Source organism: Rhizobium sp. TH135, assembly GCF_002855515.1.
In the GTDB taxonomy this organism is placed as follows: Bacteria; Pseudomonadota; Alphaproteobacteria; order Rhizobiales; family Rhizobiaceae; genus Allorhizobium.
This window is the reverse complement of the sequence record NZ_PKRP01000007.1, coordinates 172124-229794: the sequence shown is the minus strand read 5'-3', so window position 1 is coordinate 229794 and position 57671 is coordinate 172124. Positions and strand designations below refer to the sequence as shown.

Genomic DNA, 57671 nt, shown 5'->3' with positions numbered 1-57671 from the left:
CGGGCAGGTCGTTGTCCGGTTTGCTGCGCGAAAGTTCGCAACTGCCCTTGTCGATGAACGGGACCTCGCGGAAGCATCGCAAACAGCCTACCTTCTACAGGGACGTGGCATAACGCTTCTGGCGTCTTTCACGCGTGAACTACTTCGTAATCCGCGCGGGATAGGGCGAGCGCTGGTTGCGTCCATGAAGCTCTTCAGGGATGGAAAGGCGGGCGTCGTTCAGCACGCTGCCTATCTGATGCAGGCAGCCGACCTCCGGCAGAAAGCGCGCCGCGCCGATATCGACCATTTCCATGCGCATTATGGGACCAACGCGACCACGGTGGTGATGCTGTCGCATCTGATGGGTGGGCCTCGGTACAGCTTTACCGCCCACGGACCAGACGAATTTGTCAACGAGACCGTGCCGAATTTTGGACTGAAGATCCAGCATGCGGCTTTCGTCATCGCTATCTCCGACTATTGCCGTAACCTATTGGTCGAGCGATGCTTGTCTGCACGCGATCACGAAAAGATAGTGATCGCCCGATGCGGTCTCAATCTTGATGAATTCCAGCCTTGCGCACCGGTGGCGTCAAACAATCACACCTTCGTCTGTGTTGGTCGGCTTTGTCCGCAGAAGGGCCAGGTCCACATCCCTGCAGCCGTAGCCGTGCTTCGTGAGGAGTTTCCTGATCTGCGGGTCCTGCTTGTCGGAGACGGTGAAAGTCGCTCAGAGATCGAGGCGGAAGCTGAACGCCTTGGTCTGGGAGGGGACCGGATTGTCTTAAAAGGTTGGGCGGCCAACGCGCAGGTAAAGCGTCTGATTTGCGAAAGCCGCGCGCTGCTGCTGCCCAGTTACCATGAGGGCTTGCCGATTGTCCTGATGGAGGCCTTGGCCTTGGCTCGTCCGGTCGTCACGACCAGGATCACCGCCATCCCCGAGTTAGTCGATCCGAGTTGCGGCTGGCTGGTGGCGCCGGGAAATCACGATGAACTCGTGGTGGCCTTGCGGTCAGCCCTTCTCGCCACGCCCGAACAGCTGAGCACGATGGGGTTGGCCGGCCAGCAGCGCGTCGCGCAACTGCATAACATCCACGATCTCGCAGAGGCGCTATGCCGAAATATCGAGGCAGCCGCTCACTGATCCTTTGATGCCCCTGCGTCGCGCGGAAACGCATTCTCTCCCCCAGCCCGTCTCGCCCGGACGGCCTGGCCCACGAAAGTAAACTGATGTCGTCCATCTCAGAGAAGCGGATTTTCAACGGCGCCCTTTGGACCGTGGGAACCTATGCGTTGACTGTGGCGCTTCGCTTCGGCTCCAATGTCGTGCTGACCCGGCTCGTCACACCAGATGTCTTCGGGGTGGTCATGATCGTCACCACCCTGAAGATCGGGATGGAACTTCTGACCGATGTCGGGATCGGCCAATCTGTTGTGCGCAACGAAAACGCCGACGATGCGCGGTTTCGCTATACGGCCTGGACGCTCCAGGTTCTGCGCAGTTTCCTTCTCTGCACACTGCTGTTGCTCGCTTCCTATCCGCTTGGCGCGTATTACGATGTGCCTCCCGGCGTCATACAGTTGGCTGCGCTGACCATCGTAGCGCTTGGCTCCGCCTCGACGGCTCTCTACTATATGCAACGGCATATGCAGTTGAAGACACTGAACATCTTCGATCTGGTTTGCGATATTGCCTCAACTGTTTTTGTGCTTGTTTTCGCCTATTTCAGCCCGACGGTCTGGTCGATCATGATCGCCAGTGTCGTTGCGGCCTTCTTCCGTGCTGCGACAAGCTATCTGCTCCCGGACGCCCGCAACTGGTTTGCCTGGGAGGCGGTTTATGTTCGTGAAGTCCTCTCCTTTGGGAAATGGATATTCCTGTCTTCGATGCTTGTCTTTCTTGCCAACAGCTTCGACAAGCTCTTCCTGGCGCAATCTCTGCCGCTTGCGGTTTTCGGTATCTATGCGATCGCAAGGACAATTTCGGAGCTACCCGCGACCCTGGTTGCAAGGGTCAGTTTTCAACTGGTGTTCCCATTGATTTCAGCCAACTCTGCTGAAGTTCGCGCAACACTGCGACAGCAACTCGGGCCAATGCGCCTCAAGCTTCTGCTGGTTGTGTCCGTCGGCTTAGCGCTGACTGTCGCCCTGTCTGATGTCGCCGTCGCAATCATCTATGATGCACGCTATGGCGAAGCGGGCTGGATGCTTGCCTTGCTCCTCGTCGCGTCCTGGTTCGCAATTTTGTGCACCGTGAACGAGTATACGATGATGGGGGTCGGCAAGCCCGCCTATGGCGTGGCAGGGAACATCGTCAAGCTTCTGGCCCTCGTGTGCCTCACTCCTGTCGGAGTTCACTACCTTGGTCTTCCCGGGGCCATACTCGCCATTATTGCCGGAGAAATCCTGCGCTACCTTCCGGTGCTTCGCGGACAATTTGCGGAGGGTCTGTCCTTTGTTCGGCAAGACCTTCTGCTCCACCTGGTCTTTTTCTCAGCGCTCGCAGTGTTTCTCCTCCTGCGTTTTGAAATCGGCTATGGCACGCCCTTCGATGCGATCTCGTTGCCGGCATGGAGCACACTATGACGGATATGCCCGACCAGGGCCTGAACGATGTCGGTGTCGTCTTGATCGGGCGCAACGAGGGCGCTCGTCTCCTTGGTTGCCTTGCATCCCTGGGAGACCTCGCTTCAAGAGGAGTCTATGTGGATTCCGGTTCCACCGATGGCAGCGTCGAAGCAGCGAAGCGGATGGGTCTAACAGTGGTCATACTGCCTTCCGACCAGCCATTCACGGCCGCACGCGCACGCAACGCCGGTTTTGAGGAATTAGCGAAATTGGTGCCAAACCTTGCTTTCGTGCAATTCGTCGACGGCGACTGTCAACTTGCCAGTGGTTGGGTGGAAACAGCGCGTGCCGTCATGGTCGCCAACCCCGGAATGGCCGTGGTCTGCGGGCGCCGGCGTGAGATGTTTCCGGAGACCTCAATATACAATCAGCTTTGCGACGAAGAATGGAACACACCGGTCGGCGAGGCGGAGGCCTGTGGGGGCGATTGCCTTGTTCGATGCAGTGCCTTTCGCGAAGTCGGTGGCTACGACTCGGAATTGATTGCAGGTGAAGAACCTGAAATGTGTTTGAGGATGCGCGAGCGTGGCTGGAAGATCTGGCGGATTAACGCGGAAATGACCCTGCACGATGTCGATATCAGACACTTCCACCAGTGGTTCAAGCGCTCGGTCCGGGCAGGACATGCCTATGCAGAAATCTTTATGCTTCACAGAAGGTCCCAGAAACGGATCTGGGGCGTCAATTTGCAACGCTCGTTGGTGTGGGGTGCCTTTATACCGGCGCTGGCATTGATCGGCGGGGTGATCCATTCCGGAGTGTTTCTGCTTCTGGTGCTTTACCCCGTCCAGATATTCCGCTTGGCTTGGCGAACTGGGATGACAGAACGCACAAGTTACAAACGCGCAAGCCTTATGGTTCTAGGTAAATTTGCTGAAGCAAAGGGGGTCGCCCATTATGCTGCGGGGCTGCTTTCCAAGCAGCGGAAAGCAATAATCGAGTACAAGTAGGCAGTTGAACTCACTCGCCGCTCCGGCTGCGATCTGTTCGTATCCAGGATGACGTTCTCGTGCGTGCAAGATTGAGGGGAGCAGACGCTAGTCTCGTCAGGATCAACCATACGGCACGCATGGCGGCGCGCGGCGGGAGTATCTCCTGGCCGAATTTTACCCACGCAACGAACGTCATCGCCATTGCCACGGTCAGATTGAAAAAGGCAACAAGGACCGCCGGTAAGGCCGCTTCTGCAAGGAGGCTGGCGATCAGACTGATGGCGAAGAGCAGGCCGAGCAAGAGAATAAAAACGGTCAATGGCGGAATGGCAGTCGCCACAGCCGCCAGCGCTGCAGCTAGCTTCCCCTGATAAAGTGCTGTCGGAAGAGCGCGCAAGGCCGTCGAGATCAAAGTGATGTGGCCTTTGATCCAGCGTCCACGCTGTGTGGCCAGCCCGGTCATCGTTTCCGGGAACGCGCTCAGAACGACGGCGCGTTCACAAAACAGAGGTGGGTGGCCTGCGAGAGCGAGATTCAGGCCCATCTTCATATCTTCGGCAAGATGTCCGTCGGCAAGGTCGAGCGTGCTGATTGTCGCCCACGGAAAAGCCATTCCGCTGCCTGTCAGGTGACAGGGCAGGCCAAGCCTATGCAGGCCCCGCTGCCTCACCTTGTTCTTCAAGCTGAATGCGAATTCGCTGACCTTTGTACTTAAAGGCGCGTCGGCTGGAGATGTCATCAGATAGAGTGATTGTGTCGGCCGGCCGCTATTGGATGCGGCTGCCGTAAGCCAGCTCAAGGCTTGCCGCTCGGGGAAGCAGTCAGCATCAACGATAATGACTACGGCTGGGGGTGACAGCGCAATATGCCGGATGCCGGCGTCGAGAGCAAAACCCTTTCCCCTCCGTGATGGATCATGCCGCTCTATGACTTCAGCCCCCGCGGCGCGTGCGATGATCGCGGTTTTGTCAGAGCAGTTGTCGGCAACAACCAGAAGCCTGTCGCCCGGAGCCATTGCCGCACGGATTGCCATAAGCGTGGCGCCAATTCCTGTCTCCTCGTCGTGAGCGGGTACCAAGATTGCAACCGGTCCCGCAGCATTCGGCTTTATCGATCCGTTTTCTTTCTGTGGCAAAAGTGACGCGAGAATCTGGGCAGCATACATCAGCACCAGAACCAAAGCGCCAATGTTCAAAACGAGGAGTGGCCACGCTATCACATGTTCACTCAAAGCCAATTGAAGCTCCTCGCAAGGCCTTTTCGCGTTGGCTTTGCCAGCTGCGAAGGCTCTGAAATAAAAATACTACCCAATTTAGTCCATGCCGAAAATCTTGTTCAACCTATGTTGCGTTTCGGGCAAGGTCAATTCACACTTGTCTCCATGCTTAAGTAGACGCCTGTTAACGTTCCCCTGCTTTGATTAGACAACTTGGATTTCATTCTTTTAGTCCGGTTCTAAGCAGGTTTATGATTTTTCTGATTTTCGAGAAGCGCTTGAAAAATGCAAGAAATGACTGATGTGTCGCCGAGTGACGTTGCAATTGTTGGTATGGCGCTTCGCGTGCCAGGTGCGGCGACAACGGATCAATTCTGGCAGAACCTGAAGGCCGGCGTGGAATCTATCCGGACGGTTCCGGACGAGGAGGCTCTCGCAGCCGGTGAATCGGCGGTGCGGCTTCAGCATCCCAACTATGTCGGGCGCACAGCCGATGTTGCGGACATGGAATTGTTCGACGCTGAGTTCTTCGGGTTGAGCCCGAAGGAAGCGGCGATCATGGACCCCCAGCATCGCAAGTTTCTCGAATGTGCCTGGGAAGCCATGGAGGCGGCCGGCCGCACACCCAATACATTGGCAGGTCCCATTGGCGTCTTCGCAGGCTGCGGCATGGGGAGCTACTTCTATTTCAACATCTGCAGCAACCCGCAACTGGTCGACGAAACCGGTATGTTCCTTCTGCGGCATACCGGGAATGACAAGGACTTTCTTGCGACAAGGGCGTCCTTCTCGTTCGATCTGCGGGGACCGAGCGTCAACGTGCAGACCGCCTGTTCCACGTCGCTGGTTGCTGTGCATTATGCCTGCCAGAGCCTCCTCAGCGGGGAATGCGACATGGCGCTTGCAGGCGGCTCAACGATCGAACTGCCGCATCGCAGGGGATACGTCTTCCAGGACGGAGAAATCCTTTCGCCAGACGGGCATTGTCGGCCATTCGATCATCGCGCCGCCGGCACAATTTTCGGTAGTGGAGCGGGTGTCGTGGTCTTGCGCCGGCTGGCGGACGCAATCGCTGATGGAGACATCATTCACGGGGTGATCAAGGCATCCGCGGTGAATAATGACGGAGCGAGCAAGGCTGGTTATCTGGCGCCGAGTGTGACGGGACAGGCGGAAGCGATCATCGAAGCACAAGGATTGGGTGGAATCGACGCTGATACGATCCAGTTCGTGGAGTGTCATGGCACGGGAACGGCTCTCGGCGATCCGATTGAAATCGAAGCGCTGACACAGGCGTTCCGTCAAAGCACCAGCAAGACCGGATTTTGCCATGTGGGCTCCGTCAAATCGAACATAGGCCATCTTGATACCGCAGCCGGCGTCGTGGGCCTCATCAAGGCGACACTTGCTGTACAGCATGGGGAAATCCCGCCGACCCTGGGCTTTGAAAAGCCCAACCCTGCTATCGATTTCACCAGCAGTCCGTTCCTGGTCAACAGTCAGCTTGAACCCTGGCCGAAGGTGATGGGGCCGCGACGCGCAGCTGTGAATTCACTTGGCGTCGGCGGCACCAATGCCCATGTGATCATTGAAGAAGCGCCGCGCACCTCTTTCAACGCTGCTGCAGCCAGTGACGCGGGAAGCATTCTGGTGTTCAGTGCGAAGAGCCGGAAGGCCCTGGAGGAGCAGGTAGCGCGGCTGGGGCAGGCGCTTGAGGCAAACCCGGATCTGACCACTCTGGACGCCGCTCATACGCTGCTGAACGGCCGGAAGCACTTCGAACATCGCCGGGTCGTGGCTGTGCGTGGGCGCGACGATGCGCTTGCGGTCCTGCCTGGCAATGATGAAAAGCGGATCTTCTCCCACACGGTGATTGATGGAACGGCCGAAGCCGTCTTCATGTTTCCAGGCGGCGGCGCCCAGCATGTCGGAATGGTCCAAAGCCTCTATCGTGAGGATGCTCGTTTCAGGGCCTGGATTGACGAAGGCCTGTCCTATCTTCCGTCCAAGGCCGCCACTGACATACGAGCTGCATGGTTTGCTGAGGACAGTCAGTCAGAGGCCGCGCAGGCATTTCTCCTTCCATCGCTGCAGTTGCCCGCGATCCTCATTGCCGAGATTGCAACCGCGCGCCTTTGGATGCATTGGGGACTTCGCCCATCCGCATTGATTGGCCATTCCATGGGCGAAAACGCTGCGGCATGTATCGCTGGGGTCATGTCCTACCGCGATGTGGTCAACCTCGTTCGCTTGCGTGGTGAGCTTTTTGATAGTGTTGAACCCGGTGGCATGCTCAGCGTGCCCCTTTCCGCAACTCATCTGCAGTCGCTGCTTCCACCTGAGCTCGACCTTGCTTCGGTGAACGCGCCGGAACTATGCGTTGTATCGGGTCGTGACGCTGACCTCGACCGCTTTGCAAGCGAATTGGCGCAACGGGGTATCGACACCAGCCGAATCCAGATCAATATCGCTGCGCATTCTCGCATGCTTGATGCTGTGCTTCCGCGCTTCGAGGCCTTTTTGCGTGAGATCCGGTTGAGTGCACCGACGATCCCAATCCTGTCCAATCTGACGGGCGAACCATTGTCCGACAACGATGCGCGCGATCCCCGCTACTGGGTCCAGCATTTGCGCTCGACGGTCCTGTTTGCCAAAGGCATGGCCAAACTGGCTGATGGTCCCGCCAGGGTCTATATCGAGGTTGGCCCTGGGCGTGCGCTGTCGTCGCTTGCCAAGGCGCAGCCCGGCATAGAAGCCAATCGGGTTATCAACACCCTCCCGCATCCCGAGCACGAGACCGACGACCGCATTCATTTTATTTCGGCGGTTGGACGGGCCTGGGCGCTTGGCTTGCCAATCGAGCCGGTTGATCCAGACGCCAGCGCAAAAGGGCGTTTGGTCACGTTGCCGACTTACGCCTTCCAGAGGCAGCGCTACTTCATAGAACCGAACAAGACCGTTGCAGTACACGAGGACACAGCGGCGCTTCTGCGACAGGCTGACATGAAGGATTGGGGATACAGGCCTTGCTGGCGGCAAGTCGCTTCAGATGCTCCGCTCGATTCCGAACTCGAACCATCGTCCTGGCTGGTCTTTCTGGATGAAACCGGGATCGGCGAGGGCCTAGTGGCGCGGTTGCGCCAGAAGGGTCACGAAGTCACCACCGTTTCGGTCGGCGATGGATTTGAACAAATCTCACCGCAATCCTATCAGCTGTGCCCGGAGGACGGGAAGGCGGGCTATGATGCCCTGGTGTCGAGCCTTGTGGAAGGAACAGGCTTCCCGTCTCAGGTCGTGCATCTCTGGCTGGTGACCGCTGACGAGACCCATCGGCGCGGGTCGAGCTTCTTTGAAAAAATGCAGGAACATGGCTTCTACAGCCTGTTCCATCTTGCCCAGGCAATGGGGGATGCTGCGGTTGCCGATGTCCACATGACCGTCGTGACGAATGGCATGCAGCGGCTCGGCGATGAGCCACCGCCTTATCCCGGCAAGGCGACGGTCCTCGGGCCGGCCCTGGTCATTCCGAAGGAACTGGATGGGGTCACGGTCCGCGTCATTGACACCGAGCTTCCGCTCGCCAAGCAGGATCTTGACCGGAGATGGTGGAAGCGTGATGCCCCGGCGGCGTCCTCACGAGTCGATATTGGCGATACTGCCGATTTCGAGTTTCTGTGGGAAGAAATGTCTGCGTCCCCGGTGAGCGAGGTTGTCGCTTATCGGCGGGGTCGTCGATACAAAGCAGGTCACATGCCGCTGCCTTTGCCGGAGGCGAGTTCCAAGCCGCAATTCCGATCGGGTGGCGTCTATCTCCTGACAGGGGGGCTGGGCGACCTATCTCTCGTCATCGCCCGGGAACTCATTGAGCGCTACCAGGCGCGCGTGATCCTTGTCGGTCGCACCAAGCTTCCAGAGCGCAGTGAATGGCAGCTTTACCGCCGTCTGCATCGGGGCGACGACCGAATTGCCCGTGCCATCAAAGTGCTGCAGGAATTTGAAGCGCAGGGCGCAGAGGTTTTTTATGCCGCGGCCGATGTCTGTAACGCAGAACAGATGGCAACAGCCATCGCGCAGGGCAAGCAGAGATTCGGCACAATTCATGGCGTTCTGCATACGGCAGGGGCCGTCCAGGACAATCTCATCCAGCTGAAGTCGCGCGACGAAATCGAGAAGGTGCTTGCGCCCAAGGTGTATGGTACAGACGTGCTGCACCGGCTCCTGAAGGACGAGCCGCTTGACCTTCTGGTCCTCTTTTCCTCGAGCAGCACCGATATTGCGCCTGCGGGTCAGGTCGACTACGTGGCGGCCAACGCCTATCTGAATGCTTATGCCGAAAGTGCAGCGGCAGAGGGCCGGCGAACGGTTGCCGTGCATTGGGGTATTTGGAACGAGGTCGGAATTGGAGCACGTGCAGTGAGTGCTCCCGCTCGGCCGCACGGCGGATGGACCGATGACGTCTCCCACGGTGCCCTGTTTAAGCGATGGGTCGAAGACCGAGACGGCACTTTGTGGCTTGAATTCGATGCCAGCCCCAAAAGCCATTGGCTCTGGAACGAACATCGCCTGGTTTCCGGCCAACCCATCCTGCCGGGGACGGGATATATCGAGCTGATGCTGCAGGCCGCGGTAGAATACGGCTTCGGCCCGAATGTTGACTTCGCAGATCTGGTCTTCCTTGGGATGCTCGATATCGCAGATGGCACGGTCAAACGCGTCCGTTGCCGGATCGAGGCGCATGACAACGGTCTGCGCGCTTTCGTGACTGCCGGCCCTGATGACGGCGAGCAAGACGCATTCCGCATCTGTGCGGAAGCCATGATTGTTCCGCAAGCTGCAGCGCCAGCGGCCACAGAGGCATTCATGCCTGACCATGCGGACAGCCGTTGGATCTCGACATCCGAAGCTCCCGACGGCCGGGCACTGGTATCCGCGCAAGAGGGTCGGGTGAAGTTCGGCCCGCGCTGGGCTGTTCTCAGAAAGCTCTCATTGGGCAAGACGGAGGCCCTTGCCACGCTCGGATTGCCGGAACAGTTTTGCATGGACATGAGTGAAGGCTGGCACCTTCATCCGGCCTTGCTCGATATCGCGACCGGATATGCAATGGATCTTGTTCCGGATTATGGTCGCTCGGGCGTCCTTTGGGCTCCGATTTCATACGGACGTATACGCGTATCGGGTAATCTCCCAGCTGTCATCCGCAGCCATGTGCGCCTTCAAGACGCGGGCCAGATGGAAGCAGGATATGCGGTCTTTGATGTGACAATCGCCGATCCTGATGGACGCATCTTGCTGCAGATAGATCGTTTCATGGTGAAGCGGCTGGCCGCCGATACCGGATTTGCGGCAGGGGCGCAGATCGCGGATGCAACGAGACGGCCTACCGTCAACGGGGGCGCGTATCCGGTTGCCGCAGATTTTGCCTTTCAGGTTAGCCAGGGCATCCGGCCTTCCGAAGGGTTCGACCTTCTGGAACGTGCGCTCGCGACTGGCAAGACGCAGCCCATCCTTTCTTCCATGCCGCTTGCCCAATTGATCCAGAAGGCTGCGCGGCGCACTCAGGCCACGCAAAAAGCAGGCGTCCAGCTCTTCGACAGACCCGATCTGGACACCGACTATGTCGCGCCACGAAGCGAGACAGAACGGAGACTTGCCGCGTGCTGGAGTGAACTGCTCGGGGTCGAGCGGGTCGGGATCCACGACAACTTCTTCGATATTGGCGGACATTCGCTGATCGCGGTGCGGCTGTTTCGAATGATCGACAAGATCTTTGGCGTCGATCTGCCGATTTCTGTCCTGTTTCGTGCAGCAACCATTGCCGCCTGCGCTGACTTGATCGATCAGAAGGTGCCGGCGGATACGCCGACATCGTTGGATGCCGGTGCTGGCGCCATTCTTGACGCGCCGACGCATCTGGTCGCGATGAGCGATGGGCCGGACAATTCGCGCCGCCCAGTGTTTCTTTGCGCAGGGATGTTTGGCAACGTGTTGAACCTTCGGGCTCTCGCCTTGCAACTGGGGCAAGACCGACCGGTTTACTGCTTGCAGGCGCGCGGCCTTTATGCGGGCCAGGAGCCCCATGAAACCTTTGAGGCTGCGGCACGGGATTGCCTTGCCGAAATTCGACGCGTGCAGCCGCACGGTCCCTACAGTCTTGGTGGGTTTTCTGGCGGTGGTTTGATTGCCTATGAGATGGCCCTTCAATTGAGGGAGGCTGGCGAGACAGTCACGCAGCTCTTCATGCTGGACACGCCGCTTCCGGAAAAGACCCATCTGACACTGCTCGACCGCGTCTTGATGAAGCTGCAGGATGTACGGCGCGATCGCGGACGGTTTGTCGCCAACTGGATCGACAGCCGGCGTCGCTGGGCCGAATACCAGCAAACGCAAAAGGAAGCTTTGGGAGAAAAGCCTAAGCCAGTCGATCTGCACAATGAACGGGTTCACCAAGCGTTTCTGCGAGCGCTGGAGCGCTATCGTGTTGCGCCCTATGATGGAGAGGTGGTGTTGCTGCGGCCCAAGCTTAAGGTCTTGTATCACATCACCGGCGGTCGGAAATTGCAGGAAGGGCGCAACATCGCTTCACACGACAATGGTTGGTCGGCGCACTGCCCCAATCTGACGGTGATCGAGGTGCCGGGCGATCATGACACCATGGTCTTGAACCCGAATGTGCGGGTCATGTCCGAGAAGATGCGCCAGTATCTCCGATTGGCGGATGGCGAACCCGCATGCCGTACCATGCGTCTCGGATCGTCGCGAGCAGACTCAAGGTATACAGTGCGAAGTGCGGGCTGATTCACTCGAACATGGGAAGTACTTCAGAGCCCATCACTGCTTGGGTGAGTAGTGCGCCGACCAGCTTTCGGCAACGCTGTCCCAGGTGAAAGCGGCCTGTGCTCGCGCATTTGCCGCAGCACCGATACGGGTGGCCAGAACTGGATCTGCAGCCAACAGGTTCATCGCCTTCGCAAGCTCTGCGACCACAGCGTCCTCACCGTCAGGTTCAATGAATAGCGCGCTGTTATCGTCGGCCAGCAATACGGGCCCGCCCCAACGAAGTGTCAGCACCGGTAGACCCAGCGCCATTGCTTCCTGGATGACGATCCCGTTTGCTTCCGCCAAGGTGGGAAACACGAAGCCGCGATATCGGCGCAATTCAGATAATTGTTCATGTGCTAGCCAGCCTGGGAAAGACACGCGTTCTGCCACCCCGAGGCTTGTTGCTAGCTCTTCGAGAGATGCGCGCATATAGCCATCCCCGAAGATGGTGACACAAATATCATCGTCCGCCGCTGCCACTGCTTTGATCGTCAGGTCATAAGCCTTGTACGCGTCGAAACGCCCTAGCGCGACGAAATGTGGGTTGCGCCCATCGTGCCGGGCGGGGTCTAGCCCAATCAGCGCAGTGGACACGCCTGCATCCAATACGTCAACCATCCTCGCTTCTGCTACGCCAGCCAGCCTCAGAGCTGCCCGCGTTCGTTCGCCCCCCGAAACTAGTACTGTTTCGGCCCGACGTTTATCCCCGAACAGTGCCCCGAAGAATCGCTGCGTTAGACCATAAAGCGATTCTTGTACGCGCTGCTTGCGTCCTGCGCGGTATCGAAATGCCGGCGGGTAAACAAGGTTACCGTTTAACGGCCCCATTACCACACGATAACCCTTGGGCGGAAAGCGTAGAGTAACCGGCGAAATCGGACAAATGTAATGTAAAAGGGTTGTGGCGCGGTCGAGGTCTTTTGTTAGTCGTGCAGCCGTGCGGTGAAAGTACACGCTCACCAGAGGACGTAAAATGCGGCTATGCCACAGAAACGCCTGAAGCGGCGTCTCCTCGACCCAGAGAACGCGTTCGGCGGGCAACCGAAGTTCCAACTCCTGCCGGTTCCGTCCATGGGTAACAAGTACCGCATCAATGCCCTGGTCTAACAACCAGCGAAAGTACTGATAGGCCTTGATCGCTTCGCCCCCCATTTTGGTTCCGGCATTAGGTGCGATCAGCACTACTTTTGGTTGATTTTGCGTCAGCATTCGCAGGGTGCCTCTGGTCGTGTCATCGCTCTTAAGATTCGAACCCCCGAGTTTGATGCGATGCTTCGTACAGAAGTTGGCGGCCTCGAAGGAGATCTTTCACTCTGTGTTGGAGTTATCTTTTTCATGGACGCGCGGCGTTGGATGTCGCAGGGGATGAATAGTCGATGTAAAAGATGTAGTACACTGTGCTTCGCCCCATCACTAATCAAAGGTTCCCAAGACGCTTTCTACATGATCTCAAATTTCCTGAGTATTTCTTTCGCATCAAGGAATTTCCGTTGTTTAGTAGATGGCTTTCCCAGGATCTATTCTGAATATCAGCGTCGCGATTGTTCGACCCGGTTCTCGGCCGGTTGAACCGGTTTCTGGAAAAAATTCGGTCCTCCATAGGACGATAGTTTTTGGCAGTAGATCGCGACGTCTCCAGAGTGCGCGGAAACTTCGAAGCGAAATCCCTAGCCTCTCCGTCTTGGCAGTGACTTGATGCCTAATGCGTAAAAAGAACGGCTTGAAAAAGTTGGCTTGTTTAGCGCTCAAGTGCAGCCGGCTCGCGGTGTTAATGGACATAAACTGGCTCTTCCATGTCCGTACCTTAACCTTGCGTCTGTCAGTCGCTACAGGTGAAAGGCGCGCTCTTGCCGTCTGCAGGGCAATTGCGCATCGATGCCTAAGATGATGCTGGACTCAAGCCAGCTAGAGGAAATGATCGACTTCGTGGACAGATATGGGGGTATCCACTTCCATTCTTTCCCGTGTTCACAGCATGGCAATCTTGTCGCCATATCATGGCTGGCTAAAAACCTGTGCCGCCTCTGAGCTCATTCCTGATCGTTGCAAAAAGGATCCACAAGTCGAGCCAGATGCTGTAGTTCTGTATGTAGTACAGATCACATGCTATTCTGGATTTGGCCTTGGACGGTCTGTCAGTCGGGCCTCGTAAGCCGCGAACTTGCGCAAGGCCGGTCAGGCCGGGCTTCACGGCATGGCGTGCTGCATAATTGGGGACAAGCTCTTCGTAGGGCACTCCTGCAGCCATCATTCCAATGGCGTGACACCGTGGCCCTACCAGAGACATGTTGCCGATCAGGATGTTCCACAATTGCGGGAGCTCGTCGATATTCGTTCGCCGCAGCCAGGTTCCCATCAATGTAAGTCGTGGATCTTTGTGAACGGTCTGTTTTACACCGGTTGTGTCGCACTCATCGATCTTCATCGATCGGAACTTGTAGATGACTATCTCGCTGCCGCCTTTGCCCCATCTCTTTTGTTTGAAGAGTATCGGTCCAGGGCTATCCAGCTTGATAAGTATCGCCACAGCCAGAAGGGCGGGCAGAAAGAAAATCAAGGCGCTGGCCGAAACGAGGATGTCAAACAACCGTTTCAGCTTTGAATTAGCGGCAATTCGAGCACGTGTATTTGCTTGATGCCAGGCGAATCCAGCATGTTGGCGCCGCATATTTACAGGTCGCCGATGTGATGCCGGAAGGTACGCCATTAAATCACCACATGCTCAAAGTAGAATAACAATATGCTGCCCCATGAGTATATGGGGGTCTTGGTTTATTATCAACCAGTTGTTAACCTTCGCCTGCATTTTCGAGTCATTGCAACGCATTGACTCGCGTTTAGTGCTTTCCACCCAGAAAAGGACCGAAAGTGCACGCCTGTTCACAACTGGCGTGGGGCAAACCGAGTAAAAATGCAGATGTCCCCATCAAGCAAAGGGGCGCGGACAATCAGAAATCGCCCGATAGGTCACTTCGTGACGCTGGCAGTATTATTCCTGTCGAGACTTACATCCGCCCCATGAAAGAGGCCCACCGCGGCAACGACCACCGCAGACCAGCACGCAGCCGAAAAGATCGCGGCGAACAGCAGTGCCTTAATTCGTGGTGTCATGGTCTCTCTCAAGCGTGCCCGACAATCGAGAATCAGTTGTCGCAAGCAAACCTAGCATAATTGTGTCACGCGATATCATGTGACGCCAGCCGAAAGCCGCGTGAGAAATCACGGGCAATTTCCGGCAAGCCATTCCCGGGGAGTTTTGGTTCGGAAGGGTCGTTCAGCCGCGGCTTGTCTGGTTCGTCAAGCGCGCGAAAGCGCTCTTTGCTTTTGAAGCAGGGTCGCCGAGGGAGAAAAGACACGCCTCATACGTGAGCGGTCTGCTCGGTTGAGCACGATCCCTGCAAGCTTTGAGTGGAAGCGCGGATTGAGCACCAAGGCTGCTTGCAGCAAATCACTTGTTACCCGGCCCCATTCAAGCACCATGACGAAGTGATCAACCATGTGGGCAGCAGATTGTACATCACCGATTGCCACCAGTGGCGGCAGGTCGATAACGACAACGTCGTATTTTGCGAAAAGCGCAGCCAAGCGTGTATTTGCCTTCGCATCCGACCAGTTCACTTGGGTCGTCCGCTCCCCGGGCTTGTGCTCACGGGGTGCATATTTGCCGAGAGGCAGGAGTTCGAGGCCGGTTTTTTCGTCGCGGACAACGTGAACGAGGAGTCCATCCCCGTCACTCCCCAAGATGTCGGAGAGGCCTTTTGCATTTCCCGCGTTGAGAAGGCGGGACAGCTGGCTATTGTAGAGCTGTCCGTCAACCAGCAAGGTGCGCTGACCCTGTAACACTTTCATGGCCGCATAATTGGCAGCAATAGTCGTTGTGCCTTCGCCAGCGACGGTCGACGTGAAGCCGACGATCAACGGAGCGCCATGCCCATTTGTCGTCGTTGCGGTGGCGTCGACATGACGAAGCGTGTGCCAGAGTTGCGCCCGTTCGCCATTGGTGATCATGGCCAAGACAGCGAGACTTTGTCTATCGCCCCGAGCACCAGGTGTTCGAAGCGTCGGCACAAGGCCAAGGCAGGGCCTGCCCGTGATGCCTGTGATTTTTTCGGGAGTTTTTATCCGCTTGTCGATTGCCGCAAGCGCAAGGACCAGAGTGATAGCGCTTGCTGCGCCGACGCTGATCGCTGCGGCGATCAGAAGTACCCCACGAATATTGCTTTTGTCGACAGGAGGCAGCGCTTCCGAGACGATCTGGGCTTTTGGTCCGACTTCCTGAAGGCTTTCTCTCAGCCAGCTGCTCGCGGTCTCTGCTGAATCGGAGCGATCCTGATCGAGCTTTTCAAGATAGGTCGTTGATACGGTATTGGCGACTTGAGCCGCGTATTGCGGGTCTTCGGCACTAAAGCTGATGCTGACGAGATTGCTCATTCCTCGGCGCTGTACCGCAAGGGCGCGGCGAAACTCGTCGAGCGCCTTGGCGTCCGCCATCCGCCAGATCGCGTCTTCTTCGGGAGTGGCTGCAGCCTTTGGTGCTTCCACAAGCCCAAGTTTGACCAGCGCCTGATTGAGGACCGAGTCAGAGCCGATGATCTGAATCTGGGTCTCCAGGAAGGTCGGGTCAAACTGTATCTCAGAAAAATACGCATCGTCGCGACTGAGCGACAGCCTCAGGTTGTTGATATTGAGCGTCGAAACGGCCGTGTATTCCGCTGGCCGCAAAAGCACGTAAGCGACAGCCGCGCCCGCAAATATGGCGGTGATCGTGACCACGAGAGCGAGCTTGCCAAAAACAGTGCGCAGCATCCATCGCAGGTCGTAGGGACTATCCGCAGCAACCGGCAGCGAGTTCTGCGAGGCATCAATCAAATCAACCGACGGCATTCTCACCTCGAATTCCAGTGTCATGATATGTGGGGATCGGGCAGCACGGACAGGGCGCGTAACCGTTTCCGTGCTCACAAGCTCGTTGGTTGAGGACCTCAAGGATGACCATCACATCCCGTTCCTGCCCGATAGCTCCACCTTTATGATGTCTCCTGGCAAAACAGGCGTGACCTCGGTCGCGTCGATGTGTTGCATGGCTTCAGCGCGCCCCCGGATGATGGTGTAGCGCAATTCTGGTTGGGAACGGGAGGAACTGGTCGCGGCCACCTGGCCACTTTGAGCCGTAGCGCCTGCAACCAACTGGCCTAGCGTCTCCAGTTGCTGTTCGGTCTCACGCATCATGGCGCTGGTCCGCTGCAGGCCTTCCTGCGCAGTCGCTTTCCTCGTGCTTGCAAGCGTTTCAATCCGGAGCCTTGCTTCCTGCACTGCCCGCTCTGCCCGGACCTTCTCGAATTCCAACTGGCGCTTCTCGCGCTGTATGTCGAAGACGTCACGCTGAAGCGGCAGGCGGCGGTTTGTTGCAAGGCCGGCGTCTTCCAGCCGTGTCGCTTTCGCCACTTCCTCCTCGTAGGACAGGAGTTTGGCAGCGACGGTCTCGAGTTGCGTCACAATCGACTCGATCTCGGCCTGATGCAGCACGACCATGGCTTCGAGGGTCTCGGTCTGCTTGCCGTAGCTTGCCTGGCTTGCTTGGAAAAGCTCCCTTTGCTCCTCCAAGGCTCGAGCGAGCTCCGGGGAGGCGTCTGAGGGTGTGGGCGGAAAGGAGCGTTCGTTCACTTCCGCCTCATAGCGGATCTGCTCGGCGCGAAGTGTTGCCTGGCGCAGTTCCGCAACCCCGGCCTCGCCCATGCCGCTGATCGACGTTCTTGCGAGATCCCATTCGGAAATTCCCACGGCACGATATATGCCGCTGGCGATGCTCACAGCATTCACCACGAGCATTTCGGGTCGGTAGGCATATTCGCCGGGCGTTGTAACAGATCCTAGAATATAGAATGGACGATAGCCGACGATATCGACAGAGACATCTGGAAGCTGCCGCTGTCTGGATTTTTCCTGCAACCGCGTGGCTATTGAACTGGCTAGCTCTGCTGGCTCCAAGCCGCGCGCAGGGATCTCCCCGATCAGAGGCAGCGCGACGCTTCCGTTCGCGCCAATGGCAACCTCAACATTCAGCGCCGGCCACTCCGCGACATAGATCCTCAGTCGATCCTGCACGTCCAGCGTGTAAGGCTCTGAGGCGCGAGCCGGCAGGATAAGCAGAAGAAGTGTCAACAGCGACATGACTGTTGCGGAGGCGCCTCTCAGGCAGCGATCTCTCGTTGAGCTGTCGTCATATATTCTTCTGTTAATGCGAAATCTCATGGGTGCTACTCAAACGCTGCGTTACGCGATAAAAAATCTTGCCCAAGATTGTTCTGATTAAGTTCAGATTTTCATCTGACCGTATTCTATAGAGAATTTTCTTTTTAAAGCGCAGTCAAATCATTTTTTGACTGCGGCGTCTTCATAATGAATTTTAACTTGTTAATCTGCGTCTGTACCTGGATGAGACGCCAAATATTATGCCCATGGCAATCGCCATCATATACTGGATCTCCTTCGCGTAAATGATCCACTCAAGGAAAGAATGCAGATAAACAGTCACCAAAGCCATTCCGCATCCGATCAATAGCGCGCCGTCCGCACGATCTTTCATCCGAAAACCATTGCTGAACGCGATGGCCAAAGGGGTCAGCAGCATCAGAGTGAATGCAAAAAGGCCGGCGTATCCGGTTTCGGCAGCCGCCAGAAGATAGGCATTGTGCACGATCGCCCGGCGATTGCCTTCAAACGGCATCACGCCGCCTCGATCTGAGTAACCGAAGTTCTGCGCCGCGTAGACGTAATGGTTCACTCCGATGCCCATCGGGAAGTCTTTCAGAATATAGGCTGAGACATTGTTGAAGGCGGCCCTTTCATCATAGGCTTCTTCGTTCAGAGGTGCTCTTTCGAAGCGCTTCTCAAACGTCGCGATCACGACGGGTGACGCCAGTGCGACGGCCACCAAAGTGGCGGCTATCGCTGCGATTTTGCGTTGAGTGAGCCCCTGCATTGCGACAACTGCGAACGTCATTGCCATGCCGATTGCGGCCGTCCCGACAGAGCCGCGTGAGGCGGTAAAGATGAGGGCGAGCAGCGAGAGCAGAATTGTGGGGCCAAGGTAGATCAGTCTTCTCGTTCCCGACAGAAGCATGACGAGGTGAGGAAGCAAGACGAAATGGATTGCCATGCCCAGCGTGTTCTGGTGGACGAAGAGCCCGGTGTTCTGGGCAAGATCCAACCCAAAGCGTTGCCACAGCACTGCAACGAAGTTGGCGAAAAGGCCAATCACCATGCCCTTGAATATAAGATAGGGAACGCCCTCGAAGGCGCAGGCTCGGGCGACGACGCCCAAGACAAGGAATATACGGCCGAATTGCCAGATGGCGAACCCCGCAGCCAGCGGTTCGGGTGCGTAAATGGTGGTGGCCGCTGCAACTGCAAAGTAGAAGAGAAACGGCAGAAAGTAGACGAGCGGCGTTCGATGCGCTGGCAGGATGAGGAAGGCCATCACCGCGAGAAGATCGATGGCTGTTACTTCGATACCGGTCACGAAGCCGTACCAGTCTTCCCACGAAATTAGGCCGACATCAAACAGGGGTACCGAAGAAAGCGTGAAGGGCAGTGCGCCGAAGCATAACCAGAATATTCGTGTTGCCCACGCGTAACGCCTGATCAAAAGGGCTGCCGGAAAAAGACTCAATAAAAGCAGGGCGACAAACGCTAGTTTCAACACGATTTTCCTTGATAGCCCGCGATCTATCGTTTTTCTTAATCTCTAGCACAATGCGTAACCGTGGAAAGGTTTTCGAACTGTATGCCTAAATCGTTTATGCATGTCTTCAGTCTCATCATTATATTCTTTGCGGTGCCTTTCCAGAGTAGTGCGGCTGTCGATCAGGGGCAGGGTTTACGCGTCCACGAGATCACGATGGCAACGCCGGACACCATCGCGGTCGAGGTTCGAGATGCTCCATTTGTGCGCGGCGCCATTATCGAGCTGGATGAGGCCCTGGATGGACCCGTAGGATCTTGGATCCGCCACAGCGATGCCTGGGCAATGGTGATCGGCCCTCAGCGGCGCCAACTTCGACTTGCAGATATTCCGCCGGAGGCCTTTCTCGATCGAGCGGCTTTCAACGATCCGAATAGCTACCGGCTCAACGGTCAGGCGCGCGTGGTTTCCGTGTACCGCAAGTCGATGCCATATAGCTCGGGCCTGTTCAGAGGAGATGATGGGCAGACCAAGTCCGGGGCTACGTTCAAACACATTTTGTACCTGAAGCTGGATCAGGCTCTCGAACCGGGGGACTATCGAATAGAATGGCCGGATGGCAGCTTGCCGCCCGAAACCTTCAGTTTCGACCCCTTGAAGACGCGCGCTTTGGCGCTGCATGCCACACAGGTCGGTCATGCTGCTGCGGATGTGTCCAAGACTGCCTATTTGTCTCTCTGGATCCCGAATGGCCCGGACAACGGCGCCGTCGACTTCCGTCAGTATGGCATCAAGACGTTCTCCGTTATTGATGACGCGGGAGCTTCCGTTTTTTCTGGTGCCGTGCGACTTCGAACGCGGCCTTCGGATCCGGAACCCGGCAATGGTCTGCCTGCACCCTTGCTCGACCATGCCGCCGGCACTCCACGTCAGCTGGATGGGTTCCGGCCAGGATCGACCCCTTTCGTTGAAGCGGACGGTCATGGGCTGGTCGAGGGGCAACGCGTTCTTTTTCAACGTCTCCAAGGCGATCAGGACGCCTCTGCGTTGGCGGCGACCGTGATTAGGACCGATGAACAGGGTTTTGCTGTTACCGATATGGAGCGGCCTTTTCCTGAGGCGATAGCGCCCGGAGCGACATTCACACCAACCTACCGGGCCAACCGAGCCGGGACGTTCGTTTTCGAACTGGATTATTCCGAATGGGCGCCGCAAGCGTCGGGCCGCTACCGGCTTGCCATTCCAGGTCTGGGGGTGAGCGATCACTTCGAGGTTGACAAGGACCGATGGCTTCGCCTTGCCGAGTTAAGCTTTGCAGGTCTTTACCACCATCGCAGCGGCATCGCTCTCGACGGACGTTTCGGCTATCAAAGGCCAAGCTCTTTCCGTCCCGATAGCGGCTTTCAAATCCTTGAAAGTGCTCTGCCGCTGCTCTGGTCGTCAAACTGGCCCAATGGCTTTGTATCACTCGATGACGGGCTGAAAGGCGCGTGGAATACCGGACGTCAGGCTTCTGAGGAGTATTGGGGCGGTTACATGGATGCCGGCGACTGGGACCGACGCATCCAGCACCTCAGCATCTCCGACGCTTTCCTGGATCTTTGGGAGCAACTGCCACAGGACAAGCGTGCCGTTGCTCTAGGCATACCCAAATCCAGTGAAGTTCTGCCACTCCCAGAATATGCAGGTCTCGACGGCGTGAGTGATCTCATTCATGAGGCCGTCTGGAACATGGATTTCTACCGTCGCCTTCAGATGCCTGACGGTCGGGTGCGCGGAGGGGTGGAAAGCGCGGGCCACCCACTGCTGGGCACAACCAGTTACCTAGAGCATCTTCCTGTTTATGTATATGCGCCAGATATTGTGTCCACTTATCGCTACGCGGCGTCTTCGGCTCGCCTGTCGCGGATACTGACTGAGCTTAACCTTGCGGAACTTGCAGGCATCTATCGGGCAAGCGCGCTGGCGGCATGGCGGGCAGCGGAAGATGGTTTTTCTGACCCGGACGATTCCTACAAAGAGGCGATCGCGGCCGCAAATGAAATGGACGGTTGGGGCGGCGCTTCCTGGGATGCACGGAAGCCTGGCCTTCAAGCATCTGCGGCCGAGTTTAGGGTAGCCGCTGCCGCTTCCCTGTTTCGTCTTGAAGGAGATCGTCAGTTTGCAGAGATCTTCGAGGCCGGATGGCGGGGTGGGCGTGAGCTCTATTTCCACAAGGGTGACGCAGCTTGGGACTATTACCGGAGTGCAGGAGCCCAGCCCGCGATTCAGCGCCAGATCGAAGAGACTGTAATTCAGGAAGCAAACCTACTGCTGTCTGGCCAGTCCACTTCAAGTTATCCAAGCATGAAGCATCCTTATGCGCCGGCTGGATGGGGGCAGGGTGGGCCGCCAGACTTTTCCCAGAGCCAGTTGCTGTTCAGGGCCCATCAAATCACTCGTAACCCTGAAATCCTGGCTCTCATTCAACAGACATTGCATGGCCTGCATGGAGCCAACCAACTAGGCATGAGCTTCACGACCGGATTGGGCGTGCGGCAGATCGAGCATCCCCTGCATGAAGATCATCGAGCCATGGGTGTTCCGGCACCCGCCGGGATCACGATCTATGGATGGGCGCCGCAGAGCGCCTCTGCTTATGGATGGGTTTTTGGACCGGAGTGGTCTGCCTTGCCGGAAGTGGGTGATCCCGGCGTCATTGGCCACAGACGCATCGAGCCGGAGCGCTTTGCCTTGCCATACTTCGAGTATCTGGTGGAGCACCCTGCCGTCATCATTCAGCAGGAGTATACCGTCGATCAAACCATAGGGCCGGTCGCTTTTCTCGCGCTCTTCCTCGACGCGCAGGCGGGGCGCTGAAGGAGAAATCCCAAAATTGCGAGACGGTTGCCTCCGCCCCTTTGGAGCAAGCAAAGGCTGGAAAAGGCGCGCAGCTTCGTGCCCCGTCTCCAATGACGCGGCAAACTCAGCTTGTGGGGAGTGTGCTTTTCCTTGCGACCAACGGGCTTCGTTTCGTGATTTCTTTAAAGCACAGCCACGCCAATGGCGGCACAGCATAGACATATCGTCGCCAGAGACGCTTCGGGTTCGACAGAAGACGATAGAGCCATTCCAATCCAAAGCGTTGCATGACCACTGGTGCACGCGTCTGAAGACCCGTTATGAACTCGAGCGATGCGCCGCAACAGATGCAAATGCCGCTCGCATTTTTGCTTTTCGACAGTTCATGAGCGAGAAGCTCCGACTGTGGAGAGCCCACGGCAATGAACACGAAGTCTGCTTGTTTTTCGGTCGCGAATTCGACGCATGCTTGCATAGCGTCAGGGTTGCTGATCAAGCCCTGTGGTGGCACGTGGCATCGGAAATCGATCTCTGGAAAGCGCTCGGCCATTCGGCTGCCGACCTCGGCATAGGGAGCAATCAATACAACCTTGTCATGAGGGCGAATTCTCTCATGGAAAAGGTGGGAGGTGAGGTCCGAGCCGGTCACCAAGGTCATCCGGAAACCCAGCAATCGGGCGACCCAGTATATGGGTTTGCTGTCGCATACCGAGAGCCAAGAGGCCTTGTAGATCTCCCTCAGTCTCAAATCGCCGCGCATTCGGACGACATGATCGACATTGGGAGTGACGACGTAGCGAAAGTGCCCAGATCCGCGTTCGGCTTCTATGCGGTCGACTACTTCGCTAAACTTCAGCATGTTGTAATGGACGTCCATAAAGACGTACTTGACGTCGGCGTTTGTCGTCGCTGCTTCATCTTGGGCAATCATTTGTCACCAAACTCTTGGTTAAAAAATTTTTATGATGATCAATGATACGCGTAATATACATTTCGTCAATTGAGATGCTGAAGTCTTTGTGGTGACCTAAAGAGAAGATATTCTGCTTCCGTCATCGATATTCGGTTTCATTCTCAGTTTCTGGAGATTCAGCATCGAATAGATGTTACCTTTATGTTCTCGATTGAAGTCTGGATCCAATTGGATATTCTCTCTCGCGAGGCGTTCTGGTCGTGGGGCGAATTTTGCCCTAAGACTGCATGCGCGGCGGTAGGAATTTTCCCCGTCTGATTCATTGGGTTGTCGAATTCTATATTTGTTTTTCCTGAAATGGGTGATGTTTGCGTAGATATGATAGATTGTCGTTTCCTGCCTATCCGGGTATTCTACACCCTGCTTTTCTCCTTTTCTGCATGTGGACGAGACGAGTGTGTGCGGTAATTTTTAGAAGTCAGAAACTTTGAACCAAATAAAGTTGTACAATATAACAAATAGATATTGTAGCTTACTTGGGAGCCAGCGCTCGCTTAGGTTTTGTTAGCCGTCTTTGACGGCAGATGGACCTGGCTCAAGGCATCGCAGTTGAGCTGTCCTTGCTTCCAATCGCTTTTCTTGAATTTATTGTTCTGGCGGCGGGAGTGAGAGTTCACATTCGAAACCCGTACGCCCCTCAGGCAGCACCACAGTCCTCAAAGTCATCGAGCCGCCCATCTGCGCCACCAGCTTTTCGACGATTGCAAGACCGAGACCGGATCCGGGCTTGCTCGTGTCACCGCGCCTGAAGCGTGCGCGGTAAACATCAAGGTCTGGATCCAGCGGGACGGAAACGGCATTGGTCACTGTGATGTGCCCGTCTGCGGAAATGGCGATCGTGATCGGCTGTTCGGCATCGCCGTAACGAGCTGCGTTTTCCAGAAGGTTGTTGAAGGCTATGGCGAAGGCGTCTTGGTCGATTGCTCGGACGAGTGCCGATAATCCGGGTTCTGGCCGCAAATCGATCGTCGCGGTTTGATGCGAGCGTTGGAAAGTCTCGGCAAGCAGTTTTACGAGGGCGAGCAGATCAACGGGAGTGCTGGACAATCCGACGCCTGCCTCTGCACGGGAGAGCTGCAGCAGTTTTTCGAGCATCATCGACAGGCGACGTAGCGCTTCCAGCACGCGATGCGACCGCGACCGGTCATCCGGCTCGGTGAGTTGATCCGCCAACAGTTCCATCTGCGCGAGTGCACCAGCGAGTGGTGTTCGAAGCTCGTGGGCGCTGTTGGCGGCGAGGTCCCGTTCGGCTTGCAGCGCGAGCTTTAGCCGTCCGAGTAGCGTGTTGACCGAACCCGGTATCGTCGCGATTTCTGTCGGAAGGCCGTGCAAAGCGATGGGTTCGAGGTTGTTGCCATCGCGTCTGCTGATCGCGTCCCGCAGTTCATTGACCGGCCTTGTCGCCCGCACGACAATCCAGCGGATTGCGAACATGCCGAGCGGAAGCAGGAGCAGTATCGGCAGCAAGAGCGTCAAGGCGCTTTCAAGCGTCGCCTCGCGTCGATGCGCGAGCGAGTCCGCCACCTGGACGAAGAGCGTATCGCTGACCGTCGCGATCGTGAAGATGCGTCTGTCATCGCCGCTCCAGAAGCCGGGCGAGAGCGGTGCGGCATAAGGTTCAGCGCCGACATTGTGCGAATGCAGGAGCACCCGCCCGGAGGCATCCCGCACCTGGTAGGTCAGGTATTCGTCGGTCGTGCCAGGATTAAGCGCCGCCACCTGGTTCGGGCCTGTGCCCGTGTCGCGACGGAAGAAATCGTCGATGACGAGAGGGGCGAGGCGTTCGGTTGTCTCCTGCAGAGCGCTGTCGAAAACTTCATCGAATTCGGCACGCATGACGTGAATGGAGAGCCCGACCGCGATCGTCCAGAACACAGCGAGCAGGATCGACAGAGAAAGGACAAGGCGTCCGGCAAGGCTTCGGGTTTCAATTCGCATCGACGGAAATCCTGTAGCCGACACCGCGCACGGTCTCGATTGCCTCCTTGCCCAGCTTTCGGCGCAAGCGGCTCACATAGACTTCGACCGTGTTGCTCTCGACCTCCGCCCCAAAGGCGTAAAGCGCCTCCTCGATCTGTGCCTTCGACACGATGGCGCGTTTGCGGGCGATCAGCCTGTCGAGCACGGCCCATTCGCGGGAGGAGAGAAGGATCTCTGCGCCGTCCCGAGCCGCAAGCCGCCGCTCGGAAGGGTAAACTCCGATGCCTCCTATGGTGAGATCGGGCAGCTTGTGCGTGCCGTAGCGTCGCGATACGGCGTGAATCCGGGCCTGGAGTTCGCCGAGATCGACAGGTTTGACAAGATAGTCGTCGGCCCCGGCATTCAATCCGGCAATGCGATCGGACACCTGATCGTGGGCCGTCATGATGATGACGGGCATCTCGTCGCGGCGGGCCCGCAGAGCCTTCAGAATATCGAGCCCGCTCCCATCGGGCAGCCTGAGATCGAGGAGCACGAGATCATAGGCGGCTGCTTGAAGGCTCGCCTCGGCCTCGTCGCATGAGAGCGCCCAGTCCACGGCATGGCCCTGGCGGTGCACGTATGTCTTCACCGCATCGCCGAGCATTTCATCGTCTTCGACCAGCAAGACCCGCATTCATTTACTCCTGTCCAAGAGATCGTGATCTCTTGTCGCGCACGAAACTGACAGCCCGCTGAACCGCCCGCAAGGTCTGAACTCGCTCTTCAGGTGGCTGTCAGCTTGCGGGTCGATCCTCCCCTCGTGTCCAACACAAGGAAAGGAACACAGTCCATGCAGAAGATCATCATCGCTCTCGGCCTCGCAGCTGCCTTTGGCGGCTCCGCACTTGCTTCCGAAAAATGCAATGTCGCCATGGCCGACTGGAAGCCGCGCGAGGCGCTGCAGAACAAGCTTGAAGGCGAAGGCTGGAAGGTCCGCTCGATCAAGACCGAAGACGGCTGTTATGAAGCCTATGCCATCAATGCCGAAGGCAAGAAGGTCGAAGCCTATTTCGACCCGCAGACCCTGCAGTCGGTCGACATGAAGATCGAGGACTGATCGATGACGTCGACAGTCAAGGTCTGGGATCGTCCGGTCAGGCTCTTTCACTGGAGCCTCGTGGGCAGTGTCGCCTTGTGCTGGTTGACGGCGGACGAGTTGCAGAGCCTGCACGAGGTGGCAGGCTATGCAGCCGCCGGCCTGATTGGCCTGCGGCTCGTTCTCGGCATAGCCGGGACGCGTTATGCCCGTTTCAGCCAGTTCATCCGTTCGCCGAAGCGCACGCTCACCTATGCCGGCGACATGCTTCGCCACAAGGAGCCCCGCTATCTCGGCCACAACCCGCTCGGGGCCGCCATGGTGGTCGTGTTGCTTGCGATGGTCGGTGGTATCGCGCTCACCGGCTGGATGCAGACGACGGATGCCTATTGGGGCATTGAATGGGTCGAGGAGACGCATGAAGCGCTCGCTCAATTGCTGCTGGTGGCCATCGCCATCCATGTGGTGGGCGTCATTCATGCCAGCCTCCGGCATCATGAGAACCTGGCGCTTGCTATGTTCACCGGGCGCAAACGCGCACCGGATGGCGGCGATATCCTCTAAAAGAGAAGCCCCAACGAAACAAAGGACGCCGCAAACCGCGGCGTCCTTGTCTGTCGTGCGTAGGCTTGATGCATTCGGTAGACCGAGTTCCGAAGTGCCCCTCTCAGGACGATACGCCGCTGCGGCAGGCTGCAAAGATGTCGAGGGCGGGGTCATAGACCGTAGTCTTCACCTGCATCAGGCCGAGCACACTGTGGAAGAGATTGTCGTGCGAATGCGGTGAAGCCGCCTTGGATGTAAGGCACGGTTTGTCGATGCCCGTCGATTGGCGAAGGTCGGGTGACGTCCAGAGGACAAACGGAACGTGGGTCTGTTCTGTCGGCGCAAACATATAGGGCGCGCCGTGCAGATAGAGGCCGTTTTCCCCGAGCGACTCGCCATGGTCAGACATGTAGATCATCGCCGTATCCAGCGTTTTGGCATGGGCGCTCAGCTTGTCGATCACCTCGGAGAGGATATGATCGGTATAGAGCAGGGCATTGTCATAGGCGTTCCTAATGGTCTCCGGCGTGCAGGCATCAAAGTCTGCCGAGCGGCAATCAGGCACGAATTTCCGGAACTCCTCGGGATAGCGGAGATAGTAGGCGGGGCCGTGATTGCCGAGCTGGTGGAGGACCAGAACGGCGTCGCCATCGACCTTGTCCAGCCAGGCATCGAGGCCGTCGACCAGGATCTGGTCCAGACACTCACCGCCATGGCAGAAACGCGGATCATTCGATTTGAAGAAATCGGTCTTCTGGATCCGATCGGCGACATGTTTGTCGCCCGTGTTGTTGTCCCACCATTCGGTCTTGATGCCGGCATGGGTGAGGACATCCATCAGGTCCTCCGTCGCCAAGGCTTTGGCGTGCGAGTAGTCCCGTCGACCATAGACGGAAAACATGCAGGGCACTGAGACAGCCGTCGCCGTTCCGCAGCTTGAAGTGTCGCTGAAATAGGTGATGTCGCGCTTCGAAAGCTGAGGGTTCGTCGGGCGCTCGTAACCGCCGAGCTGGAAATTCTGCGCCCGCGCCGTTTCGCCAACCACGATGATCGTGACGCGCGGTCGGCGGCCGGCGGCCGGCAAGGCATCCGCCACCATAGCATCGGTGCCGATGGGTTGGAGAACGATCGCTTGCTCGCGCGATCGTCCAATCAGGAAGCTGGTCGCACTTCCGACGGGAAAGATCGGGTTCAGCGTCCGGATCCAGTCCCGATGTTCGCGGGTGCTGAAGATGAATGTGCCGCTGTTCGAGAGGCCGGCACCCGCAAAGATCAGCAAAGACGGCGCGATGATCATCAGATTGACCATGAGTTTTTTGAGGATCGGACGGTGCACGACCTCGACCCAGGCAATGAGCAGCGAGGGCAGGATACCAAAGAGGCCTATATGAAGGACGAAGGCACCGGTCATCAGGTGGCCGGCCTCGGCTGCATTGGTCTCAGCTGCGTTGCGGATCATCTCGGTGTCGATGATCACACCGAAGCGATCCATGAACCACGCACTCGCCACGCTGGTGATCACCATGAGGATCAGGGCCGGCTTGATCAGGTATTTGGCGGAAACCGTGACGGTCAGCGCAACGAAGGCGGCCAAAAGACCGACCGCCAGCGCAACGAGCGCGAAGCCTTGCCCCTGGAGATAGTGGAAGGACTTGCCCCAGAAAGTCCCGTTCATGAAAAACAGCAGATAGACTGCGGTGAGTATGCTCAGCCATTCGCTGCGCAGGCGCGGTCTGAACTTCAAAAGCGTCTTCGACAAGCCCGCTTCCTTTCGTGCATGGATCCTAAGATCCGATGCACTGCCGTGCAAAGCTGACAGACACCTGAACGTTGCTGAAAGCCGATGACGGCACAGGCAGGATTGCCACTGTACGTTCCATCTTCATTCCAGCCGGCTGGGAATAGTGCGGCTGCGCGCTCAGTTGGCAACCACCGCGATCCTTGTAGCCAAAGACCGTTGGTGTACTGTGGCGGCATCGGGACATCTCGAACGAACGAGGCAGACAGGTTCCGCTCGCTCAGCACCAGCAGAGCTGCATCACCAGTCACCCCTTCGGGTGCATCCTTATCTTTTCTTTACGCCCCTCTCAGCTCTTCCCAATCGAAGCCTGATCTGCCCGGGCGTAAATCATCTCCTGTATCAATAGGAGACCCTGAGATGTCCGACCTCATCTTTATCGCGCTTGGCGGCGGCACGCTTCTCGTGCTGGCCCTTTATGCCCGCGCGCTCGACCGGCTGTGAGGGCACCGCAAATGCTTGAACCCCTTTTCGGCCTCGCCGTCGCCATCGCCCTTGGCGTCTATCTCGTCGTGACGCTGCTGCGTCCCGAGCGTTTCTGATCGGGAGCAGATCCATGACCCTTGTCGGATGGCTGCAGATCAGCCTCCTCTTCCTCGCCGTCCTCCTCGTCATCAAACCACTCGGCCTTTACATGGCGCGGGTGTTTTCCGGCGAGCGGACCTTTTTGTCTCCCGTGCTCGGCCGCGTGGAGCGGGATCTCTACCGGGTGAGCGGCATCAACCCTGAGAAGGAACAGAGCTGGCTCGGTTATACGCTTGCCATGCTCGCCTTTTCGCTCGCCGGCTTCCTGGCGCTCTATACGATGCTGCGGCTGCAGGCCTATCTGCCGCTGAACCCTCAAGGGTTCCCCGGTCTGCCTTCGGATCTCGCCTTCAACACGGCAGTTTCCTTCGTCACCAACACCAACTGGCAGAACTACGCCGGTGAGACGACGATGAGCCATTTCTCCCAGATGGCCGGCCTCACCGTGCAGAACTTCCTCTCGGCCGCGACCGGCATGGCCCTTGCCGTTGCCATTACCCGCGCGCTGGCCCGATCCAAGGTCGCAACGCTCGGCAACTTCTGGGTCGATATGACGAGGGCCACCCTCTACGTGCTGTTGCCGCTTGCCATCGTCGTAGCGCTCGCCTTCGTCGCCATGGGCCTGCCCCAGACGCTCGATGCCTCGGTTACGGCAACCACGCTGGAAGGCGCCAATCAGGTGATCTCTCTCGGCCCCGTCGCGTCTCAGGAGGCGATCAAGCAGCTCGGCACCAATGGTGGTGGCTTCTTCAACGTCAATGCCGCGCATCCCTTCGAGAACCCGACTGCTTGGTCGAACTACCTCAACATCTTCGCCATGCTGTCGATCTCGGCCGCCATGGCCTACACCTTCGGCCAGATGGTCGGAAACCGTAGGCAGGGCTGGGCGCTGATATCGGCCATGGCGGTCCTGCTGATTGCTGGCGTGGCCATCACCTATTGGGCCGAAGCCCAGGGCAACACCATTCTGACAGCGATCGGTGTCGATCCGGCACTTGGCAACATGGAAGGCAAGGAAGTCCGCTTCGGCCAGGCCATGACCGCACTTTATGCCGCCGTAACCACCGGTCTCTCGAATGGCGGTGTCAACGGCATGCACGGCTCGTTCACGGGCCTTGGTGGTCTGGTGCCGATGTTCCTCATCCAACTCGGCGAAGTGCTGCCCGGCGGTGTCGGCTCGGGTCTCTATGGCATGCTGGTCTTTGCAATTCTGTCCGTGTTCGTCGCAGGCCTGATGGTCGGGCGCACGCCGGAATTCCTCGGCAAGAAGATCGAAGGACGCGAGATGAAGTTCGCCATGCTCGCCGTGCTCATCCTGCCGCTGGTCATCCTCGGTTTCACCTCGGTCTCCGCCATGCTTCCCTTCGCAGTGGCGAGCGTCGGGACATCCGGCCCGCACGGACTGTCCGAGATCCTCTATGCCTACACGTCTGCAGCCGGCAACAACGGCTCGGCCTTCGGCGGGCTCACAGGCAATACGCCCTGGTACAACACCACGCTTGGCATCGCGATGCTGCTTGGCCGCTTCGCCTATGTCGTGCCGGTCATGGCGATTGCCGGATCGCTCGCCGCCAAGGTGAAGTCGCCTGCCTCTGCCGGTACTTTCCCGACCGATGGCCCGCTCTTCGTCGGCCTGCTAATCGGCATCATCCTCATTCTCGGCGGCCTGCAATTCCTGCCCGCATTGGTGCTCGGCCCCATCGTCGAACACTTCGCCATGCTCGCCGGCCAGACCTTCTAAGGAACCATCATGTCAAAAGACCACAAAGCTCCCGGTCTTCTCGACCCCTCGATCCTGTTTCTGGCGATCCGCGATGCGTTCGTCAAGCTTGATCCACGCAAGCTCCTGCGCAACCCGGTCATCTTCGTGACCGAGATCGTCGCCGTTGTCGTGACGATCCTCTTCATCCGCGACCTCGCCTCCAATCCGGGCGAGGCCAGCTTCTCCGGGCAGATCGCCGCCTGGCTCTGGTTCACCGTGCTCTTCGCCACCTTCGCCGAAGCCGTGGCCGAGGGCCGTGGCCGCGCCCAGGCCGACAGCCTGAAGAAGACCAAGTCCGAACTCGTTGCCCGTAGGCTTGGAGCCAACGGCAAGACAGAAACCATCCCGGCCTCCAGCCTCAAGGTCGGCGACATCGTTCTCGTCGCGGCCGGCGAACTGATCCCGGGTGATGGCGAAGTCATCGAGGGTGTCGCCTCGGTCAACGAAAGCGCCATCACCGGCGAATCCGCCCCCGTCATCCGCGAATCCGGTGGTGACCGTTCGGCGGTAACAGGCGGCACGCAGGTGCTTTCGGACGAGATCAAGATCAAGATCACCGTCCAGCCCGGCTCTTCCTTCGTGGATCGCATGATCGCGCTGATCGAGGGCGCCCAGCGCCAGAAGACGCCGAACGAGATCGCCCTGTCGATCCTGCTTTCAGGCCTGACGCTGATCTTCCTGTTCGTCTGTGTCGCGATCTGGGGCCTTGCCGGCTATTCCGGCACGGTGCTCTCTGTCACCGTTCTGGCAGCCCTGCTCGTCACGCTGATCCCGACCACGATCGGCGGTCTGCTCTCGGCTATCGGCATCGCCGGAATGGACCGCCTGGTGCGCTTCAACGTGATCGCCACCTCCGGCCGTGCCGTTGAAGCTGCCGGCGACGTGGACACTTTGCTTCTCGACAAGACGGGCACGATCACCTTCGGCAACCGCATGGCGAGCGACTTTCTCGCCGCTCCGGGTGTCACACCGACGGAACTGGCAGAGGCCGCCCTCATCGCCTCGCTCTCCGACGAAACGCCCGAGGGACGCTCCGTCGTGGCACTGGCGACAGGCGCATTCGGTGTACCCATGCCGAAGGCCGAATTCGATGCCGTCATCGGCTTTACCGCCGAAACCCGCCTCTCCGGTGTCGACATCGGTCAACGCCGTCTACGCAAGGGGGCAGTCGACGCGGTGCTGAAGTTCGCCGGTCTCACGGATCAGGATGCGCCGGACGAATTCCGCCGCGCCGTCGATCAGGTTGCCCGCACGGGTGGCACGCCGCTCGGCGTTGCCGATGGAGACCGCCTGCTCGGCGTCATCCACCTCAAGGACGTCGTCAAACCCGGCATCAAGGAACGCTTTGCGGCACTGCGCGCTATGGGCATCCGCACCGTCATGGTCACCGGCGACAACCCTGTGACGGCCGCCGCCATCGCCTCGGAAGCCGGCGTCGACGACTTCCTCGCTCAGGCCACGCCCGAGGACAAACTCGCCTATATCCGCCGCGAGCAGCAGGGCGGCCGCCTGATCGCCATGTGCGGCGACGGCACCAACGATGCCCCGGCGCTTGCCCAGGCCGATGTCGGCGTTGCCATGCAGACCGGCACCCAGGCCGCCCGCGAGGCCGCCAACATGGTCGACCTCGATTCCAGCCCGACAAAGCTCATCGAGATCGTCGAGATCGGCAAGCAGCTCCTGATGACGCGCGGATCGCTGACGACATTTTCGATCGCCAATGACGTCGCCAAATACTTCGCCATCATCCCGGCGCTGTTCGTGGCGACCTATCCGGCGCTCGAAGCGCTCAACATCATGGGACTGACGTCACCGCATTCGGCCATCCTGTCTGCCGTTATCTTCAATGCGCTTATCATCGTGGCGCTCATCCCGCTCGCTTTGAAAGGTGTGGCCTACCGTCCCTCCGGTGCTGCCGCACTGCTGCGTCGCAACCTTCTGGTCTACGGCGTCGGCGGCCTGATCCTTCCCTTCGCCGGGATCAAGGTCATCGACATCGCCGTCAGCGCCCTTCATCTGGTGTAATCATGCTCAACCATCTCAGACCCGCACTCACCCTCGTCATCGCCATGACCGCGCTTACCGGTCTCGCCTATCCGCTGGCAATCAACGGCATTGCCCAAGCTGTGATGCCCGCAAAGGCCAATGGCAGCCTCATCGAACGCGACGGCCAGATCATCGGCTCCGCCCTGATCGGCCAGACCTTCACTTCGGACCGATACTTCTGGCCACGCCCCTCGGCGACGGGTCCGGATGCTTATAATGCGGCGGCCTCATCCGGCTCCAACCTCGGCACGACCTCGGTCAAGCTGAAGGATCGTGTCACCGCCGATGTCGAGCGGCTGGCTGCAACCGGCATCGCACAACCGGTGCCGGCAGATGCCGTCACCACCTCCGGCTCCGGCCTCGACCCACATATTTCGCCCGTATTTGCCGAAGCGCAGGTGATGCGCGTTGCGCAGGCGAGGGGGCTCCAACCGGCAGCCGTTGCAACGCTCGTCGAGCAGACGATCGAAAAACCCGACTTCGGCATTATCGGTCAAGCAAGGGTCAATGTGCTAGAACTCAACTTGGCGCTCGATGCCATGAACAGATGAGAACTTGATGGCGGACGACGACCGCAGGGACGACCGGCGTCCCGATCCCGATGCATTGCTTGCCCTGGCGGATAAGGACCGCCGGGGCAAGCTGACCGTTTTTCTGGGGGCCGCCCCCGGCGTTGGCAAGACCTATGCGATGCTGTCGCGCGCCAGACGCCTAAAGGCCGACGGCGTGGATCTGGTCGTCGGGCTGGTCGAGACCCATGGGCGGAGCGAGACCGCAGCGCTGCTCGAGGGTCTTGAGATCCTGCCGCGACGCCGGGTGGCACATCGCGGCAGGATGCTCGAAGAGTTCGACCTCGATTCAGCGCTCGAACGGCGCCCCCGCATCGTCATCGTCGACGAACTCGCCCATTCCAACCCCGAGGACAGCCGCCATCCGAAGCGGCATCAGGACATCGAGGAGCTGATTTCTGCGGGGATCGATGTCTGGACGGCGCTCAACATCCAGCACCTTGAAAGCCTCGCCGATCTCGTTGCCCAGATCACCGGCGTCACGGTCCGCGAGCGCGTGCCAGATGTTGTGCTCAAACGCGCCGACGACGTTCTGCTCGTCGATCTCGCTCCATCCGAACTCATCGAGCGGCTGAAGGATGGCAAGGTTTATCTGCCCGAGAGCGCCAACCGCGCTGTTGATCGCTTCTTCCGTCTCGGCAATCTGACGGCGCTCCGCGAACTGGCGCTTCGCCGCACGGCGGACCGCGTCGACGACCAGATGGTCGACTACTTGAAGCAGAACGCCATCGACGGTCCCTGGGCCACCGGCGAACGCCTCCTCGTCTGTGTCGGCTCGGATGCCCTGTCGGAAAAGGTGGTGCGGGTGGCGAGCCGGCTGGCCTCTGGTCTCAACGCGCCCTGGCTGGTCGTCTCCATTGAGCGGGCCGATCGGGAAGTCGAGACGCCGGAGCGGCTGCAACGGATCGAGACGTTGTTTCGCCTTGCCGAACAACTAGGTGCCGAAACCCGTCGCATCATCGGCAATGATTTCGTCGAAGAGATCCTCAAGCTCGCCCGCCGGGAACACGCCACCCAGATCGTCATCGGCACGCGCAAGCGCAGCCGCTTGCAGAAGCTGGTCAGCCGTTCGCTGCCGGATGCTCTGGCGGGCAGGGCATCGGGCCTTGGCGTTTATATCGTGACACCTGATGGCACCGCCGCCGAGCGCACACGCCCATCGCTACGCCTGCCAGGAGCCACGGCGCTTAGACAGTCGGCCATCTCGGCTCTCGGCTTTGTCGCCCTAACGACGGTCCTGGGCAAGGGCATCGACGTCTTCGTCGAGCTGCCGAACATCTCGCTGCTCTTTCTGCTCGCGGTCCTCGGAGCCTCGGTGGTCGGCGGTTACGCTTCGGCATTCCTGGCCGCACTTCTCTCGGCGCTCTCCTACAATTTCTTCTTCATCAATCCCCGCCACACCTTCACCATTGCGGCGCCGCACGAGGTCTTCGCGCTCTTCGTCTTTCTGGCCGTGGCCATCGTTGCCGGCGGTCTGGCCTCGCGCATTCGCGAACAGGCAGAGGTCGCTCGGATCCGCGCGACGGCGTTGCAATCGCTCTATGATTTCTCCCGAAAGCTCGCGAGCACGGGAAAAGGCGACCACGCGATCTGGCTCGCCGTTTCGCAACTCCAGGCGAGCCTGAAGCGCAAGGTCGTGCTGCTTGTGCCCCGCAAGGGCGATCTCGGTGTGGCCGCAGCATGGCCGCCGGATACGGAACTCGACGTGACGGACATGACTGCCGCCCGCTGGACCCATTACAAGCGCGAGCCGGCCGGCCATGGCACGGGCACGCTGCCGAACAGCCGTTTCGAGTTCCGCCCGCTGCTGGGTCCCCATGGCATTGTCGGTGTCTGCGGCATCGAGCACACGGGCGAGCGGCTCGACCTCAATGCCGAGCGTGCGCTGACCGCCATCCTCGATCAGACGGCCATCGCGCTCGATCGGGCACGCCTCGCCGACGAAACCGTGGAACAGGCCGCGAGGCTGGAGGGCGAGCGTTATCGGGAAGCGCTGCTCTCCTCCATTTCCCATGACCTGCGCACGCCACTGGCAACGATCACCGGTGCCGTCACCGGCCTCCGCCAGCTCGGCGAGCGGATGACGCCCGAGAACCGCGACGATCTCCTGCAATCGATCGAAGAGGAGAGCGGTCGCATGAGCCGCTTCGTCGCCAATCTGCTCGACATGACCCGCATCGAGGCGGGCACGCTGAAGCCGAAACAGGATTGGGTGGATGTCGCCGACGTCGTGCAGTCCGCCGTCGAGCGCACCCGCAAATACGCACCGGGGCGGATCGTCGAAACCGGTATTGCCGCCGACCTGCCGCTGGTCCGGGGCGACAGCGTGCTGATCGGCCAGGTGCTGTTCAACCTTCTCGACAATGCGGTGAAATATGGCGGCGACGAGCCGATCAATGTCTATGCCCGTCGCAATGGCAAGGATGTGCTGATCTCCGTCACCGATCTCGGCAAGGGCATTCCGGCTGAAGATCTGGACCGCATCTTCGAAAAATTCTATCGCAGGGGAAAGCCGGATGGGCGGGCACCCGGAACCGGGCTTGGCCTTTCCATCGCCCGCGGCTTCGTCGAGGCCATGGGCGGCAAGATCCATGCGGAAAGTCCGGCACTGAAGAAGCGGGGAACGCGAATCGTCATGCGGTTTCCCGGAAGTGAAGAGAGGGACCAGATCAAGTGAACCAGTCCCGTATCCTGGTCGTCGATGACGAACCGCAGATCCAGCGCTTCCTCAAACCTTCGCTGACGGCTGCGGGCTATGAGGTCGTCGAAGCCGGAACGGGTGCCGAGGCGCTGAAGGCCGTCGCCACCCAGGCGCCCGACCTCGTCATCCTCGATCTCGGCCTCCCGGACATGGACGGCAAGGAGGTGATCGCCAGCCTGCGCGGTTGGTCGGACATTCCGATCGTGATCCTCTCGGCCCGCGACCGTGAGACCGAGAAGATCGCAGCTCTGGATCTCGGCGCGGACGACTATGTCGAAAAACCCTTTGGTATCGGAGAACTCACCGCGCGCATCCGCACCGCGCTGCGCCATCGTGGACGCCGCGACGCGATCCCGACCGTGATGGAAGTCGACGGGCTCACCATCGATCCGGTGAAGCGCCTCGTCTCGCGAGGCGGCGAGATCGTGCACCTCACACCCAAGGAATACGACCTGCTCCTGCTGCTTGCCCGCCATACTGGTCGGGTCGTGACCCACCGGACATTGCTGACATCCGTCTGGGGGCCCGCCCACGGCGAAGACCTGCATTACCTCCGCGTCTTCATCGGCCAGTTGCGCCAGAAGATCGAGCAGGATCCCACCCAGCCCCGGATCGTGCGTACGGAGCCGGGCGTGGGCTATCGCATGGCGGAGCAGGAATAGCATCGATGGCGAGCGCCATCGTGGCGAGACGCGCCCTCGTCGTTTGGCTCTCAGGGCACATGCAATCCCTTTGAACATTCGCCGGAGAGGCGATTAACAGGGCGCACACCGGCGGCGGGGTGTCGGATGGCTGCCTCTGCCCCACCGGCCGCTGCCTCATGCCGTCAATCTCCGGTCTTGCCCTATGACCTGCTGTGTCGAAGGGCAAGAAACTCGAAAAGACGGGCGACGGCCTCTGCGCCGGGATCGATGTGACCCTCGAGCTGCCGGGCGTTTATGTAAGCCGCCCGGCCGGCCCGTGCGTTGACATAGGTTGCGGTCAGGTTGGCGCCGGCGCGGGCTGCACTGGCTGCTGCTGCAAAACCCTTGTCATAGGCGTCCAGTGCGGGCGAGAGCGCATCGATCATCGTGCGGTCGCCGAGCTCTGCGCCGCCGATTTCCTGCATGCGGGCAAGACCGGCTTTGAGCGCGTCGCGCATGCCAAGCCCACTCGAGGCCCCATCACCTGCTGCGGCAAAGAAGATCGCGAGCAAGACGCCGGAAGAACCGCCCATCGTCTGGCTGAGCTCCTGGCCCATGGCGCGCAGCAACTGTGTGTGATCGGCAAGCGGCAGCCGATCGAGGGCCTCGATCAGGGCGCGGGCGGCGCTTGAAAGGGTCGAGCCGGTGTCGCCGTCGCCGGATTTGGCATCGAGGGCGTTGAGGTCCTTTTCGGCATCCATCAGAAGCTTGCAGCATTCGGTGAGGAACTGGCGGGTCGGCAGATGCTGCGAGGCAAGCGGCGCGATTGGAGTCAGTCCGTCGGGCAGGGCGATGATGTTGACCGGTCGGATGGCCGTCACGCCCGGCCATGCCGCAAGCCCGACGGGCTTGGCCAGCAAGTCGAGATCGGCCTTTTCCGCTGGCATAACGGAGATCGAAAAGCCATGCATGTCGAGCGAGGTCATCATCGATGCCGGCCCGACGATATGCGAGATGCGCGCGCCGATCGGCGACTGGACGAGTTCGTTGACGACAACGGCCATTTCAAGGACGGACGTGCCTCCGAGATTGTTCAGAAGCACCACATGCGGCTTGTCTTCCATGCCAGCGGCAAGCCTTTCCGCCATGGCGGCCACCGCGCCCCGGACGCCGTCATAATCGATCTGCTCGACACCGGCCTCGCCATGGATGCCGAGACCGAGTTCGGCGCGTCCTTGGGGAATGCGGGCTTCCTTCGGGGAGCCCGGCACGGTGCAGGTGTCGAGTGAGATGCCGATCGAGCGGGTATTGGCGATCACCCGCCGCGCGGTGTCGATGACGGCATCGAGGCATGCGCCGTTTTCCGCCATGGCACCGGCGATCTTGTGCACGAAGAGCGTGCCTGCGACGCCACGCGATTGCGGCAGATCGGGAAGGGCGATGTCATCGTCCACGATCACCATGCCGACATTGAGCCCGAACGCCCGGGCGCGCTCGGCTGCGAGGCCGAAGTTCAGTCGGTCGCCCGTGTAGTTCTTGACGATCAGCAGGCAGCCCAGAGGACCGGTGACTGCAAGGATTGCTGCTAGGATCGCATCGACGCTCGGCGAGGCGAAGACATCACCACAGACGGCCGCTGTCAGCATGCCGCGCCCGACGAAGCCGGCATGGGCCGGCTCATGGCCGGATCCGCCGCCCGAGACGATCGCCACCTTCGACTTGTCCCAGTCGGATCGCACCACGACGCGGATATGCGGATAGCCATCGAGACGACTCAAGGCTCCGGCCGAAGCCATGAGCACACCGTCGATCGCCTCGGTGACGGCATTTTCGCGGCTGTTGAGGAATTGAGACATGAGACCCTCCCTTAGACGAGACGCATTCCGGCCGCATCGAAATAGATCGGCTGGTGCGGCTGGATTTTGATGATATCGCCGCCCTTAAGGGCGGTATGGGCATCGGTGACGGTGATGATCGGGTGTTCCCCAAGCGTGAGATGAAGTCGCGTCTGATCGCCGAGATGCTCGACCCGGATCACCTTCGCTTCCTGGCCTTCTCCCTCACGAATATGCTCGGGCCGCAGCCCGATCGTTTGGGCTCTCGGCGGTGCTCCGGGGAAGAGGTTCGCCGGGAGCACATTGATGCGCGGCTGGCCGAGACGGGTCGCGGCGTAGATGCTGACCGGGGCTTCGTAGATCTCGCGCGGCGATCCGAACTGCACCAGGCGTCCCTCCTTGAGCACGCCGACATGGGTTGCCATGGTCATTGCCTCGATCTGGTCATGCGTCACGTAAAGGAAGGTGGCGCCGGACCGGGCCTGGATGTTCTTCAGTTCGACCCGAAGATCGGCGCGGAGTTTGGCGTCGAGCGAGCTCAGTGGCTCATCCATCAGATAGATCTGCGGGTTGCGGACCAGCGCCCGGCCGATCGACACGCGCTGCATCTCGCCGCCCGAGAGGGCGGTTGCCCTGTTGTCGAGCTTGTGGGCGATCTGCAGCATCTCGGCGATCGCCTTCACCTTCTGGTCGATCTCCGCCTGCGGTGTGCGCAGCAGCGGCGACTTCAGCGGAAATTCGAGATTCTGCCGCACCGTCATGTGGGGATAGAGGGAATATTGCTGAAAAACCATCGTGACATTGCGTTGCGCGGGCGTCAGCCCCGTCATGGACTCTCCGCCAATGCTGATATCGCCGCTGTCCTGCGTATCGAGGCCGGACACCAGGCGCAGCAGCGTGGTCTTGCCGGCTCCGGTCGGGCCAAGGAGCACGACGAAGGAGCCGTCCGGTATGGTCATCGTCACGTCGTCGAGCGCGTGGGTGGCGCCAAACGACTTGCTGATGCTGGAAAGGACGACTTCAGCCACGGCTCAGCACTCCTTCATTCGCTTCGGACACCAGTGCCCTCCCGCTTTTCGCATCAAACAGGGTGAGGGAGCGGCGATCGAATTCAAGCCCGACGGAAGCATCCGTTCGGACGGCATCGCTCGACGCCGTTCGCGCCTTGATCTCTCCATGTGCGGTCTCGATCGTGACGATCTGTGTGGTGCCGAGATATTCGACGGCGGCCACCCGTCCGCGAAGGGCGGCCGCATCCGACAGGCGGACATGTTCCGGCCTGACGCCGAGCGTGAGCGCGCCCTTACGGCCTTCGCGGGATGTGGGAACCTCGATGCGAGATCCACCGATCATCACCGTGTTGCCCCCTTCGTCGATCGCCCCTTCGAAGTCGAGGAAGGACATCGGCGGCGAGCCGATGAACTTCGCCACGAACTTGGTTGCCGGCCAGTCATAGATCTGCTGAGGCTTGCCGAATTGCTCGATGACGCCATGGTTCATGACGACGATCTTGTCGCCCATCTGCATGGCTTCCAGTTGGTCGTGGGTGACGTAGACGGTTGTCGCGCCCATGCGGTCATGCAGGGCACGCAGCTCCTCTGCCATATGCTCGCGGAACTCGGCGTCGAGCGCGCCAAGGGGCTCGTCCATGAAGAAGGCCTTCGGCTCGCGTACGATCGCACGGCCGAGTGCAACGCGCTGACGGTCGCCACCCGAGAGACCACCGACCGGTTTGTCGAGGATGGATTCGATCTGCAGGATGCGGACGACTTCGGCCACGCGGCGATCGACTTCGGAGCGCGATATGCCCTGGCTGACCAGGGGATAGGAGATGTTCTTGCGCACGTTCATGTGCGGATAAAGCGCAAACATCTGAAAGACGAAGGCGATGTCGCGCTCGCTCGCGCGCTTCATGCCGACCTCTTCGCCGCCGATATAGATCTCGCCACTGGTCGGCAGTTCAAGGCCGGCCATCATCCGCAGCGTCGTCGTCTTGCCGCAACCGGACGGGCCGAGCAGCATGAAGAATTGGCCATCCTCGACGGTGAAGCTGGACGACTTTACCGCATTGAAGGCTCCGAAGTCCTTGCGCAGGTTTTCAACGCGAATCTGGGCCATGACTTACTCCGGAAAATGACTGACGACGATGAACATAACGGTTCCGATCAGCGTCACCGGAAAGGAGAAGGTAAAGAGCGTCAGCGAAAGCGGCTGCATGAGCATGACCACGCCGAGCGCAATCAAGGCCGAGGCGAGCATTTCCCATTCGGACCGGCGGAACCGGCTGAGGCGGACAAGGAAGTTCATCATTTGCGCACGGCTCCAAAGGTGATGCCGCGGAGCAGATGCTTGCGCAACAGCACGGTGAAGACGACCACCGGCAGCAGGAACAGCGTGGCAGCCGCCGCAACCGCCGGCCAATCGATACCGCCACCGACAGACAGGATGGTCGGGATGAAGGGGGGCGCCGTCTGGGCATTGCCGCTCGTCAAGAGAACAGCGAAGGCATATTCATTCCAGGCGAAGATCAGGCAGAAGATCGCTGTCGAGGCGATGCCGGTCGCCGCCTGCGGCAGCACGACCTTGTAGAAGGCCTGGAAGCGGGTATAGCCGTCGATCAGCGCCGCTTCCTCGTATTCGCGCGGGATTTCATCGATGAAGCCCTTGAGCAGCCAGACCGACAGCGACAGGTTGACCGCCGTGTAAAGCAGGATCATGCCGAGATGCGTATCCGAAAGCCCGAGCTGGCGGAACATCAGGTAGATCGGGATTGCGACAGCGATCGGCGGCATCATGCGGGTCGACAGGATGAAGAACAGGAGGTCGTCCTTGAGCGGCACCTTGAAGCGGCTGAAGGCATAGGCGGCCAGCGTTCCCAAGAAAATCGACAAAAATGTCGAGCCGAAGCCGATAATGACCGAGTTCAGGAACCGCTGGCCAAAGCGCGACGGACCCGAGATGATCATGCCTCTTTCGCGGGTGATCTTGTCATACCATGTGGTGGGTGCCGGCAGCTTGGCCAGGTCCTCCGCCGAGGGGCGCGACTGTGTCGTGAAGAGGTTCACATAACCTTCCAGCGTCGGCTGGAAGACGACCTTCGGCGGATAGCTGATCGAATCCGGGCCGGACTTGAAGCTCGTCGAGATGATCCAGAGCAGCGGGATCAGCGTGATCACCGCGTAAAGTCCGACCAGGAAGCCGGCAAGCCACTTGGAGGCGGTCGACGATTCGGTGACGGAATGAGCACTCATCGTTCTTTCACCTTGTTCAGGGCCTTCACGTAGATGGAGGCAAGGCCGAATACCGTGACGAACAGGACAATCGCATAGGCGCTGGAATAGCCGGTCCGCCATTTCTCGAAGGCCTCGCGCTTCAGGTCGATCGAGGCGAGCAGCGTCTCGTCCCCCGGTCCCCCGCCGGTGAGAAGGACCACGAGGTCGAACATCCGGAAGTTCTCGATGCCGCGAAACAGGACCGCGAGCATCAGGAAAGGCAGTGCCATCGGCAGGGTGATCGTCCAGAATTGCCGCCACTTCGATGCGCGGTCGACTTCGGCTGCTTCATAGATGTGGTCGGGTATGGAGCGCAGACCGGCCAGGCAGATCAGCATGACGAAGGGCGTCCACATCCAGGTGTCGACGATGACGATCGCCCAGCGCGCCCAGCCACCGGGGCCAAGCATCGAGAAGCTGTCGGCAGGAATGCCGGTCAGGAATTCGACGACGTAGTTCACGAGGCCGATCTGTGGCTGGTAGAGGAAGGTCCAGAAGTTGCCGACCACGGCGGGCGAAAGCATCATCGGGATGACGATCAGTGTCGTTACGAGGTCGTTGCCCTTGAACTTGCGGTTGATCAGCCATGCCAGGGTGAAGCCGATCAGCACCTGGAAGAAGATCGTCCAGATGAGGAAATGGGCGGTCGTCTGCATGTTCGCCCAGGTGTCGGCGTCCGTCAGGATGCGCTCGTAGTTGCGCAACCCGACCCATTTCACTTCCGCATTCGGTTTGTTCGCGGCGAAGTTCGTGAAGGACAGGCGGATGGTCCAGATCAGCGGGAATATGTTGACCGCCAGAAGCAGGAAGATCGTGGGTGCCACGAAGATCCAGGCAATGGCCCTGTCGCTCAAACCCCGGATGCGTTTTGCGACCGGTTTTGGCGTAGCGCGGGCGAGGCGGTCTGCGGGGGTATCGGTCATCGTCCGGATCCGTGTGGCGTTTCCAAAGGGCGGCCGCGCACTGTGCCTTGTCCCTTGAGGCAACGAGGCAAAGTTCGGGGTGTGCCGGCCTGTGGTTTAAAGGGTTGGTGCCGGCGGCAACGCTGGCTTTGGGAGGTCTCCCCCGGATCGCCGGGGGAGAGATTGAGGGACGGCCTTCCGGACAACTGGTCCGGGAGCCAAGCTCTTTTTCTGTCAGAGCTTGCCTTCGTCCTCGAAGGTTTCCGTCCAATCGGCGATCAGCCCGTCCAGCGCTTCTTTGGCTGTGCCGTTGCCAGCCACGACATAGTCGTGGAACCGCTTCTGCGATGCCTGGAGGAGCGAGGCATAGGACGGCTCTGCCCAGAAGTCCTTCACGATTGCCATGCTGTCGAGGAAGGTCTGTGCATAGGGCTGGCTCTTGGCGAAGTTCGGATCTTCGACCACGGCGCTAAGGCAGGAGAAGCCGCCCATGGACCACCACTTGTCCTGTACATCCTTCTGGGCGAACCATTTGATGTAGGCGAGTGCGCCGTCCATGTTGTCGGTGTTGGCGACGACCGAAATGCCCTGGCCGCCGAGCTGGGCGAACTTCTCGCCGCCGGGGCCTGCGGGATTGACGAGATAGCCGGTCTTGCCGCCGCCGACATTCGGATCCGCCTCGAACCCCGGCCAAGTGAAGGCGAAGTTCATCTGCATGGCGACCTGACCCGACTTGTAGGCGTCGATGCCTTCGCCCATGTAGGTGTTGGACGTGCCCGGCGCGACGCAGCAGTCGTAGAGCGACTTGTAGAATTCGAGTCCCTTTACGGCGCCTTCAGAATTCACGAAGCCTTCCATTTCATAGGGCTTTTCCGGATTGTCGTACTTGAAGCCATAGCTGTAGAGCACGTCCATCACGCCCATCGTGATGCCTTCCGAGCCGCGCTCAGTATAGATCGAGGCGCCGTAGACGGTCTTGCCGTCGATCTCGCGGCCCTGGAAGAATTCGGCAACCTGCTTCAGTTCGTCGAAAGTTGCTGGCGGCGTCAGGTCGCGACCGTACTTTTCCTTGAAGGCCGTCTGGATTTCCGGGCGTTCGAACCAGTCCTTGCGATAGGTCCAGCCGACAACGTCACCGAAGGCCGGCAGCGACCAGTAGTTCGGGGTGTTCTTCGGCCATTCGGAATAGCCCGTGACCGTTGCCGGTACGAAGGCATCCATCTTGATGCCTTCCTTGTCGAAGAACTCGTTGAGCTTCACATACCAGCCGTTCTCGGCGGCGCCGCCGATCCACTGGCTGTCGCCAATCATTAGGTCGCAGAGCTTGCCGCCCGAGTTGAGTTCATTGAGCATGCGGTCGGCGAAGTTCGGCCATGGCACGAACTCGAATTTCATCTTGATGCCGGACGACGCCTCAAAGCCCTTGCTGAGTTCGACGAGGGCGTTTGCCGGGTCCCATGCGGCCCAGCAGAGCGTCAGTTCCTTTTCGTCGGCATGCGCCACCACTGTGCCGAAACTCATCGAACAGGCGACCGTTCCGGCAGCAAGCAGGCCTTTCATGTAAAGCGATTTCATCATGTCATCCTCCCAGCGCCGTCCGGTCTCCTACGGATGGCGAAACGCCCTTGCGGGCCACATGCTGGCTCCGGACCTGATCTCTGGCCGGACTCCTCCAGCGGAACGGGCTGCAGTGAATGCATCTCCCCCCGAACCGAGATGGAGGCTAATTGATGTGCGCACCTCAAGGCAAGCAATTTTTGAGGTGCGCACATCAATTCTTGCGTTTGGAGCCGTTTTGAAGGAAAGCTCTGGACGGCGGAAATCAACAGGAAGGCTTCATGCGTCCAACAGCGAAAGATCTGGCCGAGGCTGCAGGCGTCAGTCTTGCGACCGTCGACCGTGTCTTGAACGACCGGCCGAATGTGAGCCCGAAGGCCGCACGGCTGGTCAACGACGCAATCGAGCGGATCGGCTTTATTCGAAATCCGGCTGCTGTCAGCCTTGCCCGTAACAAGGTCTACCGCTTCCTCTTCCTGCTCCCGGCGAGCGGCGATCTCTACCTCAAGGAACTGCTCCGTCATGTTGAAGAGCTGACGGGTGCGCTCAAGGGCGACCTTACCGAGATCGCGTATCGCCAGATCGGTGTCGACGATGCGCATGGTGTGGCAAAGCTTCTCTCCGGCCTCGACAAGGAGACGGTGGACGGCGTGGCGGTCATGGCGCCTGAATCGCCTCAGGTACGCGATGCCATGGCGCGGCTTCTGGAGCGCAACATCAAGGTGGTGCAATTCCTGTCCGGTCAGGAAAAGCTGCCCGAGGCCGATTTCGTCGGCATCGACAACTTTGCGGCTGGTGCGACCGCGGGCAAGCTGATGGGCATGCTGGCGGGTCCTGAGCCTGGAAAGGTCATGGTGATCGCGGAGACCATGCAGTCGCTGGATAGTATCCAGCGCCGGCTTGGCTTCGACCACGTGATCAACAGTGCCTTTCCGCATCTGACCTGCCTGCCGTCCATCGAAACCCACGCCGACGAGGCACGGAGTAGGCAGGTCATGGCCCGCGTGCTAGCCGGCAATCGGGACGTCTCTGGTATCTATGTGTTGAGCTCAGAGGCTCGCGTGCCGATCCTGGCTGCCGCCGGAAACGTCGAGCTCGGGGGCATCGCCGTGGTCGTGCACGAGCGAACGCCCTTTACCGAACAGGCGCTTCGAGACGACCGCATCGATGCCGTGATCGCCCAAGATCCGGGCCATGCGGTGCGCAGCGCAATTCGCATCATGCGCGCCCGCGCAGATGCCCGCGAGCCGCTCGCCGCACAGGAAAAGATCCGCATTGAGATTCTGCTCAAGGAAAACCTTTGAGCCATGTGTGGGCTTGGGGAGGTGGCGCCGTCGGCAACATGGCTTTCAATTCAGCCGAGGGGGCAGGAGGCAACCTCCGCGGCGAGGATGGGCCGGGACCGGCTGAGATTTCAGGTTCAGGTCTGTTCGTTTTTGGTTGGTAGCTAACGAAGCGAACTCCACACCGTGGCAGCCCTTCCTGTGCAACGCCTATAATGGGGCAATCGCTTGTGGGACGTCCGGCCACCGCATCTCACGAGCAGATGGCCGGACGTGTGTTCAGGCAGCTTAGTTAGCCGCAGAAATATGCGTCTGCTCCATATCTTCGATGGCGTGCTGACGCAGCGGCCTGTTACCGGCAAGCAAGCGTGCCAGCAGATAGAAGACCGGCGTCATGAAGATCCCGAACAGCGTGACGCCGATCATGCCTGAGAAGACGGCGACACCCATGGCGGAGCGCATCTCCGCACCCGCGCCTGTCGACACGACGAGCGGGATTACGCCCATGATGAAGGCCATCGAGGTCATCAGGATCGGTCGGAGTCGCAGGCGGCTGGCTTCTATTGCTGCCTGGAGCGGCGTCCGGCCCTCGAACTCGAGCTCTCGCGCAAATTCGACGATCAGGATCGCATTCTTGGCAGACAGACCGACCAGCACCACCAGGCCGATCTGCGTGAAGATGTTGTTGTCCCCGCCCGTGTTCCAGACACCCACCAGAGCCGCGAGCACGCCCATCGGCACGATCATGATGATCGATAGCGGCAGGGTCAGGCTCTCGTATTGCGCCGCCAACACCAAATAGACGAGCAGGAGTGCAAGCGGGAATACGATGATGCTCGAATTGCCGGCCAGGATCTGCTGGTAGGTCAGATCCGTCCATTCGAAATCGATACCGGCGGGCATGGTTTCCTCCAGGATTTTTTCCATCGCCACCTGTGCCTGGCCTGAAGAAAAGCCAGGGGCGGGGCCACCATTGATATCGGCGGCCAGGAAGCCGTTGTAACGTGTGGTGCGTTCGGGGCCCGTTGACGTTTCGACCTTCAGGAGGGCGGAGAGCGGGATCATCTCGCCGCTTGCCGAGCGCACCTTCAGTTGGCCGATGTCTTCCGGCTTGGCGCGATACTGAGCATCGGCCTGGACGCGCACGCTGTAGGTGCGGCCAAAGGCGTTGAAGTCGTTGACATAGAGCGAGCCCAGATAGATCTGCAGCGTCTGGAAGACGTCCGTCACGGAGACGCCGAGCTGCTGTGCCTTGACCCGGTCGAGATCGGCAAACAGCTGCGGAACGTTGACCTGGAAGCTTGAGAAGATGCCCGCAAGCTCTGGTGTCTGATAGGCCTTGGCGAGGACTGCCTTTGTCGTTTCGTCGAGCGTCTCATAGCCAAAGCCGGCCCGGTCCTCGATCTGCAGTTTGAAGCCGCCGGTCGAGCCGAGGCCGTTGACGGGTGGCGGCGGGAACATGGCGATGAAGGCGCCATCGATGGCTGCGAACTTTTGATTGAGGGCCATGGCGATCGCGCCACCTGACAGGGACGGATCTTTACGCTCCTCGAAGTCGTCGAGAACGGCAAAGACGATCCCGGCATTGGAGCCGATGGTGAAGCCGTTGATCGACAGGCCCGGGAAGGCGAGCGCATTCTTCACACCCGGCTCCTGCAACGCGATATCGCTCATTCGGCGGATGACCTCCTCCGTACGGTCGAGCGTTGCGCCATCCGGCAATTGGGCAAAACCGATGAGATACTGCTTGTCCTGTGCTGGCACGAAACCGCCGGGTACCGTGGTGAACATGCCGTATGTTGCGGCGACCAGCGCGAGATAGATCACCATCACCAGGCTCTTGCGGCCAAGCAGGCCGCCGACAGTCCGGCCATAGCCGTTGGATGCTGCTCCAAAGGCGCGGTTGAAGCCCCGGAAGAACCAACCGAGAAGACTATCCATGATGCGGGTGAGGCGGTCCTTAGGCGCGTGATGGTCCTTGAGCAGCAGCGCCGCCAGCGCCGGCGACAGGGTCAGCGAATTGATCGCCGAGATGACCGTCGATATCGCAATCGTCAGGGCGAACTGACGATAGAACTGGCCCGAAAGCCCGGTGATGAAGGCGAGCGGCACAAAGACCGCGACGAGTACCAGCGCAATCGCGATGATTGGTCCTGAGACTTCTCTCATGGCGCGGTACGTGGCCTCGCGGGGGGAGAGCCCGTTTTCGATGTTGCGTTCGACATTCTCCACGACGACGATCGCGTCATCGACCACGATACCGATCGCCAGCACCAGGCCGAACAGGGTCAGGGCGTTGATCGAGAAGCCGAAGGCATACATGACCGCGAAGGTGCCGATGATCGAGACGGGGACAGCGATCAAGGGGATGATCGAGGCACGCCAGGTCTGCAGGAACAGGATGACCACCAGCACCACGAGCGCGATCGCCTCGAGCAGTGTATCGACGACCTTGTCGATCGACGCACGCACGAATTCCGTCGTGTCGTAGACAATCTCGAAGCGCACACCGTCCGGCATCGCCTGCTGCAGATCGGCCATCGTCTGCTGCACGGCATCGGATATGGCAATGGCGTTGGAGCCAGGCGCCTGGAAGATCGGAATGGCGACGGCGGGCTCACCGTCGAGAAGCGAACGAAGCGAGTATTCCGCGGCCCCCAGCTCGATGCGTGCGAGATCGGCAAGTCGGGTGATCTCACCGTTCGGACCGGACTTCACGACGATCGCACCGAATTCCTCCGGGGTCTGAAGACGGCCGCGCGCATTGATGTTCAATTGCAGATCGACACCTTCAAGCGACGGCGAGGCGCCGATGGTACCGGCGGCGGCCTGGACGTTCTGCTGGGCGATGGCGCTGGTGATGTCGCTTGCGGCCAGACCATGCTCCGCCACCTTTTGCGGATCGAGCCAGATGCGCATGGAATAGTCGCCGGCACCGAAGACCTGGACCTGGCCGACGCCTTCAATGCGGGCCAGCCTGTCCTTGACGTTCAGCGTCGCGTAATTGCGCAGATAGGTCAGGTCGTAGCGATCACCGGTCGAGACGAGATGCACCACCATCATCAGATCGGGTGAGCTCTTGATCGTCGTTACACCGAGCGCCCGGACTTCGGCCGGCAGTCGCGGCTCGGCCTGGGCGACGCGGTTCTGCACCAGCTGCTGAGCCTTGTCCGGATCGGTGCCGAGACGGAAGGTGACGGTGAGGGTGAGCACGCCGTCGGAGGTTGCCTGGCTCGACATGTAGAGCATGTTCTCGACGCCGTTGATCTGCTCTTCCAGTGGCGTTGCCACCGTTTGCGAAATCACGGTCGGATTGGCGCCCGGATAGACAGCACGCACAACCACGGACGGCGGCACGACCTCTGGATATTCCGAAATCGGAAGGGCCCTGAGGCCAATCAGGCCAGCGACAAGAATGAGGATCGAAAGCACGGCGGCAAAGACCGGCCGGTCGACAAAAAAAGCGGGAGAAATTCATCTGGGGCCCCATAAGGCAGACAAGGGAAGAGCGATCCCGCAATGAGGATTGCGGGAGGCGACTTAGGTTTCATTTGTGGAGCCGAGGTGCTGGCGCAGCGGTATGCCGAAGGCATGGAATGCGCCGCTGCGGCACCCGGCGGATCAGTTCTTCAACGCGGTCTGTTCCTGCGGTGCGACCACCGCTCCTGGACGAATGCGCTGCAGACCGCTGACGACAATGCGGTCTCCGGCTTCCAAGCCGGTTTCGACGATGCGTTCACCATCAACCGCGGCCCCCAATTCGATCTGCCGATAGCTGACCGTGTTGTCGGCTGCGACGACGAAGACGAATTTCTTGTCCTGGTCAGTGCCCACGGCACGTTCGCTGATCGTCAGGCGCTCCTGCGCTTCTGCCTGGCCCAGCCGGATGCGGGCGAACTGGCCGGGGATGAGGCGACCGCCGGGATTGTCGAAAATGGCGCGAACGCGGATCGTTCCCGTCGATACATCGATCTCGTTGTTGATCAGCTGCAGGCGCCCCGGGATGGGTGCTGCATCGGCGCTTGCGTCCACTTCCACCGGGATCTGCTCCAGGAGCAGGCCTGCATCATTGGCCGGCAGCGTCGAGAGCACCTCGCGCAGATGGTCTTCATCGATGGTGAAGCTTGCATAGATCGGGTCGACCGAGACGAGGGTGACGAGTGACGGAGACGAGGGGCCGGCAGCGACGAGGTTGCCGACCGTGACGTCGAGGGTGCCGATGCGGCCTGCAATTGGAGCCCGGATTTCGGTATAGGCAAGATCGAGTTCGGCGAGCTTCAAGGCCGCTTTTGCAGACTGGAGTTCAGCCTCGGTCGAGGCTCTTGTACTCTTTCGCTGTGCGACTTCGCTCTCGGAAATCGTGTTGCGGGCAAGCAGAGCCGTGCCGCGATCGAGTTCGGTCGTCGCGAGGGTCAGTCTCGCTTCGGCCGATGCGACGGCACCGCGAGCGCGGTCAACGACGGCGCGATAGGGCTCGGGATCAATCGTGAACAGGAGATCGCCCTGATTGACAAGCCCGCCTTCGCGGAAGTGCACCGCCTGGATGGCGCCGGCGACGCGGGACCGGAGTTCGACCCTATCTACCGCCTCGAAGCGTCCGGAGACTTCGCGCCAGACATGCACCGGATGGGGTTGGACCGTGGTCACGGTCACCGGTACGGCCGGCGGTGCCGCCGCAACCTCGGTCGAGGCCGCTTGTGCGTCCCGGGAGGGTTCAAAATACAATACGGCGCCGGTTACGGCCAAAGCAGTTGCCATCGCAGAACCCCACAGGGCTGCGCTCCTGATCCTTGCGGTCATGATCGTCTCCTTCGGTTCGCCTTGAACCGCTATATGTTGGGAGCGGGCTTGAGACCCGCCGTCAGACTGGCAGTTCTTTGAGGAACTGCGAAAATTCGGTCGAGAAGTGCGAATGCCATTCGCCATCCTTGCCGTCATAAATGCCGGTCCAGCCGAGATTGTCGGGCAGGGACCGGGTTTTTACGGGCACGCCTGCTGTTCGCAGCCGTTCCGCATAGTCGAGGCTTTCGTCGCGCAACGGATCGTCATCCGATGTCACGACAAGTGCCGGCGCCACGCCCGCCAGCCGTGAGCACAGACACGGTGCGGCGTAGGGATGCTGGCCGTAGCAGGCGAGGGCCAGGTAGTGACCCCACCCGTCCGCCCAACGTTCCCGCAGACCGATATCGTCCGCCCGGCGAAACGACACCGTCACCATGCGGGGATCCAGCATGGGAGACAGGAGAACCTGCCCCGCGAGCTCGCCCGGCATTGCGTCACGCGCCTTGAGCGCCAGGCTCGCAGCCACGTTTCCACCCGCTTCGTCCCCGGCGACCAGCACCGGAGAGCGGAGGTTCGCGAAACGCTTCCGCTTGGCGAACAGATATTTCAAGGCTTCGAACCCGCGCTCCAGGGTTCCGGGAAACCTGTTTTGCGATGGTCCGCGGCAATCGGCCTCGACCACCAGTGCTCCAGCTGCCGCCATGGCCAGGGCGGCGGGAGCATCGGTCGATCGCGCCGGAGCCGATCCGAAGGCGTGACCAGACAGGTAGAGGACCAGCGGTCGGGGCTTGCCGTTGCCGCATCCCTCGTAGATGCGGAACGGCAGGGGAAACCGCGTCTCTGCGTCCTCGGCCTTTTGCCAAATCCTGGTCATGGATCTGCTCGATGCCTCTGGAAATGGCTTTCGTTCATAACCTATTTATAGTATTGTCCTGCCATTACGCACAAGGCATCCATTTCTGAGAGCTCTGTTCCGAGCCGCGGAATAATAAGCCTCTTTTATAAGGCGTACCGAATTCATGGATCAGCTATCGGCCATGCGCGTCTTCACCAGAGTGGTCGAGACGGGCAATTTTTCCAAGGCGGCGACTTCCCTCAAGATGCCAAAGACCACGGTTACGACCGCAGTCCAGGCGCTGGAAGCGCATCTCGCGACCAAGCTTCTCAATCGGACGACCCGTCGGGTGGTGGTCACGACCGATGGTGCTTTGTACTATGAACGGGCCGCGCGGATACTGTCCGAATTGGACGAACTCGACGGCAGCCTCTCCAGCTCCCAGGCGCAGCCATCCGGCAAGGTGCGCGTTGCGTTATCCGGGGCCTTTGCGGACCGCATCATCATGCCGGCGTTGTGTGACTTCCACACGCGCTACCCGAAAATTCAGCTGGAGTTCGACATCGGCGACCGGATCGTCGACTACGTTGCCGAGAACATCGACTGTGCGCTGAGGGCCGGGACGCCCACCGATCAATCGCTCGTCGCCCGCAAGGTGGCGGATCTCGAACTGCGGACCTATGCCGCGCCACTCTATCTCGAACGCATGGGCGTTCCCCGGCATCCACGCGATCTCGACAACGGACATTTCGGCGTCGGCTATATGAAGGCCTATGAGGGCCGCGTTTTTCCGATGGAGTTCCGGCGGGGAGAAGAGAAGGTCGAGGTCAGGCTCGACTACGTGATTTCGGTCAACGAGTTTAGAAGCTACATGGCCGCCGCCGTTGCCGGTATCGGTGTCGCACAGGCGATTGCCTTTACCGTTCGGGACTATGTGGATCGCGGGGAACTCGTTGAGATCCTGCCCGATTGGCCGCGGGATCCGATCCCGCTCTACATCGTCTATCCGCAGACACGACACTTAAGCAACAAGGTCCGCGTCTTCGTGGACTGGTTGGCCAAGAAGCTGCAAGAGGCCCAACATTCCGAGACAAAGGCGCATTTGTTTGATGCAGGAGTGGATGCCTGAAAGGTCAGGTGTTTTACTGACCGACTTTGTCATCTGCCTGCAAGAAGGCCGCCGTTTGGCGACGGGCTAACGCTGGAGCTTTTGACCAAGGCCTATATCCTAGGCCTTGGTCTATCGTGCGACTGGTCATAGGGCCCTAAACCTCTGCCCCTAGAGGCTCAAGGCCTCAATATCCCAGAGCAATCCCATCCTTGCGGGACTCGGAGGCGCCCGTCAGGGTGCCGTTCTCCCAGTCGATGCGCACGACTTGCGCGCCGCCGATCGGGTCTTCGGCAGGGACGATTTGGAAGCCCCGGCGGGTCAGTTCGGCCACGGTCTCAGCAGAGACAGTATGTTCGGCTTCGACGCGCGGGACCTTGCCGCCGACGGGGATCAGGCGCGGCAGGTCGATCGCATCCTGCATGTCCATGTCGTAGTCGACCACTTTCGAGATCAGATGGGCGTGGCCCATGGCCTGGTAATAGCCGCCCATCACGCCGAAGGACATTTCCGTTCGGCCATTGCGTGTCACCATGCCCGGGATGATCGTATGCAGCGGGCGCTTTTCCGGTGCGATCATGTTGGGGTGTCCACGCTTCAGCGAGAAACTCTGGCCGCGATTGTGCAGGATGATGCCCGAGTTCGGCGCGACGAGGCCGGTGCCGAAGCTGTCGAATATCGAGTTGATGAAGCTGACCGCATTGCGCTCCTCGTCGACGATCGAAATGTAGACGGTGTCGCGATGCAGCGGCATCTCGAAATCAGGCAGTTCGGTCAGTGCCCGGGTCAGGTCGATCTTTTCGGCCAGTCGCCGCGCGAAGTCTGCCGAAAGCAGTTCATCGATCGGCACATCGGCCTTGGCAGGATCGGCAATCCATGCGTCGCGGGCAGCATAGGCGAGACGAGTGGCCTCGATTTCCAGATGCAGCCGATCGGCGGAGTGCGGTTCCAGCTTATTGTCGAAGCCGGAGAGGATGTTGAGGATCAGCAGCGCGATGATGCCCTGGCCGTTTGGCGGGCATTCGTGGACGGTGTAGCCACGGAAGTCGGTGGTCACCGGGGTCACGTATTTGCCCTTGGCTGCCGCAAAATCCTCCAGTGTGTGGAGGCCGCCATGGGCGTTGAGATGCGCCACCATGTCTTCGGCGACAGATCCCTTGTAGAAGCCGTCGCGGCCTTCGGTGGCAATCTTGCGGAGCGTTGCGGCAAGCTTCGGCTGGCGATGCGTTTCGCCGATGCGCGGTGCCCTGCCGCCGGGCAGGAAGATCTCGGCGGCCGCCTTGTCTGCGGCGAGAAGCTCCTCTTCCTTCTTCCAGTCGCGGTGGACGCGCGGCGAGATAGCATAGCCTTCCTCGGCGTAGCGAATGGCGGGTGCAAGGACCTCGGCGAGGGGCAGACGACCGTGGTCGGCATGCAGGCGGGTCCAGGCGTCGATGGCGCCGGGAATGGTAACAGCCGATGGAGACTGACGCGGGACTTCGGTCAGGCCGCGCTCTTCGAACCAGTCGATCGTCAGCGCCTTCGGCGTGCGGCCGGAGCCATTGTAGGCGATAACCTCCGCGCCGCCCTTCGGAGCGTACAAGGCGAAACAATCGCCACCGATGCCGGTGGAGCCCGGTTCGACCACGCATTGCACGGCGCAGGCGGCAATCGCTGCATCCATGGCATTGCCACCGGCCTGCAGGATGTTGATGGCGGTCAGTGTGGCATAGGGGTGGGAAGTCGCGGCCATGGCCTTGGCCGAGACGGCCACCGATCGTGTCGGCTTCTCGAAATTGCGCATCCTTGTCAGTCTCCTCGTATTCTCTTGTGCCACGGCTTCAGCCGCGGGATCTGTATGGTGTCATGCGGATCTCCAGGAAGGCTAGTGCCCGGACGATCAGGAAGTTGATGAAAAGATAGATGGCGCCTGCCGCGATGAAGACTTCGATTGCGCGGTAGCTCTGGGAAATGAGCCCTTGGGCGATGCCTGTTACCTCCATCAGGGTGATGATCGAGGCCAGCGAGGTCCCCTTCACCATCAGGATGATTTCGTTTCCATAGGCCGGGATTGCCTGGCGCAGCGCGATTGGCAGGATGACGAGGCGAAGTGTCAGGACGCGGGACATGCCAAGTGCCTGGGCTGCTTCGCCGAGTCCACGAGGAACGTTCTTGATCGCGCCGCGCAGGATCTCGCTGCCATAGGCGGCGGTATTCAGCGTAAGCGCAAGGATGGCGCACCAATAGGGTTCGCGAAACAGCCCCCAGAGGCCGATGGCCTGAAGTGAAGGGCGGAACTGGCCGAGCCCGTAATAGATCAGGAAGATCTGGACCAGCAGCGGCGTGCCGCGGAAGACGGCCACAAAGGTTCTGATGGGCCAGACGACGAACCGGTGTTCGCCTTGCTGGGCGAGGGCCAGCAGAAGCGCCAGAACAAAGCCGAGCAGGATAGAGCTGCCGGCCAATTGCAGTGTCAAAGGCACGCCGGAGAGAAGCTTCGGAATGATTTCGAGGAAGAAGCCGATGTCGATCATCGATGCATGATCCCCCGGGAGGTGCGTGTCTCGGCGACGCGGAAGACCTGGCCGGTGATGCCGGCGATGACGAAGTACAGGCCTGCGGCGGCGAGATAGAACAGGAAGGGTTCCCGCGTGGAGCCGGCACCGATCTGTGCCTGTCGCATCAGTTCGACGAGGCCGATGACGGAGATCAGGGCGGAATCCTTGAGCACCAGCTGCCAGACATTGCTGAGACCCGGGATTGCATGGCGCATCAGCTGGGGAATGATGATGAGGCGCAGCATCTGCAGGCGCGACAGGGCCAAGGCTTTTGCAGCGTCGAACTGTCCGCGTTCGACCGCGAGATAGGCGCCGCGGTAGACCTCGGCCTGATAGGCGCCGGAGATGATGCCGATCGCGATGACGCCTGTCGCAAGGGAGGGCAGGCCGACGAAGCCATCCGAGCCGAAGCTTTTGGCGATCGCGGTGAGAGCAACGCTGCCGCCGTAGTAGAAGAGGTAAATGGTCAGGAGATCGGGCACGCCGCGAAAGACGGTGCCGTAGGCCGAGGCCAGCGACCTCGGGAGACGTTTGGATGACAGGGCGCCGCTCGCGCCCAGGGTACCAAAGACGGCGCCAAGCAGAAAGCCCAGTATCGAGAGCAGCAGCGTCATGGCCGCCGCACCCAGAAGTGCCGCGCCCCAGCCGCCTTCGGCGAAACCAAGCAGATACAGTTTTTCAAGCATGCGGGCGAACCCCTTTATGGTCTTCCTGCAGCCGGAATTGCGCGAATTCCGGCTGCAGTCGGTTCGCCTTGATTACTTGACCGGGGTGACGTCGGTGCCGACCCATTTCTCGGAGATGCGCTTGATCGTGCCATCGGCGATGGCGGAGTCGATCGCCGCGTTCAGCATGTCCTTGAGTTTGGTGTCTTCCTTGCGCAGACCAGCGCCGGTGCCGAGGCCGAAAACGCCGCCGACGAAGCCCGGGCCGGCGATCGTGTAGTCGGCGAATTCCGGCTTGGCGAGCGTGGCAGCAAGCGCCGTCTGCTGGGCAAAGAGCGCGTCGATGCGGCCGGCGGCCAGGTCGAGGTCGTGCTGTTCGGTTGTCTTGTATTCGCGGATTTCGACGGTGTCGCCGAAGTACTTCTTGACGAAGTCGAGATTGGTCGTCGCCGCCTGCACGCCGACTATCTTGCCCTGAAGGAGCGGCTTCAGCTTGTCGATTGCGGCGACCGCGGCTGCTTCATCCTCGAGCTTGAACTTTTCGGCGGAGACTTCGAGCTTGCCGAGGTCACTGTCCTTGGCGACGGCAAAGCCTGAGGGATCGACGGCGTAAGGCTGGGTGAAGTCGATGGTTTCCAGGCGCTTCGGCGTGATGAACATGCTCGCCATAATGACGTCGAACTTGCCGACGGTGAGCGAGGGAATGAGGTCGTCCCAATCCTGGGCAACGATCTCGCAAGTGACCTTCATGCGGGCGCAGAGATCGTTTGCCAGTTCGACTTCGAGGCCGTCGAGCTTGCCGTCCGCCGTGGTGAAGTTCCAGGGCGCATAGGCGCCTTCGGTCGCGATCTTGATCGGTTTCTGCGCATCCTGGGCCAGAACCGGCTGAGTGAATGCTAGTGTGGTGAAGACAGCCGTAAGCGCTGCCATGCGATGGATCGTCATGACTTTTCCTCTTCGTTGTTGTGCCGTGGATAGCGGCGGTTCCCCGTCCGTGCCGGATGTACCCCCGGCTGCGGACATATCTTCAGGCTGGGCTCAAGGCCGCCCGGGACTGGCGTAATCGGCAAGCATGGATGCCGTTTCGATGATGTGCTCCTGCATGATCGCCTCGGCATGGCGGGCATCGCCAGACCGCAAGGCGTCGATCAGTTTCTGGTGTTCCTCGCGGGCGGAGAGCGGCTTGTCGACATAATCGAACCAGATGCGCATGTAGGGCTCGATCGCCACATGCAGCGCGGTAATCTGGCGGATCAGCTTCGGGCGACCACTCAGGCTGTAGATGAGCGCGTGAAATTCCTGATGGCGCAGGACCCAGTCGCTGCTGCCCGACAGTCCGGCGCGTTCCATGCGCTCCAGCAGCCGCTCCAGCTCCTCAAAGGTTTCGGAATTCATGCGCGGCGTCGCGAGGCGAACGGCAAGGCCCTCAAGCACGGAGCGGATTTCGAAGGTTTCATGGATTTCGTCGAGCGTCAGCCCGGCGACGACGCAGCCGCGATTGGGCCGCAGTGTGACCAAACCATCGGCCGCCAGCCGCCGAAAGGCCTCGCGAACGGGCATGCGGCTCATGCCGATCTCGGCTGCGATCTCTTCCGGTATCAGCCGCTCGCCCGGCTTATAGCGCCCGACGCGCAGGGCACGCTGCAGGTGGAGATAGGCCTCCTGCTCGGCCGTGGAGGCAAGATGCGCCGTGGCGGCGGTTGAAATCGGCATTTTTGGCTCACTGGATTTTTGTATCCACTCGTCCAAACATCGCAGTTGAGAACCGTCAAGCGCTTTTTGATCAAAAGCTACGGAGGGTCTCAGCGGGCGGGATGGAGGCCGTTTGCCACCCTCTCCCGGACAAGGCGGGTGAAGGCCGCTACCGTGTTGCGGTCCGCGCCGGGCGACGCCACGAGGATGAATTCGACGTCCTCGATCGCTGGCAGGGCGGAAGGGGGCAGTTCCCTCAGCCCCGATGGCGCGAGGTTGCGCGGCTGGACAAGGACGCCCATGCCGGCTCGCGCTGCAGCCGTCAGGCCGCTCAGGCTCTGGCAGGAACAGACGATCCGCCAGGGTTGCCCGGCGCGCTCCAGCGCCTCCATCAGGAGCGTTCTCGTCAGGCTCGGTGGTGGAAAGACGATCAGCGGCAGGATGGGTTTCGCCAGGACAGCGTCCGGATCTGCGGCGAGCCAGACCAGCGGTTCGCGCAGGATCGGTTCACCACGGCGATCGCCAAGGCGCCGCTTTGCAAAGACCAGATCGAGTTCGCC

41 protein-coding genes (2 of these 41 running past the window's edge) are annotated in these 57671 nt (G+C 59.9%); 15 read left to right on the top strand and 26 right to left on the bottom strand.

Translation table 11 applies throughout. The annotated features are described in order from the left end of the window. The 3 genes from C0V73_RS20740 to C0V73_RS20730 all read left to right on the top strand — a co-directional run. Positions 1–1126, top strand: partial view of a glycosyltransferase gene (locus C0V73_RS20740; RefSeq protein ID WP_102021920.1) — the 3' portion only. It extends 83 nt beyond the left edge of the window; 1126 of the gene's 1209 nt are visible here — the last part of the coding sequence; its start codon lies off the left edge, out of view; the stop codon is at positions 1124–1126. An 86-nt stretch (positions 1127–1212) separates the two neighbouring features. Continuing rightward, entirely contained in the window at positions 1213–2568 is a 1356-nt protein-coding gene (locus C0V73_RS20735; protein ID WP_102021919.1) for an oligosaccharide flippase family protein, read from the top strand. Next, a complete protein-coding gene (locus C0V73_RS20730) occupies positions 2565–3560 on the top strand; it encodes a glycosyltransferase (protein ID WP_245408051.1) in 996 nt (331 codons plus the stop codon). The genes C0V73_RS20735 and C0V73_RS20730 overlap by 4 nt, the downstream gene beginning before the upstream one ends. Positions 3561–3570: 10 nt before the next feature. Here C0V73_RS20730 and C0V73_RS20725 read toward each other — a convergent pair whose 3' ends face one another. Next, on the bottom strand, positions 3571–4779 hold the full coding sequence (locus tag C0V73_RS20725) for a glycosyltransferase family 2 protein (protein ID WP_102021918.1): 1209 nt from the start codon (positions 4777–4779) through the stop codon (positions 3571–3573). Between the two features lie 264 nt (positions 4780–5043). Here C0V73_RS20725 and C0V73_RS20720 point away from each other — a divergent pair, with 264 nt between their 5' ends. Next, a complete protein-coding gene (locus tag C0V73_RS20720; protein WP_245408050.1) occupies positions 5044–11553 on the top strand; it encodes a type I polyketide synthase in 6510 nt (2169 codons plus the stop codon). A gap of 33 nt (positions 11554–11586) precedes the next feature. On the opposite strand, the gene C0V73_RS20715 is transcribed toward C0V73_RS20720, so the two are convergent. From C0V73_RS20715 to C0V73_RS20695, 5 genes are all read right to left on the bottom strand, one after another. Beyond that, positions 11587–12786, bottom strand: a complete 1200-nt coding sequence (locus tag C0V73_RS20715; RefSeq protein ID WP_102021916.1) for a glycosyltransferase family 4 protein — start codon at positions 12784–12786, stop codon at positions 11587–11589. Positions 12787–13582: 796 nt separating this feature from the next. Next, entirely contained in the window at positions 13583–14245 is a 663-nt protein-coding gene (locus tag C0V73_RS20710) for a sugar transferase (protein ID WP_245408060.1), read from the bottom strand. 629 nt (positions 14246–14874) lie between these two features. Further along, entirely contained in the window at positions 14875–16485 is a 1611-nt protein-coding gene (locus tag C0V73_RS20705; protein ID WP_102021914.1) for a tyrosine-protein kinase domain-containing protein, read from the bottom strand. 87 nt (positions 16486–16572) lie between these two features. Next, positions 16573–17748, bottom strand: coding sequence for a polysaccharide biosynthesis/export family protein (locus tag C0V73_RS20700; protein WP_280951017.1), 1176 nt, complete (start codon positions 17746–17748; stop codon positions 16573–16575). Positions 17749–17983: 235 nt separating this feature from the next. Beyond that, positions 17984–19279, bottom strand: a complete 1296-nt coding sequence (locus C0V73_RS20695; RefSeq protein ID WP_102021912.1) for an O-antigen ligase family protein — start codon at positions 19277–19279, stop codon at positions 17984–17986. A gap of 84 nt (positions 19280–19363) precedes the next feature. On the opposite strand from C0V73_RS20695, the gene C0V73_RS20690 reads away from it, so the two are divergent. Then, a complete protein-coding gene (locus C0V73_RS20690) occupies positions 19364–22120 on the top strand; it encodes a glycoside hydrolase family 9 protein (RefSeq protein WP_102021911.1) in 2757 nt (918 codons plus the stop codon). A 106-nt stretch (positions 22121–22226) separates the two neighbouring features. On the opposite strand, the gene C0V73_RS20685 is transcribed toward C0V73_RS20690, so the two are convergent. From C0V73_RS20685 to C0V73_RS20675, 3 genes are all read right to left on the bottom strand, one after another. Beyond that, positions 22227–23033 (bottom strand): WecB/TagA/CpsF family glycosyltransferase, encoded by an 807-nt coding sequence (locus tag C0V73_RS20685; protein ID WP_102021910.1) that lies wholly within the window; start codon positions 23031–23033, stop codon positions 22227–22229. Positions 23034–23660: 627 nt separating this feature from the next. After that, on the bottom strand, positions 23661–25013 hold the full coding sequence (locus C0V73_RS20680) for a HAMP domain-containing sensor histidine kinase (protein ID WP_102021909.1): 1353 nt from the start codon (positions 25011–25013) through the stop codon (positions 23661–23663). Continuing rightward, positions 25003–25671, bottom strand: a complete 669-nt coding sequence (locus C0V73_RS20675) for a response regulator transcription factor (RefSeq protein WP_102021908.1) — start codon at positions 25669–25671, stop codon at positions 25003–25005. Before C0V73_RS20675 ends, C0V73_RS20680 begins: the two co-directional genes overlap by 11 nt. 156 nt (positions 25672–25827) lie before the next feature. On the opposite strand from C0V73_RS20675, the gene C0V73_RS20670 reads away from it, so the two are divergent. Both C0V73_RS20670 and C0V73_RS20665 read left to right on the top strand, forming a co-directional pair. Then, positions 25828–26094, top strand: coding sequence for a PepSY domain-containing protein (locus C0V73_RS20670; RefSeq protein ID WP_102021907.1), 267 nt, complete (start codon positions 25828–25830; stop codon positions 26092–26094). A gap of 3 nt (positions 26095–26097) precedes the next feature. Further along, positions 26098–26637 carry a cytochrome b/b6 domain-containing protein gene (locus C0V73_RS20665; RefSeq protein ID WP_102021906.1) on the top strand — a complete coding sequence of 180 codons (540 nt, stop codon included), beginning with the start codon at positions 26098–26100 and terminating at the stop codon, positions 26635–26637. 103 nt (positions 26638–26740) lie between these two features. Here C0V73_RS20665 and C0V73_RS20660 read toward each other — a convergent pair whose 3' ends face one another. Beyond that, positions 26741–28402: a phosphoethanolamine--lipid A transferase gene (locus tag C0V73_RS20660; protein ID WP_245408059.1), complete on the bottom strand. Its 1662-nt coding sequence runs from the start codon at positions 28400–28402 to the stop codon at positions 26741–26743. Positions 28403–28857: 455 nt separating this feature from the next. On the opposite strand from C0V73_RS20660, the gene kdpF reads away from it, so the two are divergent. Genes kdpF through C0V73_RS20630 form a run of 6 tightly spaced genes read left to right on the top strand, consistent with a single transcriptional unit; the run spans position 28858 to position 36682 of the window. Beyond that, entirely contained in the window at positions 28858–28959 is a 102-nt protein-coding gene (gene kdpF / locus C0V73_RS20655) for a K(+)-transporting ATPase subunit F (RefSeq protein WP_210200175.1), read from the top strand. Positions 28960–28973: 14 nt separating this feature from the next. Then, positions 28974–30683, top strand: coding sequence for a potassium-transporting ATPase subunit KdpA (gene kdpA / locus C0V73_RS20650; RefSeq protein ID WP_102021904.1), 1710 nt, complete (start codon positions 28974–28976; stop codon positions 30681–30683). Between the two features lie 9 nt (positions 30684–30692). Continuing rightward, the gene (gene kdpB, locus C0V73_RS20645; RefSeq protein WP_102021903.1) at positions 30693–32729 is read left to right on the top strand and encodes a potassium-transporting ATPase subunit KdpB; all 2037 of its coding nucleotides are present in this window, start codon (positions 30693–30695) and stop codon (positions 32727–32729) included. Positions 32730–32731: 2 nt separating this feature from the next. Beyond that, a complete protein-coding gene (gene kdpC, locus C0V73_RS20640; protein ID WP_102021902.1) occupies positions 32732–33301 on the top strand; it encodes a potassium-transporting ATPase subunit KdpC in 570 nt (189 codons plus the stop codon). A 7-nt stretch (positions 33302–33308) separates the two neighbouring features. After that, positions 33309–35996, top strand: a complete 2688-nt coding sequence (locus tag C0V73_RS20635; protein ID WP_102021901.1) for a sensor histidine kinase KdpD — start codon at positions 33309–33311, stop codon at positions 35994–35996. Next, positions 35993–36682 carry a response regulator gene (locus C0V73_RS20630; RefSeq protein WP_102021900.1) on the top strand — a complete coding sequence of 230 codons (690 nt, stop codon included), beginning with the start codon at positions 35993–35995 and terminating at the stop codon, positions 36680–36682. Before C0V73_RS20635 ends, C0V73_RS20630 begins: the two co-directional genes overlap by 4 nt. 182 nt (positions 36683–36864) lie before the next feature. Here the strand turns inward: C0V73_RS20630 and C0V73_RS20625 are convergent, their stop codons facing one another. The 7 genes from C0V73_RS20625 to C0V73_RS20595 all read right to left on the bottom strand — a co-directional run bounded on the left by C0V73_RS20625 (position 36865) and on the right by C0V73_RS20595 (position 44173). Further along, entirely contained in the window at positions 36865–38499 is a 1635-nt protein-coding gene (locus C0V73_RS20625; protein WP_102021899.1) for a dihydroxyacetone kinase subunit DhaK, read from the bottom strand. Between the two features lie 11 nt (positions 38500–38510). Further along, positions 38511–39506 carry an ABC transporter ATP-binding protein gene (locus C0V73_RS20620; protein ID WP_102021898.1) on the bottom strand — a complete coding sequence of 332 codons (996 nt, stop codon included), beginning with the start codon at positions 39504–39506 and terminating at the stop codon, positions 38511–38513. Beyond that, positions 39499–40596, bottom strand: a complete 1098-nt coding sequence (locus C0V73_RS20615) for an ABC transporter ATP-binding protein (RefSeq protein ID WP_102021897.1) — start codon at positions 40594–40596, stop codon at positions 39499–39501. The genes C0V73_RS20620 and C0V73_RS20615 overlap by 8 nt, the downstream gene beginning before the upstream one ends. A gap of 3 nt (positions 40597–40599) precedes the next feature. Beyond that, positions 40600–40788, bottom strand: a complete 189-nt coding sequence (locus tag C0V73_RS20610) for a hypothetical protein (RefSeq protein WP_102021896.1) — start codon at positions 40786–40788, stop codon at positions 40600–40602. Continuing rightward, a complete protein-coding gene (locus C0V73_RS20605) occupies positions 40785–41729 on the bottom strand; it encodes a carbohydrate ABC transporter permease (RefSeq protein WP_102021895.1) in 945 nt (314 codons plus the stop codon). The genes C0V73_RS20610 and C0V73_RS20605 overlap by 4 nt, the downstream gene beginning before the upstream one ends. After that, the gene (locus C0V73_RS20600) at positions 41726–42673 is read right to left on the bottom strand and encodes a sugar ABC transporter permease (RefSeq protein ID WP_102021894.1); all 948 of its coding nucleotides are present in this window, start codon (positions 42671–42673) and stop codon (positions 41726–41728) included. Before C0V73_RS20600 ends, C0V73_RS20605 begins: the two co-directional genes overlap by 4 nt. 213 nt (positions 42674–42886) lie before the next feature. Beyond that, positions 42887–44173 (bottom strand): extracellular solute-binding protein, encoded by a 1287-nt coding sequence (locus C0V73_RS20595; RefSeq protein ID WP_245408058.1) that lies wholly within the window; start codon positions 44171–44173, stop codon positions 42887–42889. 317 nt (positions 44174–44490) lie between these two features. On the opposite strand from C0V73_RS20595, the gene C0V73_RS20590 reads away from it, so the two are divergent. Further along, the gene (locus C0V73_RS20590; protein ID WP_102021892.1) at positions 44491–45513 is read left to right on the top strand and encodes a LacI family DNA-binding transcriptional regulator; all 1023 of its coding nucleotides are present in this window, start codon (positions 44491–44493) and stop codon (positions 45511–45513) included. 267 nt (positions 45514–45780) lie between these two features. Here C0V73_RS20590 and C0V73_RS20585 read toward each other — a convergent pair whose 3' ends face one another. From C0V73_RS20585 to C0V73_RS20575, 3 genes are all read right to left on the bottom strand, one after another. Further along, positions 45781–48966, bottom strand: coding sequence for a multidrug efflux RND transporter permease subunit (locus C0V73_RS20585; protein ID WP_102021891.1), 3186 nt, complete (start codon positions 48964–48966; stop codon positions 45781–45783). A gap of 147 nt (positions 48967–49113) precedes the next feature. Then, the gene (locus C0V73_RS20580) at positions 49114–50292 is read right to left on the bottom strand and encodes an efflux RND transporter periplasmic adaptor subunit (RefSeq protein ID WP_102021890.1); all 1179 of its coding nucleotides are present in this window, start codon (positions 50290–50292) and stop codon (positions 49114–49116) included. 61 nt (positions 50293–50353) lie between these two features. Continuing rightward, positions 50354–51148, bottom strand: a complete 795-nt coding sequence (locus C0V73_RS20575) for an alpha/beta hydrolase (protein WP_102021889.1) — start codon at positions 51146–51148, stop codon at positions 50354–50356. Positions 51149–51293: 145 nt separating this feature from the next. On the opposite strand from C0V73_RS20575, the gene C0V73_RS20570 reads away from it, so the two are divergent. Beyond that, positions 51294–52238, top strand: a complete 945-nt coding sequence (locus C0V73_RS20570) for a LysR family transcriptional regulator (RefSeq protein WP_102021888.1) — start codon at positions 51294–51296, stop codon at positions 52236–52238. Positions 52239–52404: 166 nt separating this feature from the next. Here the strand turns inward: C0V73_RS20570 and ggt are convergent, their stop codons facing one another. From ggt to C0V73_RS20540, 6 genes are all read right to left on the bottom strand, one after another. Further along, positions 52405–54000: a gamma-glutamyltransferase gene (gene ggt, locus C0V73_RS20565; RefSeq protein WP_102021887.1), complete on the bottom strand. Its 1596-nt coding sequence runs from the start codon at positions 53998–54000 to the stop codon at positions 52405–52407. A gap of 37 nt (positions 54001–54037) precedes the next feature. Beyond that, positions 54038–54730, bottom strand: coding sequence for an ABC transporter permease (locus C0V73_RS20560; RefSeq protein ID WP_102021886.1), 693 nt, complete (start codon positions 54728–54730; stop codon positions 54038–54040). Further along, complete coding sequence (locus C0V73_RS20555) at positions 54727–55440, bottom strand: ABC transporter permease subunit (RefSeq protein ID WP_102021885.1); 714 nt, start codon at positions 55438–55440, stop codon at positions 54727–54729. The genes C0V73_RS20560 and C0V73_RS20555 overlap by 4 nt, the downstream gene beginning before the upstream one ends. A gap of 72 nt (positions 55441–55512) precedes the next feature. Beyond that, entirely contained in the window at positions 55513–56364 is an 852-nt protein-coding gene (locus tag C0V73_RS20550) for a transporter substrate-binding domain-containing protein (RefSeq protein WP_102021884.1), read from the bottom strand. A 93-nt stretch (positions 56365–56457) separates the two neighbouring features. After that, a complete protein-coding gene (locus C0V73_RS20545) occupies positions 56458–57132 on the bottom strand; it encodes a GntR family transcriptional regulator (RefSeq protein WP_102021883.1) in 675 nt (224 codons plus the stop codon). An 89-nt stretch (positions 57133–57221) separates the two neighbouring features. Next, positions 57222–57671: the 3' portion of a LysR substrate-binding domain-containing protein gene (locus tag C0V73_RS20540; protein ID WP_102021882.1), read on the bottom strand. Its footprint extends 411 nt past the window's final position; 450 of the gene's 861 nt are visible here — the last part of the coding sequence; its start codon lies off the right edge, out of view; its stop codon occupies positions 57222–57224.

Coding starts and splice junctions, on each gene's coding strand:
- C0V73_RS20735 (WP_102021919.1), top strand. CDS start 1,213: ATGTCGTCCATCTCAGAGAAGCGGATTTTCAACGGCGCCCTTTGGACC.
- C0V73_RS20730 (WP_245408051.1), top strand. CDS start 2,565: ATGACGGATATGCCCGACCAGGGCCTGAACGATGTCGGTGTCGTCTTG.
- C0V73_RS20720 (WP_245408050.1), top strand. CDS start 5,044: ATGCAAGAAATGACTGATGTGTCGCCGAGTGACGTTGCAATTGTTGGT.
- C0V73_RS20715 (WP_102021916.1), bottom strand. CDS start 12,786: ATGCTGACGCAAAATCAACCAAAAGTAGTGCTGATCGCACCTAATGCC.
- C0V73_RS20710 (WP_245408060.1), bottom strand. CDS start 14,245: ATGCGGCGCCAACATGCTGGATTCGCCTGGCATCAAGCAAATACACGT.
- C0V73_RS20705 (WP_102021914.1), bottom strand. CDS start 16,485: ATGACACTGGAATTCGAGGTGAGAATGCCGTCGGTTGATTTGATTGAT.
- C0V73_RS20700 (WP_280951017.1), bottom strand. CDS start 17,748: ATGTCGCTGTTGACACTTCTTCTGCTTATCCTGCCGGCTCGCGCCTCA.
- C0V73_RS20690 (WP_102021911.1), top strand. CDS start 19,364: ATGCCTAAATCGTTTATGCATGTCTTCAGTCTCATCATTATATTCTTT.
- C0V73_RS20685 (WP_102021910.1), bottom strand. CDS start 23,033: ATGATTGCCCAAGATGAAGCAGCGACGACAAACGCCGACGTCAAGTAC.
- C0V73_RS20680 (WP_102021909.1), bottom strand. CDS start 25,013: ATGCGAATTGAAACCCGAAGCCTTGCCGGACGCCTTGTCCTTTCTCTG.
- C0V73_RS20675 (WP_102021908.1), bottom strand. CDS start 25,671: ATGCGGGTCTTGCTGGTCGAAGACGATGAAATGCTCGGCGATGCGGTG.
- C0V73_RS20670 (WP_102021907.1), top strand. CDS start 25,828: ATGCAGAAGATCATCATCGCTCTCGGCCTCGCAGCTGCCTTTGGCGGC.
- C0V73_RS20665 (WP_102021906.1), top strand. CDS start 26,098: ATGACGTCGACAGTCAAGGTCTGGGATCGTCCGGTCAGGCTCTTTCAC.
- kdpA (WP_102021904.1), top strand. CDS start 28,974: ATGACCCTTGTCGGATGGCTGCAGATCAGCCTCCTCTTCCTCGCCGTC.
- kdpB (WP_102021903.1), top strand. CDS start 30,693: ATGTCAAAAGACCACAAAGCTCCCGGTCTTCTCGACCCCTCGATCCTG.
- kdpC (WP_102021902.1), top strand. CDS start 32,732: ATGCTCAACCATCTCAGACCCGCACTCACCCTCGTCATCGCCATGACC.
- C0V73_RS20635 (WP_102021901.1), top strand. CDS start 33,309: ATGGCGGACGACGACCGCAGGGACGACCGGCGTCCCGATCCCGATGCA.
- C0V73_RS20625 (WP_102021899.1), bottom strand. CDS start 38,499: ATGTCTCAATTCCTCAACAGCCGCGAAAATGCCGTCACCGAGGCGATC.
- C0V73_RS20615 (WP_102021897.1), bottom strand. CDS start 40,596: ATGGCCCAGATTCGCGTTGAAAACCTGCGCAAGGACTTCGGAGCCTTC.
- C0V73_RS20610 (WP_102021896.1), bottom strand. CDS start 40,788: ATGATGAACTTCCTTGTCCGCCTCAGCCGGTTCCGCCGGTCCGAATGG.
- C0V73_RS20605 (WP_102021895.1), bottom strand. CDS start 41,729: ATGAGTGCTCATTCCGTCACCGAATCGTCGACCGCCTCCAAGTGGCTT.
- C0V73_RS20600 (WP_102021894.1), bottom strand. CDS start 42,673: ATGACCGATACCCCCGCAGACCGCCTCGCCCGCGCTACGCCAAAACCG.
- C0V73_RS20595 (WP_245408058.1), bottom strand. CDS start 44,173: ATGAGTTTCGGCACAGTGGTGGCGCATGCCGACGAAAAGGAACTGACG.
- C0V73_RS20590 (WP_102021892.1), top strand. CDS start 44,491: ATGCGTCCAACAGCGAAAGATCTGGCCGAGGCTGCAGGCGTCAGTCTT.
- C0V73_RS20580 (WP_102021890.1), bottom strand. CDS start 50,292: ATGACCGCAAGGATCAGGAGCGCAGCCCTGTGGGGTTCTGCGATGGCA.
- C0V73_RS20575 (WP_102021889.1), bottom strand. CDS start 51,148: ATGACCAGGATTTGGCAAAAGGCCGAGGACGCAGAGACGCGGTTTCCC.
- C0V73_RS20570 (WP_102021888.1), top strand. CDS start 51,294: ATGGATCAGCTATCGGCCATGCGCGTCTTCACCAGAGTGGTCGAGACG.
- ggt (WP_102021887.1), bottom strand. CDS start 54,000: ATGCGCAATTTCGAGAAGCCGACACGATCGGTGGCCGTCTCGGCCAAG.
- C0V73_RS20560 (WP_102021886.1), bottom strand. CDS start 54,730: ATGATCGACATCGGCTTCTTCCTCGAAATCATTCCGAAGCTTCTCTCC.
- C0V73_RS20555 (WP_102021885.1), bottom strand. CDS start 55,440: ATGCTTGAAAAACTGTATCTGCTTGGTTTCGCCGAAGGCGGCTGGGGC.
- C0V73_RS20550 (WP_102021884.1), bottom strand. CDS start 56,364: ATGACGATCCATCGCATGGCAGCGCTTACGGCTGTCTTCACCACACTA.
- C0V73_RS20545 (WP_102021883.1), bottom strand. CDS start 57,132: ATGCCGATTTCAACCGCCGCCACGGCGCATCTTGCCTCCACGGCCGAG.